We start from the raw sequence: 55,087 nt of genomic DNA on the forward strand, positions 1-55,087 counted from the left end.
GACCACCTCAGCACCGGCACCACCGACGCCGTCGCCTACGCACTCGTCGTCGATGCGCTGACCCACGACGGACCTGCTGATCCAGCGCGAATTCCGTTGTCGGCGTGCGGCCAATTGCTGATGCCCTATGTCGATCCGGCGACCGTCGCGCAGGACGAGGCGAATTTGGCCACGACGGTGGCAACTCAGGTCGCACTTTATCCGCACGCGGCCGCGGAGCCGCCTTTACGGAGGTATACCGAATCATGATCAAGAGTGGGTGTTGCGCGAACCGGATGTTGCGATAGGTTGCGCCCGGGTTTGATCTCCGTGGGGTAATCGCCCATTCGTGTCTGGGATGGCCGCGCTCGATTACTCCGGGGTAATCAAACTACGCCCGCTGTCACTTTTTGTGCCCTGTCAGGAGGGTCATTGATGTCTAACTTCAGTTCCGCGACCAGTCGTCGCAGATTCGTTCAGTGGGCGCTCGGTGCGACCGTGGCCGCGCCGCTGGCCGGCTGCAGCGTGCTGAACGGGGGCTCGGGCTCCAGCGGCTCGTCGGGCGGCAACTCCGGTGGCCCGGTCGAGAAGAGCAACATCACCCTCGGCATCCTCGGTACCCAGGGAAGCGTCGGCGCCAAGCTCGCCGAGAAGTACGGCTACTTCAAGCAGCAGGGCCTGAACGTCACGATCAAGCCCTACGCGCAGGGCCCGCAGGCCGTGCCCGCGCTGATCAACGGCGAGCTGGACTTCGCCGTGATCAACTACGTCAGCTACTACCAGGCGATCGCGGCCAAGACGCTGGACGCGAAGGTCGTGGTGGACGGCGACGTCGCCACCGAGACCTCGCAGGCGATCATGGCCAAGCCCGACTCGGGCATCAGGACCGCGAAGGACCTGGTCGGCAAGAAGGTCGGCATCCAGGCCTCGAAGTCGCTGGCCGAACTGCTGGTGCGCGCGACGCTGAAGGACAACGACGTCGACCCGAACTCGGTGACCTACCTGCCGATCACGTTCCCGAACATCCCGGCCGCGATCAAGAGCGGGCAGCTCGACGCCGGTGTCGAGGTCGAGCCGTACCTGACGACGTCCGAGCAGAAGGACGGCCTGCAGCCCGTCATCAAGATCATCAGCGGGTCGACCGCGAACATGCCGGTCACCGGCTACATCGCGACGTCGAAGTTCATCGACGCCAACCCGAAGACGGTCGCGGCGTTCCAGCGGGCGCTGTTCACCGCCCAGCGTGACGCCACCGACCGCGCGAAGGTCGCCGAGGTGCTGCCCGAGCTCTCGGGCGTGGACCAGGCGACCGCAGCGCTGCTCAACCTCGACACCTTCCCGACCGCCAACAACCCGGCCCAGCTGCAGCGCGTGATCACCCTGCTGCAGGCCTACGGTGGCATGACGGCGCAGCTCAACGCCGCCGACTACCTGGTGCCCACTCCCCAGATGTGACCTGATGCGAACTGTCCTGCGTAGATTGACCGGCCTGGCCGTCTTCCTCGCGCTCTGGGAGGTCCTCGCCCGGTCCGGTCTGCTCAAGGCGGGCGTACTGCCGCCGGTCTCGGAAGTGCTCGGCCAGTTCTTCCTGCTGCTCGGCAACCCCGATTTCCTCGCCGGCGCCGCCTCGACGCTGCTGTCCTGGGTGCTCACGATCCTGTTCGCGACCGTGATCGCGATCCCGCTCGGCATCCTGCTCGGCAGCATCCGGCCGCTCCGGCTGGCGACCGGGCCGCTGATCGAGTTCCTCCGGCCGCTGCCCACGGTGGCCCTGATCCCGCTCGCCACGCTCGTGCTGGGCAGCGGGGCGCAGACCAAGATCGCGCTGGCCACGTTCGCCGCGTCCTGGCCGATCCTGTTCAACACGATGTACGCGCTCGGCGAGATCGACCGGCAGTTGCTCGACACGGCGCGGTCGTTCCGGACGCCGCTGCCGAGGCTGGTCTACGGGGTGATCCTGCCGAGCATCGCGCCGTTCGTGCTGACCGGGATCCGGCTGTCCGCGGCGGTGGGCCTGATCGTGCTCGTGAGCACGGAGTTCCTGACCGGCACCAGCGTCGGCGTCGGGCAGTTCGTCTTCCACTGGGGTAGTTCTTCACTGCGCATGGACATCGTGCTGGCGGGAACCGTCTTCACCGGTCTGGTCGGCTATCTGGTCAACATCGCCTTGCTTGGCGCGCAACGGCGATGGCTGGGCTGGTCGGCGGCGGGGGGTGCGGTGTGAGCGGGCGGTGGCGCGCCTTCGGCCGGCGCTGGCTGGTGTTCATCGTGTTCCTGTTGCTGTGGCAGTGGATCACGGTCAGCGTGGCGAACCCGTACTTCCCGCCACCGACCCAGATCCTCGACGCCGCACGGGAAGCGTGGCTGTCCGGGCCCGGCAGCCATCTTTTCGTCACCGACGCGGTGACCGGCGACATGCTGCCCAGCCTCGGCAGGCTGCTGCTCGGCTGGTTCATCGCCGTCGTCGTGGGTGTCTCATGTGGACTCGCGCTCGGCCGGCTGCCCAAGCTCACCGACTACGTGTCGACCATGCTCTTCTTCGCGAGGTCGGTGCCGGCGGTGTTGCTGGTGCCGGTGTTCCTCGTGGCGTTCGGGATCGGGCCGAGGATGGAGATCGTCACGATCCTGTGGGGCACCATCTGGCCGATCCTGCTGAACACGATCGACGGCGCGCGCGGGGTGGACGCCGTGAAGACCGAAACCGCCCGCGCGTTCCACATCTCCCGGCGGGACTGGGTTTTCGGTGTGGTGTTGCCGACCGCCCTGCCGAAGGTGTTCGCGGGCCTGCGCCTCGCCCTGTCGATCGCGATCATCCTGATGGTGGTCTCGGAGCTGACCGGCGGCGCGGACAGCGGCATCGGCTTCCGGCTCATCAACGCCCAGGGCGGCTTCCAGCTGGCCGAGATGTGGGCGTGGATCGTGCTGGTGAGCGTGCTCGGCTACCTGGCCAACTTCCTGCTCACGGTCGTGGAACGCCGGATGCTGGCCTGGCATCCCGGCTTCCACGCGGAGCGGCTGGACTGACGCGGAGGGGCTTCCCCGCGCGGGAAGCCCCTCCGCACCTAGGCCGCCGGGCTGATCGTCACGTGCAGCAGCGTGGGCACGGTGGCCGCCAGCGCGGACCGCAGTGCCGTGCGCAGTTCGTCCGCGGTTTCGACGCGGTGCGCGTCGCAGCCCATTCCCGTTGCCAGTGAACAGAAATCGAGGCCGCCCAGTTCGTATCCCGGCACCTTGCCGGAGTTGTTGCGCCGCGCGTGCTTGCGGACCGCGCCGTACTCGCCGTTGTCGAGGATGACGAACGTGACGGCCGTCTGTTCGCGTGCGGCGGTCCACAGCGCCTGGATGCCGTACATGCTGCCGCCGTCCCCGAGCACCGCGATGACGGGCCGCGCCGGTTCGGCCAGCGCGGCACCCACGGCGGCCGGCAGTCCGTAGCCGAGCACGCCGCTGGCCATGGTGAGGAAGCCGCCCGGCGCGGTGATGGGCAGGCGTTCCTGGATGTCCGGCCGGTTCGTCGGGGCCTCTTCGACCACGAGCGCGCCTTCGGGCAGCAGGTCCGAGATCGTCTGGTACACGAAAGCGCCCGACAGCTGCTCACCCGCTGCCGGGTCGGCCAGCCGCGGCGGAAGCTGCCGCGGCGCCGGAGCGGGCCGTTCCGTGCCGGACACCAGCTCGGTGAGGCCGCCGATGCCCAGGCGCTGCGTGGTGAGCACGCCGGTGGCCCTGGCGCGGGCCAGCAGCTGCGAATCGTCGCTGAGCACGTACAGCGGCGGCAGCTCGGGTCCGCCTCCGGCGACCACGTGGTAGGTGAACACCGGCGCCCCGAGCACGACGACACAGTCGTAGGGCTCGAGCAGGCCCGCCACGCCCGCCCTGGCCGGCGGGAGAAAACCGGCGAACTGCGGGTGGTCCTCGGGGAAGGAGCAGCGCGCCGAGAACGGCGCCGCCCACACCGCGGCCCGCGTCTTCTCCGCCAGCGCGACGGCCTCGGGCACGGCGCCGTCCGCGTCCACCGCGGCGCCGACGACGAGTGCGGGGCGCTCGCTGGCGTCCAGCGCGGCGGCGACCGTGGCGAGCGCGTCGGCGTCCGGGGCGAAGCTCGCGATCCGGGGCAGTGCGGCCACCGGTTCGGCGGGCTCGTTCCAGTCGTCGAAGGGCACCGACAGATAGACCGGTCCCATCGGCGCCTGCGTGGCCAGCCGGTACGCCTGGGCGAACGCGGCGGGCACGTCCTGAGCGCGGGCGGGCTGGTAGCTCCACTTCACGTAGGGCTTGGGGAACTCGGCCGGTTCGATCGCGCCGAGATAGGGATCGCCAGGCAGCAGCGAGCGGGACTGCTGTCCGGCGAGCACGATCAGCGGCGCACGGTTGTGGAAGGCGGTGACGAGGCTGCCCAGCCCGTGTCCGAGCCCGCCTGCGGAATGCAGGTTGACGATCGCCGCGTTACCGGACTGCTGGGCGAAGGCGTCGGCCATCGCGACCACACTGGACTCCTGCAGCCCCAGCACGTAGCGGAAGTCGTCGGGGAAGTCGGCGAGGAAGGTCAGCTCGGTGCTGCCCGGATTGCCGAAGATCGTGGTGAGCTTCCAGTCGCGCATGAGGTCGCGCACGACATCCCGGACCGTCTTCATCGGTTCGCCCTTCCTGTGCTCACCTGTTCGGTTGTGGCCACCTGCTCCGCGAGTGCCTGCTCGGCCGCCGCGTTCCGGTCGCGCAGCAGCCTGGCGACCTCGGCGCGCAGCGTCACGAACTCCGCCGACTCCCTCGTGGTGATCTGGTCGCGCTCGGCGGGAAGGCCCACCGGAAGGTCCGCGACGATCGTGGCGGGCGAGGACGACAGTACGAGCACGCGGTCACCCAGGTAGACGCTTTCGTCGATGTCGTGCGTGACGAGCAGGACCGTGCTGTTCCGCTCGCGCTGCACCCGGCGCAGCAGATCTTCCAATTCGAATCGCGTTTGTGCGTCAACCGACGCAAACGGCTCGTCCATGAGCAGCAATGCCGGCCTGCTCGCCAATGCCCGCGCGATCGACACTCGTTGTTGCATGCCACCGGAAAGTTGCGACGGGTATTTGCGATCCGCATCGGCGAGACCGACCCAGGCCAGCGCCTCACGTGCCCGCGCGCGACGTTCGTCGCGGCTCATCTTCAACGACCGCAGGGGAAATTCGACATTGCCGAGGACGGTCAGCCAGGGAAACAAGGAGCGGCTGTAGTCCTGGAACACGACGGCGAGGTCGTCCGGCACTCCGTCGACGAGGTCGCCGTGCAGTCGCACGGTTCCGCCGGTGGGCTTGATCAGGCCGCCGATGCAGCGCAGCAGCGTGGATTTACCGCAGCCCGAGGGGCCGACGATGCAGGCCAGTTGCCCGGCCTCGACCGTGAACGACAGCTCACGGACGGCGACGTGAGCACCGTCCCCACCGCCGTAGCGGTGATTGAGCCCGCTCACCTGGAGCATGGTGGGCACACGCATCTCCTCATTCTTGCGATTCTCAGACCGGCCCCAGTGCCGGTGATCTAAATCACTCGATCTAGCTCATTAAGCCTACGGGTGACTACGCAGCGTGCTTAGACCGAGTTCAACGAAGGACAGTTTCCTGTAATGACAGCGTGACAACAGAGATCGGCTTTCCGGACGTTGCCCAAGAAGGGTTACATCTTCACCTACTCTTCGCTACCCTCTGCACCTGCAAAAGCAGCTTTGGGATTATTCGCTGGCGGGATTGACGGTGGTACAGCGGTGCCGAGAGACGACACCCCAGGAGTGACGGCTGCTCCTGCGGAGCGGACGTCGGAACGACGTGGCGGCTCCCGGCTGGGCTTACGCAACTGGAAGTTGCGATCGAAGCTCGCGCTGGTGCTCGCGATCCCGACGGTGACAGCCCTCGTGCTCGGCGGCCTTCGCGTGGTCGACGAGTTACGCCAGGCCGCGCAATTGGACCAGACCACGGCACAGGTCGACTTCGCCGGCAAGGTCGCCGAGGTCGTGCACCGCCTGCAGGGCGAGCGGATGCTCGCGGTGGCCAAGATCACCGTGCCCGGGGACGTCGATCTGCAGACCGCGCTCAACGGTCAGATCATCCAGGTCGACGCCGCTGTCGCGGATCTGCGCAACGCCGCCGCCGAACTGAACGTCGACGACCCGGCCAGCCAGGTGGCCTACCAGCGTGGTCTGTCGCGTTTGGACGCATTGCGGCCACTGCGGGCGTCGGTGAACACCCCGCCGTACTCCGAGCAGGCCGCGTTCACCACCTATTCTTCGGTGCTCGACTCACTGGTCCAGCTCGGTCGCGAGGTGACCTCTTCGGTCTCCGACCGCGAACTGCTGCGCCAGGGCACGATCGTGCAGGCGGTCAGCGAGGCCAAGGAGTTCGCCGCGCGCCTTGACGCGGCGCTGGAAATCGCGGCCCTGCGCAACGGTTTCTCCGACTTCCTGCTGGACGAGGCCCGCGCCGCGCAGTTCAGCAACTCCGCGGCGCTCGACGTGTTCCGCGCCAACGCGACACCGGAACAGACGCAGCTGTACTCGGACACGGTCGCCGGTCCCGACGTCGACGGCCGCGAGCAGATCGCGGCCAACGCGTTCGCGCGGGTCAACTCCAGCTCGCTGGACATCAACCGCAACGCGCTGGCCACGAACAGCACGTCGAACCTGAACAAGATGCGCACGGTGCAGAGTGATCTGCTCGCCCAGTTGCGCGCACAGGCGAACAGCCTGGCGAGCAGCGCGAAGACCGCCGCGTGGCGGGACGTCGGCATCGTGCTCGCCGCCCTGGTCGCCGCGCTGCTGCTGACCCTGCTGGTCGCGCGGATCATGCTGCGGCCGCTGCGCGTGCTGCGGACCAACGCGCTGGACATCGCCTACACCCGGCTGCCCGAGACGGTCACCAGGATCCTCGACGACCCGGATCCCGTGGCGGCGTCGAGCAAGGCCGTCGCGCCGGTGCCGATCCACACCAAGGAAGAGGTCGGCGAACTCGCCCGCTCGTTCGACGCGGTGCACGAACAGGCCGTCAAGATGGCGGCGGAGCAGGCGTTGCTGCGCGAGAACGTCAACGGCATCTTCGTCAACCTCTCCCGGCGTTCGCAGCGGCTGGTGGAACGCCAGCTCGGCGTGATCGACCGGCTGGAGGCCGACGAACAGGATCCCGACCACCTCGCGAGCCTGTTCGAACTGGACCACCTCGCGACGAGGTTGCGGCGCAACGGCGAAAGCCTGCTGGTGCTCTCGGGCGCCGGTCTGGCCAAGTCCGTACCCAAGCCCGTCCCGGCCGCGGACGTCATCGGCGCCGCCGTGTCGGAGATCGAGCAGTACGCGCGCGTCGAGGTCGGCGTCATCCCCGACGTCGCGGTGCGCGGGCTGACCGTGCACGACCTCGTGCACCTGCTCGCCGAACTGCTGGACAACGCGACCTACTTCTCCGAACCGGAGACGAAGGTGAGCGTGCGCGCGGTCGTCACCCGCCGCAAATCGCTGGCCATCCAGATCACCGACCGCGGTGTGGGCATGTCCGAGGAGCAGATCGCCGAGGCGAACAAGCGGCTCGCCGATCCGCCCGACCTGGACGTGTCGGTGACCCGGCGGATGGGCCTCTACGTGGTCGCCCGGCTGGCCAAGCGACACGGCATCGAGGTCCGCGTGCGCGAGAACGAGGACATCGAAGGTGGCGTGATCGCCCGCGTCGTCGTCCCCGCCGAACTGCTCGGCCCGGTGCCCGCGCCCGTGCCGCCGCCCACCCTGGCCGAGACCTCGATGCCGCAGATCCCGCACGTGCCCGTGCAGCGGCCGAGGCCCGCGTCGGTGGCGGCGGAGCAGACCACGACCACGCCGCCACAGCCGGACGGCCCGGCGTCCGGTCCCGGCGGGCTCAAACCGCTCGACCAGCCGATCAGCCTCGATGACCTCGTCGCAGGCTCGTCCAAGGCGGCCTACCTCAGCCGCGGTTCCGGCTCGGGCAACGGCAACGGCTCCTCCGCGGAGCTGACCGGCCGGATCGCACCGCTGCAACTGCCCAAACGCGAACCGAAGTACGTGCCGGTCGCGCCGGAGCCGCCGCGGGAGGAACCGCAGGCGAGCGAGAACGGAGCGCTCGAGGACGACGCGCCGACGAAGCGGCTGCCGATCTACCAGTCGGTCGTGTCGCGGTGGTTCAGCGAGGAAGACGAAGCGCCCAAGCAGGACAACCCGGAAGAGGAAATCGAGCGCTCGATGACGGGGGATCTCGAGGAACCCTACGTTCCGCAGCCGGAGCCCGAGGAGTCGACGCCGATGCTGGACGAGCTCTGGCACAGCGCCGCGGACGAGGGCTGGCAGGCGGCGGAGGCACTGCTGGAGCCCAAGGGTGAGGAGATGACCACCGCCGGCCTGCCCAAGCGGGTGCCCAACGCCTACCTCGTGCCGGGCTCGGTGACCTCGGGGGAGTCCGGTGCCTTCACCGACACCACTTCCGGGAAGCCGAGTCACAGCGCGATCGCCAGATCGGCCACCGCCGCGCGCGAGCGGATGGCGAGCTTCCAGCAAGGGTACAAGTCCGGCCGGCACGCGTTGCGGGACAATCCCGGTGCCGAGGAAAGTGTTTCGGTGCGGGGTGGGGAGTTTTCCTCATCCGATTACGGCAGTGAGGAGTGACGAGTGACGCGGGCGGGTTCCCTGCAGCCGGGTGGCTCGAAGTCGCCGAGCGGACCTAACGGGTTCGCCTGGCTCATCACCGACTTCGTGCACCGTGTCCCAGGCGCGGCGCATGCGGTGGTGGTTTCCGCCGACGGACTGATGCTGGCTTCCTCGCGAGGCCTGCCCAAGGACAGGGCCGATCAGTTGGCCGCCGTCGCGTCCGGGCTCACCAGCCTCGCGCGCGGCGCGGCGAAGGTCTTCGAAGGCGGGCCGGTCGCCCAGACCGTGGTCGAGATGGCCAACGGCTTCCTGTTCCTGATGTCGGTCTCCGACGGTTCGTGTCTTGCCGTGCTCGGCTCCCCGGACAGCGACATCGGTCTGGTGGTCTACGAGATGACCCTTCTGGTCGACCGGGTCGGCCAGCAACTCACGCCTGAGCTGCGGGCGCAGTTGCAGGGCGCGGCGCGCGGCTGACGACGTGCCAGGGGACGGACAGTGGATGCGGACTTGGACGGGGCTGTGATGGGGATGAGCTCCACGATTTCCGGGTCGGATCCCGATGACCCACGGGGATCGAACACAGGTGAGGACTGGCGGCAGTTCCGGGCGCGCGTCGACCGCGACCGGCGGCAGCGCCGGGGCGCGAGTCCCGGGGACGTCGAACCGGAACCCTCGGCGGGCTGGCACACAGGTGAGTACCGGATGCCCGACTTCAACGACCGGCTGCTGTCCGGGCCCGGTTCGGAACTGTTCGGCCGGGGCCCCGACCAGGGCCCGCCCAGCGGCGAGTTCGCCGCGTTCTCGGGCATGGCGCCGGGACCGGGACCCGGTCCGGTGAGTCACCCGAACCATCCGAGCCTGCCGGGCATCCCGCCGGTGCCCGCCCCGCCCGAGGCCACCCCGGCCGAGACCTCCGGCCTGGTCCGGCCCTACTTCCGCACCGGTGGCCGGACCAGACCGACGTACGACCTCGCGATCGAGGCGCTGGTGTCCACCAGCGAACGTGGCCGCGTGCTCGACCGCGTGAAGGTGCCCGAGCACCGCTCCATCTGCGGTCTGTGCCTGGACACCCGTTCGGTGGCCGAGGTCGCCGCGTACCTGCGCCTGCCGCTGGGCGTGGTGCGGGTGCTCATCGGTGACGTCGCCGGGCTGGGCCTGGTTCTGGTGCACACCGCGACCGTCGCGGTCGGCGACCGCCCCAGTATCGAATTCATGGAGAGGGTGCTCAGTGGCCTTCGGAGAATTTGACTCCGACGCGAACGTCTCGGCGGCGCACGGCCCGACGCAGTCGGCCAAGATCGTTGTCGCGGGTGGTTTCGGCGCGGGCAAGACCACGCTCGTCGGCGCGGTGTCGGAGATCGACCCGCTGACCACGGAAGCGCAGATGACCGAGGCGAGCGTGACGGTCGACGACGTGACCGCGACGCCGAACAAGACCACCACGACGGTGGCCATGGACTTCGGCCGCCTCTCGCTGGACTCCGACCTCGTGCTGTACGTGTTCGGCACGCCGGGCCAGCACCGGTTCTGGTTCATGTGGGACGACCTCGCGCTGGGTGCGATCGGCGCGGTCGTGCTCGTGGACACGCGCCGGCTCGCGGACGCGTTCCCCTCGATCGACTTCTTCGAGAACCGCAAGTTGCCCTACATCGTGGCGATCAACTGCTTTGACCGATTGCTGCACCATCAGATCGAGGATGTCCGGCACGCATTGACGATCGGCGCCCATGTGCCCATCATCGCTTGCGACGCACGGGAACGTGAGTCGGCGAAACAGGTGCTGATCTCGGTCGTGGAGCACGCGATCTCGCGGGACACCGCGCTTCAGGTCGGCTGAGTGACGGCACGCTCACCTTCGGGGTACGGCCGTTGGGGTGAACGATAGGGATCACCCTTGGTTGCGGGTCGACAACCCCGCTGTGGGGAATACCCTGGCAGGGAATAATCGCGACCGCGACGATCGGCGAGGAGGTAGGTGTGACGGCGCCGGCCCATCATTCGGGCAGCTTCGGCTGGCTCATCACCGATTTCGTGCGCAGGGTGCCCGGTGCGGCGCACGCGATCGTGGTGTCGGCGGACGGTCTGTTGCTCGCCGGTTCCCAGGGACTGCCGAAGGACCGCGCAGACCAGCTCTCCGCCGTCGCCTCCGGACTGGTCAGCCTCACACAAGGCGCGGCGCGGTGCTTCGAAGCCGGTCTTGTGAACCAGACGGTCGTCGAGATGGAGCGCGGATACCTGTTCCTGATGTCGATCAGTGACGGATCGTGCCTCGCCGTACTCGCCGCGCCGAACTGCGATATCGGCACGGTCGCCTACGAGATGACGCTGCTGGTGGATCGCGTCGGTCAGCAGATGACGCCGGAGCTGCGCACGCAGCTCCAGGGTGGTGTGCGCGGGTAGCCGATGACGAGGATTTCGAAGGGGGCCCCGGGCCCCGGCGTCGACGCATGGGAAGCCCTGCACCAGGGCATGGACCGCGACGGTCTCGACTCGCCCGCCCGGTTCAAGCTGAACCGCGCCGCGGTGCTCACCGCGGTGCGCGGTCTGCCCGGCGTGCGGCGGGAGCCGGCGCCGGTGCCACCCCCGCCCGCCGCTCCGTCGCCCGCGATGCCCCGGCCCATGCCCGTGACGTCGTCGGCGCGGCAGCGCACGATGATGCGGCCGTACGCGCACACGCGCGGTCGCACGCGCCCGGACTACGAGCTGGAACTGGAAGCGCTCGTGTCCACAAGCGACCGTGGCCGCCGCTACGAGGGCGCGGTTTCGGTGCAGCACAGGCGAATCTGCGATCTGTGCGCCGATCCACGCTCGATCGTGGAGATCGCGGCGTACCTGCATCTGCCGCTGAACGTGGTGAAGGTGCTGGTCAGCGATATGGACAACATGGAGCTGGTGGTCATCCACCAGCCGGGCCTGTCGTTCGGCGACCGCTCCTCACGCGAGTTCATGGCCCGCGTCCTAGAAGGCCTCCGAGCCCTCTAACGCGAGTCGGGCTTTCCGTGCCCCCGAGTTGGGGGTTCGGCATCCGCGAGTTGGGAGTTCCGCGCGCCCGAGTCGGCGGTTCCGTGCGGCGTCTGCGAGTTGGCCGTTCCGCGCACTCAAGCCGTGCTCCCCACGCACCTGAGCTGGGCGTTCCGTCGCTGGAACGCCGTCAGTCCTCCACGAGGGCCGCGGACGTGATGCGGTGCAACGGAAACCGCTCGTCTTCGGTGCTCAGCAGGACCCCGCCGCCGACGTGCGCCGGGGTGACGATCCGCTGGCTCGCCGTCCCGTGCGCGTCCACGAACCCGATCCACACCTCGCGCTTCTCGCGGCTCGCCCGTGCCAGCAGCGCCATCGTCGCGGCCGTGTCCGAGCCGCCGCCCCCGCCCGGTAACCGCACTTCCTTGCCCCGCCGCCGGGTCGCGACCCGGTCGCCCGCGCGCACGTGTGCGATGACCGTCGCGATCTGCTCGGGATCGATGGCGCCCGGATCGGCGAGCACGCGCCGGTTGTTCTTGCTCCGCGCGGGAATCCGGCGCCCGCTCGGCCGCAGGTCCAGCACCCGCCCGTCCGGGCCCTCGGCGGCCGGGGCGAAACCCGCCGCGCGTAACCCGTCCAGCACCTCGGCCAGCGGCACCGGGCTCACCAGCACGGTCGGCGCGATGCGGCGCAGCTCGTACTCCTGGGCCACCGGGTTGCCGAGCACCTCCGCGAGCAGCACCTCGTCGTCGCAGCGCAGGAACGACGCCGCCGCACCACCGCGCAGCCGTCCGTGCCGCCGCGCGACGTCGTCGATGAGGTAGGTCAGCGACTGCGGCACCGGCGTCGCCGACCGCTTGCCGAACAGTTCGTGCAGCTCATCGGCCGTGCGCCCGGCGTCAAGAGCGCGCCGCACGGTGGCCTCGGTGACCCGGTAGACCGTCGCGTGCCCGGCGGACTCCACGTCGGCCACCGTCTTGATCTCCGTGGCCAGTTCGGGCTCCAGCGGGCCCGGCGCGACGACGGTGAGGTCGGCCTGCACCAGCACGTGGTCGATCGGCGCCGGCATCGCGTCGACCATCGCCGACAGGGCGCGCGTGCGGTCGTCGTCCAGCAGGGCCTTCGTCGCGGTGGGGAGCGTGCCGAGCGCGATCACGCCGAGCGCGGCGGCCTCGGCCATCGTCCAGCGCACGGTCTCGTCACGCAGCCGCCCGCCCCGCCGCGGTGCGCGCCACGCCAGCACGCCGACCAGCTCTTCGACGCTTTTCACCCCCTCGCCCGGCCGCAGGTCGGCCAGCGAGTTCAGCACCCGGCGCCGGTTGAGCGGCGCGAGCGGACGGCGAAGATCGTCGGACAGCGGGATGATCGGCTTGTCCTTGGCGTCGCGCTGCCCGGCCAGGCCCGGCAGCCGCGGCAGCTCCAGCCAGGTCTGCGCGAGCGTGAGCCAGCGCTGTCCGGGCGCGGACGCCAGCCACGAGTCGGTCAGCGTGGTCGGGACCCACTCCGGCGTGGTCGATCCGCTGTCGGCGACCAGCCCGGCGCCCACCGCAAGCTCGGCGAGCAGGGTCGCCCGGGTGTCGTCGACCTCCACGTCGCGGGCCAGCCGCCGCAGTTCGCGCACGCCGAGCCCGCCCGCCTTGAGTACCGGCGGTGGCTGCTCCGACCACAACATCAGCAGCTTTTCCGTCTGGCGAAGGAACTCCATCGCCTCACCGGCCGCCGCCTCGTCCACAGTGGACTGCTGATGTGGGTGGACCGGCAGCTCGGGCTCGCGAAGCGCATCCGGCGAGCAGGACCGGCCGCCGCGCAACGCGAGCGCGACCTCGCGCGGCAGTTCGACGGTGCCGGCGTCCCGCCGGACCAGCAGGCCGCGGGCGAGCAGCCGCTGCACCGGCGTGGTCGCGCGCTCCAGGGGAACCTGGACGGCGGCGTCGCGGCTGCGGCCGACCGGTGAACCGGACGCCAGCGCGCCCAGCACGCCGCGTTCGTCCTCGCTCAGCTCCGCCAGTTCGACCCCGGCCAGTTCGGGCACGGACACGCCGAGGCCCGCCGGGTACGGGCCGACGATCTCGCGGGTGACCGGCAGCACCCGAAGTGCGTCGTCGTCGCCCCACGCGACCGCGCGCGACTTGAGCCGCTCCAGCGCAGGCCGCGGATCCGCGCCGATCAGCTCCTCGACCCTGCTCAAGGGCACGGCCTCGGTGTCGGCGTCGGCGACGAGCAGCGCGTCCAGCACGGCGAGGGTGAAGGTGTCCAGCTCCTCCAGCGCGCGTGCCGTGGAGCCCGCTGTGCCGGCTCGGGTGGCCAGCACGGTGCTGTCGGACGGGGGCGGGGTGGCCAGGTCGCGCCTGGCCTGCAGAAGCGCGGCCAGCTCGTCGTCGGACGCGGAACGCAGCCAGTCCGCCAGAGAGGTCGCGGGCATCACAGTCCAGGATACCGCCCTGGCCTGATGGGGCCCGCCGCGTTGAGGCAAACTGAGAGCGAGCGTGGTCCCGTGGAAGCAGGAGGTTGACGTGGCCAAAGGCGACAACGGCAAGAAATCTGTGCGTATCGACCCGAGCTGGCCGAAGGTTGCCGAGGGCGAGCACCCGGTGACGGAACTGGCGGCGGACCGCCAGGGCGCGCTTTCGCCGTTCGGCGACACGACGTTCCCACTCGAATCGGTGCCCTACGTGCACCCGGAGACCGAGATCAACAAGTAAGGGGTAACGACAGTGCCGGTTCCCGGCCCCGGTTATTCGATCACTGTTCGGGTCGAGGCACCGCCCTCGGCCAGCGCCGCTGGAGACCTTACGACCGCCGTCGGCCGGGTGGGCGGCGTGCTCACCGCGTTCGACGTCGTCGAGTCGACCGCCGAAGCGATCGTGGTCGACATCACGGCGAACGTCTCCAACGCCGATCACGTCGAGGACATCACCAAGGAGCTGGACTCACTCCCCGGTGTGCGGGTGCGCAAGGTCTCCGACCGCACCTTCCTCATGCACCTCGGCGGCAAGCTCTCGGTCACCCCGAAGGTGCAGCTGCGCAACCGTGACGATCTGTCCCGCGCCTACACCCCGGGCGTCGCACGGGTGTGCAAGGCGATCGCGGCGAACCCCGCCGACGCGCGGCGGCTGACCATCAAGCGCAACACGGTCGCGGTCGTCACCGACGGCTCCGCCGTGCTGGGCCTCGGCAACATCGGCCCGGAGGCGGCGCTTCCGGTGATGGAAGGCAAGGCGGCGCTGTTCAAGAAGTTCGCCGACGTCGACGCGTGGCCGGTGTGCCTGGACACCCAGGACACCGAGGAGATCATCAAGATCGTCAAGGCGCTGGCGCCGGTGTACGGCGGCATCAACCTGGAGGACATCGCCGCGCCGCGCTGCTTCGAGATCGAGAAGCGGCTGCGCGACCAGCTGGACATCCCGGTGTTCCACGACGACCAGCACGGCACGGCGATCGTGGTGGTCGCCGCGCTGCGCAACGCACTGCGCGTGGTCGGCAAGAACATCGAGGACTGCAAGATCGCGGTCAGCGGCGCCGGTGCGGCCGGTTCCGCGATCATCCGGTTGCTGCTGCGCAAGAAGCCGGGCGACATCGTGGTCTCCGACATCGACGGAATCGTCCACTCCGGACGCGAGAACCTCGACGACAACCTGCGCTGGCTGGCGGAGAACACCAACAAGGACAACGTGTCGGGCAGCCTGCACGACGCGCTGGTCGGCGCCGACGTGTTCATCGGCGTCTCGGCACCGAACCTGTTCGGTGCCGAGCAGGTCGCGACGATGGCCAAGGACGCGATCGTGTTCGCGCTGGCCAACCCGGACCCGGAGATCGACCCGATCGAGGCGCAGCAGCACGCGGCGGTCGTGGCCACCGGGCGCAGCGACTATCCGAACCAGATCAACAACGTGCTGGCCTTCCCCGGCGTGTTCCGCGGGCTGCTGGACGCGCAGGCACACGACATCGACGACGACATGCTGCTCGCCGCGGCCAACGCGATCGCCGATGTGGTGGACGACCGGCTCAACGCCTCGTTCATCGTGCCCAGCGTGTTCGACTCCGCCGTCGCCCCGGCCGTGGCGGACGCGGTGAAGCAGGCCGCCCGCCGCACGCGCGGCGCCCGTTAGTTCCGTAGCTCGCGTGTCGTCGCGCCGACCAGCGCGACGGCCGCGAGACACGTCAGGCCGCCGCTGAGCAGCGCGACCGGCCCGGAAGTCAGGCGGGCGACCAGGCCGGCACGCAGATTGCCGATGTCCGGTCCCGCCTGGCCGACGATCTGCTCAGCGGCGGACACCCTGCCGCGCAGGTGGTCGGGCGTCCCGGCCTGCACGATCGTGCCGCGCGCGACCACCGAGATCGTGTCCGCCGCCCCGGCGATCACCAGGCAGCACAGACCGAGCCAGGCACCCGGCACGACGCCGAACAGGGCGAGCGCCGCACCCCAGGTCGCCGAGGCGACGAGCATCACCAGGCCGAGGCGCGAGCGTCTGGTGAACGTTCCCGAGAAGACGGACGCGAGCACCCCGCCGACTGCGATCGCGGACAGGAACAGCCCGAGCGTGCGCGGGTCGTTGCCGAACTTTTCCGCGTTGACCTGCGGAAACAGGCTGATCGGCATCGCGAGCACGGTGGCGGCCAGGTCCGTGAGCAGCGCCGCGCGGACGACGCGGTGGCTGATCAGGAACCGGAGGCCGTCGAGCACCCCGCCGAGCCCGGGGCGTGCGGCGTCGCGATCGGGAGGCATCGGAGGCAGGCCGAAGGCGCCGAGGAAGGCGAGGCCGAAGGTGATCGCGTCGATCAGGTAGCAGCCGCCGACGCCGAGCCACGCCAACACGAGCCCGCCGACCGCGGGGCCGATCAGCATCGCGGCCTGAAACGAGATGTGGTTCAGCGCGAGCTCGGCCGGGAGCTGCGATTCGGGCAGCAGGCGAGGGATGAACGTTCGCGAGGCGGGCCCGCCGACGGTGACGAAACACGACTCGGCCGCGATGAGCAGCAGCACACCGTAAACCGGGAAGTGGCCCAGAAATCCTTGTACCGCAAGGATTAGCGCGCAGATGGCCTGTCCGGTCTGTGCGGCGAGATAGACCCGGCGGCGGTCGGCTCGGTCCACAACAGACCCGGCGAACAGTCCGAAACCGATCACCGGAAGCGCCTGCGCGAGGCCGACCGCGCCGGTCCACACGGTGCTGCCGGTCAGTTGCCAGACCTGGAACATGACCACGACGATCGTCATCTGCGACCCGAAGCCGGAGAACGCGCGGCCGAGCCACAGCCCGCGGAACTTCCGCGACGAGCGCAGCGGCGTGACGTCGAGCAGGGCTAGCGCCACGGTCGTGCCCGGGCGGTCCGGCTGCGAGGACTGGCCTGCGGGGCTATTGCCACGATGGGTCCCCGGCGAGCCGTTCCGCGATGCGGTCGTGGAAACTCTTGCGCCGCAACGCTTCCTCGATGTCGGCGACCACTTTGGTCAGCGGGCGGGGCAGCTCTGCTTCCAGTTCGGCGACCGCGGCCTCGGTCGCACGCCACTCCGCGGCCAGCTTTCCGGCGATCGCGGTGGCCTTGGCGGTAAGTGCGATCTTCTTGCTGCGCGCGTCCTCGCCGGTGGTGGTGCGCACGAATCCGGCGTTGCGCATCGCGGCGACCTTCTGGCTCATCGCGGAGTGCGTGCGATCGACGGACGCGGCCAGCTCGGTGATCGTCATCGGGCCCTGATGGTGCAGCCGGATCAGTTCCATCACGAAGCTCGGTTTGAGGCCCTCGATGCGGGCCTCGCGGTAAAGCCGCGCGATGTCGTCGTCCATCGCGTCGAGCAGGAGTCGCAGCGGACGCCAGTGACTGACTTCGGTCGGATCGCCGGTCATGCTCGGAATTGTAACAGCACTTATATAAGTACTGTTGCTTTTCGGGTCGTCGTATGCTGCGACTAGCCTGAGCGCGTGAGTGAACTCAGCCACGTCGATCACACCGGGGCGGCCCGGATGGTCGACGTCTCGGGCAAGGAAGCCTCCGCGCGGACGGCGATCGCGACGGGCGTCGTGCGCACGACGGCGGAGGTGGTGGGCCTGCTGTCGGCGAACGGCCTGCCGAAGGGCGACGCGCTCGCGACGGCGCGGATCGCGGGCATCATGGGAGCGAAGAAGGTGCCGGACCTCATCCCGCTGTGTCATCAGATCGCGCTGTCCGGGGTGAAGGTGGAGTTCGCGCTCGGCGAAACCGACGTGCGCATCGAGGCGACCGCGCGCACCACCGACCGCACGGGTGTCGAGATGGAGGCCCTGACGGCCGTCGCGGTGGCCGGGCTGACCGTGCACGACATGATCAAGGCCGTCGATCCGGCGGCGACCCTGGATGAGGTGCGGTTGGAACGCAAGGATGGCGGGAAGACCGGAACCTGGACGCGGGAGGCTTCATGACGCGCACAGCACGAGTGATCGTGGCTTCGAACCGGGCCGCGGCCGGGGTTTACGAGGACAACACCGGCCCGGTGATCGTCGCGTGGCTGGCGGAGCGCTCGTTCGAGGTCCCGGAGCCGCTGGTGGTGCCCGACGGCGCGCCGGTGGGCAAGGCGCTGCGTGAGTGCCTGAACGACGAGGTCGACGTGATCGTCACGACGGGCGGCACCGGCGTCTCGCCGACGGACCACACGCCGGAGGAGACGTCGGCGGTGCTGGACTACGAACTGCCGGGGCTGGCCGACGCCGTGCGGATGGCGGGCCTGCCGAAGGTGCCGACGGCGGTGTTGTCGCGCGGGGTGGCCGGAGTCGCGGGCCGGACGCTGGTGGTGAACCTGCCGGGATCCCGGGGTGGGGTCAAGGACGGGCTCGGGGTGCTGGCGGATGTGCTGGAGCACGCGGTCGACCAGCTCGCCGGTGGTGACCATCCGCGTCCGGAGAACGGCAAGGTCCTGGCGGCGGAGACTGCTCCCGTCGCGACCGCGCTGCCCGCGGACGGTGGTTCAGCGGGAGGGCCGCGGATCGCGCTGGCGCAGGTGACCGAGCAGCCGCTGTCGGTGGAGGCGCACGCCGATCTGGTGGACGATCCGGCCGCGGGCGCGGTGGTGACCTTCGGCGGTGTGGTGCGTGACCACGATGGCGGGAAGTCGGTGCTGAACCTGTTCTACGAGGGGCACCCGACGGCCGGTGATGTGCTGGCCAGGGTGGTCGCGGACGTGGCGGGACGCCGGGCCGGTGTTCGTGCGGTGGCGGTGAGTCACCGGCTGGGGGCGCTGGAAATCGGCGATGTGGCGCTGGCGTGTGCCGTCGCGGCGGATCACCGCGGCGAGGCGTTCGCGGCCTGCGCGGAGCTGGTGGACGAGGTCAAGGCCCGGCTGCCGGTCTGGAAGCACCAGCATTTCGCCGATGGCACGGACGAGTGGGTCAACTCGCCGTAGCTCAGAGGAGGGATCGGCAGCCGGGTGCGGGCGGCGCGGGCCGGGCTTGTGCGGCCGCGGTGTGGGCTGGCTCGTGCAGTGGCGCGGAGTGCGGTTTCGCGGGGAGGACTCCCGCGGTGGCGTCGAATGCGGGCCGGCGCGCGTGGTCGCGCGGAGTGCGGTTTCGTGGGTAGGGCTCGTGCGGTGGCGCGAAGCGCGCTGCGGTCGCGGATGGGCAGCCGGTCGCACTCAACGTCTTGCACGGAATGCCCGGCGGGGCTCGTTCATGTGGAAAATCCGGGCAGGTAGCTGGCTTCCTGCCCCCGACACCGCTTCGCCGCTGGAAGTGCGGCGATGGCAAAAAGCCAGCTACCTGCCCGGTGCCCCTACCGAGGGCGGCTCTGCGTTGGGCAATCGCTTGTCGTGAACCGGACTTGCGGTCAGGAAGCGTGCCAATTGGGTTTTGGGTCCTCAGGCGCTCTGTGCGGGCGATTTCGCTCGCGCGGCGCAAACCGGGCCTCAGGGGCCGCCGAAGGGGCTCAGCGGCCGGATCATGGTCGCGAGGACTACTGAAGGCGCGGATGGTTGAGCCGCCATGGGCCAGGAAGGCGCCGGATTTCGGCGGGCGACTCGTTCTGGGTGCGGTGGCTCGCCCTGGGTGCGGTGGCTCGCCGAAGTGTGGCGAGCCAGGGCCGCCGGGTGCGGCGAGCGTGGCTGCGGGTCCGGCGGGCAGGTCTGTGAGGTTTGCTTCGGGCGAGCCGGGTTCGGCGGGGGGCCGGTGGCAGGCCAGGGTGGGCGCTGCCTTTCGGCCCGGCGAGGGCTGTGCTCACCGAAGACGGAGGGCGCTGCGGCCGCTGACACCGGAGAACTGGGTCCACCGGAGCCGGAGGCTGCGTCGACCGGGACCGGAGGACGCCGCATCCGCCAGAACCGGATGGCTGCATCCACCGAGACCCGAGGGGACCCTCCGGCCGCCGCCCGGCCGGAACGGCGGGCAGTTGTGGCGAGGGCCCCACCGCCCGGGGGAAAGCGGTGGGGCCCTCACTCAAGCGCCGTTAGTGGCCTTCGGCCTGCCATTCGACGCCTCGGGGCGCCGCGGATGGCTCAGCCTGGTCACTGGCTTGGCACTGATCGCGCCGTGAGTGGCCTTGGGCGGGTCACTCGGGTGAGTGGCCCTCAGCAGGTCACTTGGTGGCGATCTTCTGGCCGACCAGAATCAGGTCCGCGTTGGGGATGTACTGCTGGTTCAGCTGCTGCAGCTTCTGGTAGCCGCCCTCGACGTTCATCTTCTGGGCGATCTTGCTCAGCGTGTCGCCGGCCACGACGGTGTAGTCACCGTTCGGGTTGGAGCTCGGCACGCTGGTGGCCGCCGGGGCGGTCACGGTCTTCGGCGTCGAGGTGGTCTTGGGCGCGGTGCTCTTCTGCGTCGAGCTCGACTTGACCGAGCTGGACGACGAGCCGCCCTTCTTGCCGCACACCGGCCACGCGCCGATGCCCTGGCCCTGCAGGACCCGCTCGGCGACGGCGATCTGCTGCTCACGGGACGCGCCCTGCGGGCTGCCGGTGCCGCCGTAGGCCTTCCACGTGCTCTGCGTGAACTGCAGGCCGCCGTAGAAGCCGTTGCCGGTGTTGGTGTTCCAGTTGCCACCGCTCTCGCACTGCGCGATCGCGTCCCAGTTCACGCTGGAGGCCTGCGCGGGGGTCGCAGCGATAGCCAGCGGGGTGCCGACGGCGATGCCCGCGATGGCGACGCGAGCGATGTGGCGAGCGGCGGGGGACATCTTGCGGTGCTTGCCTCGGTAGGACATTTCGCTTAACTCGGGCTCCCAGCGCCGACGAGCCTCACGGCCGTGGGCGGACCCGCAGGCCCGTGCCGCCCGGCGGGATCCGGGCTGCCGGCCGGCTCCGCGTCGGTGCGCGGTGCCGGTCCCCTCGCCCCTGTCCGGAAGCTTCTTTCGCTCGGGGTATTGGTCCGGGATTCCGCCGGACAGGGTTTGGCGCTTTCGGAATCCCGGTCTTGCCGTGGCCGGTCGGGGCCAGCCGAAAAGCGACGGTACGTAACGAGGACCGTGATCGGAAATTAATCGGCATGTGAGCTACATCACAGTAACGACACGCAACCTGTAGCGATCCCAGTGTTTTTCCTGGTCGGAGGGCCGTTATCTCGCCGTTTCCTTGTCGAGATATTTCACTGATCGTGAGGTCTGTGTCACGTCGTGACGGTGCGACTGGTCCGTTGGTGGGCCTTTGGGAAACGCCGGGAAAACGCCTTCTAACCGCCGGCAAACGGAGGCAAGACGTCCAGTTCGGCTCCGTCCGGAAGGGGGCGGGAGGGGTCTCGCACGGCGATACCGTCGACAAGGAAGCTGGCGGCCTCCAGTACCCGCGGCAGGCGCTCGGGATGCCGCTCCCGCAGCACCACGATCGCCTCTGAGACGGACGCACCGGCAGGCAACCGGACCGTCTCCTGCTCCACCCCGGACGCGGCCCTCGCGGACGCGAAATAACGCACCTGGACCGTCGTCACGGACCTCAGCCCCCGATCGCGCTCATCGGCCGGATCGGCTGTGCGAACCCGGCGTCGTTGATCTCGTGCCCCGCGAGTTTGCCCCACATCGTCATCCGCCATGCGTGCGCCACCTCTTCATCGGAGGCGCCGCCACGCATCAGGTCGCGCAGCTGGGTCTCGTCATTACTGAACAGGCACGAGCGCACGGCGCCGTCGGCGGTGAGCCGGGTGCGTTCACATGCGGCGCAGAACGGCCTGGTCACGGACGCGATGACGCCGACCTCGGCCGGTCCGCCGTCGACCAGCCAGCGCTCCGCGGGCGCGCCGCCGCGTTCGGCGGGGCTGGGTGTCAGCGTGAACTCCTCGCGCAGCAGACCGAGGATCTCCTCCGCAGTGATCATCTCGCCGCGGTTCCAGCCGTGCTGGGCGTCCAGCGGCATCTGCTCGATGAAGCGAAGGTGGTAGCCGTTGTCGAGGCAGTACTGCAGTAGATCGGCGGCCTCGTGCTCGTTGACCCCGCGCAGTAGTACGGCGTTCACCTTGACCGGGTTCAGTCCCGCGTCGCGCGCCGCGGCAAGCGCGGCCTGCACGTGGGAGAGCCGGTCCCGGCGCGTGATCGTGCGGAACGTCTCCTCGTCGACGGTGTCGAGCGAGATGTTGATCCGGTCGAGCCCCGCGTCGGCGAAGGCCTTGGCGCGTTTGGCGAGCCCGATCCCGTTGGTGGTCATGGAAAGCCGGGGCCTCGGCCGCAGCGCGGCGATCTCGGCCACCAGGTCCTCCAGCCCGGCGCGCAGCAACGGCTCGCCGCCGGTGAGCCGGATGTCGGTGATGCCGAGCCGCTCGACGGCGATCCGTAGCAACCGCAACAATTCCGCGTCACTGAGAACGTCGTCGCCGGGCAGCCACGGCAGGCCCTCGGCGGGCATGCAGTAAGTACAGCGAAGGTTGCAGCGGTCCGTCAGCGACACGCGCAGATCGGTGGCGACCCGCCCGAACGTGTCGATGAGGGCGGGATTGTCCGGCCTTGGTTCGGACACGTCGGGAAGGCTTCGCACACGGGGAAGACCGAGATTTACCGCACTCATTGACACCAGCCTAACCCGAGCCTCGACATTGGGGCGATCACTAGAATATTTGGACGACCGCGCCCGTGAAATGGGGAGGACCCTGGCAAATGGCCGACGAGCCGAGGTATCCCGTGCCGCCCGAGGTGCTCCAGCGGTTCGGGGAGCTCGGCCGCGAAGGCAGCACGCTGGCCGTGCTGCGGCACGCGCGCATCGCCGAGATGATGGGCCTGTCGGCCACCGACCACAAGGCGCTCGATCTGGCGTCACGTGCCGAAGGTCCGCTCACCGCGGGCAGGATCGCCCAGCTCACGGGCCTTTCCACGGGTGCGGTGACCGGGGTGATCGACCGGCTGGAGCGCGCCGGTTTCGTCCGTCGCGTCCGTGATGAACAGGACCGGCGCAAGGTTCTGGTCGAGCTGACGCCGTTCGACGAGGAGAAGTACGCGCCGCTGTTCGCCTCCGCGCTGGACGTGATGGAAAGCGTGCTGCAGCGGTTCTCGCCCGAGGAGCGCGAGATTGTGGAGCGGTTCGAACGTGCGCTCCAAGAACGTATGCGGGCCGATATCTTCGGCACATAGCTTTTCCGCAAGCGCGGGGATAACCTCGCCAACATGCCGCAATTTCGGTTCTCTGAGGCCGCAGGACTTCTCGGCGTCAGCGACGACACGGTGCGCCGCTGGGTGCGCGCCGGTCAGCTGACCGAAGGAGTCGACTCCGCGGGCCGCAAGGTCATCGACGGTGCCGAACTCGCCGCGTTCGCGCGCGAACAGGCCGCACGTCCGGACGATCCGTCACAGGTGGGACGTTCGGCGCGTAACCGGTTCGTCGGGCTGGTCACCGAGGTGATCGCGGACAAGGTCATGGCGCAGGTCGAGATCCAGTGTGGACCGTACCGAGTCGTGTCGCTGATGAGTGCCGAGGCGGTGCGCGAGCTCGGGCTGCGCCCAGGCGTGCTCGCGGTGGCGGTGGTGAAAGCGACGACGGTCGTCGTCGAGACTCCAGGAGGAGAGCGTTGAAAAAGACAATAGCCGCGCTGGCCACGCTGGCCCTGCTGCTCACCGGTTGCGGGTCGGCCAGTTCCGGCGGCAACGGCGACCCCAAGACGTTGACGGTGTTCGCCGCGGCCTCACTGACCGAGTCCTTCAACGCGATCAAGACCGACTTCGAGGCGGCACACCCCGGCGTCACCGTCAAGTACAACTTCGGCGGCTCGTCCTCGCTGGTGCAGCAGCTGAGCAACGGGGCGCAGGCCGACGTGTTCGCCTCCGCCGATCAGACCAATATGGACAAGGCCGTGCAAACCGGGGTGATCGACGGCACACCGCAGGTGTTCGCGACCAACAAGCTGACCATCGCGGTCGCGCCGGGCAACCCGAAGCACATCACGAGCTTCGCCGACCTCGCCAAAGGCGGGCTGACCGTCGTGGTGTGCGCGCCGCAGGTGCCGTGCGGATCGGCCACGCAGAAGGTCGAGAAGAACACCGGCGTGCAGCTCAAGCCGGCGAGTGAGGAACAGGACGTCAAGCAGGTGCTGACGAAGGTGCAGGCCGGTGAGGCCGACGCGGGCCTGGTCTACGTCACCGACGCCGCGAGCGCGAAGGGCAAGGTCGACCAGGTCCAGTTCCCGGAGGCCGCGCAGGCGGTCAACAACTACCCGATCGCCGTGGTGAAGAACGCGCCGCAGAGCGACCTCGCCAAGCAGTTCGAGCAGTACGTGCTCGGCGCGCAGGGGCAGCAGCAGCTCGCGAAGGTCGGTTTTGTCCCGCCGAACAAGTAACCCGCGCGCGCGGCTGCCGTGGGTGCTGTGGGTACCGGCGGCAGCCGCGCTGGCTCTGGTCGTACTGCCCGTGATCGGGCTGCTCGTGCGGACCGACCTGACGCGTCTGCCCGCACTGATCGTGTCCGGCTCGTCACTCACCGCGCTGCGGCTGTCGCTGGAGACGGCCGTGGTGTCGACCGCGGCGTGCGTCGTGTTCGGGGTGCCGCTGGCCGTCGTGCTCGCGCGCTCCTCCTTTCCCGGACTGCGCGTGCTGCGGGCGATCGTGCTGTTGCCGCTCGTGCTGCCGCCGGTGGTCGGCGGGCTCGCACTGTTGTACCTACTCGGCAGAAAGGGCTTTCTCGGCTACGCGCTGTCGGTCGCGATGGGGGTGCAGATCCCGTTCACGACCACCGCGGTGATCATCGCGCAGACGTTCGTGGCGATGCCCTTCCTGGTGGTGAGCCTGGAGGGTGCGCTGCGCAACGCCGGGGACGCCTACGAGCAGGTGGCCGCGACGCTGGGCGCGAAGCCCTGGACGGTGTTCCGCCGGGTCACGCTGCCGTTGCTGCTGCCCGCGCTCGGCTCGGGCGCGGTGCTCAGCTTCGCCCGCTCGCTCGGCGAGTTCGGCGCGACGATCACGTTCGCGGGCAGCCTCGAAGGGGTCACCCGAACGCTTCCGCTCGCCGTGTACACACAGGCGGAGTCCGATGTGGACAGCGCGGTGGCGCTGGCTCTGATGCTGATCGTGGTCGCGGTGGTGGTCATCGCGGTGGCCAGGCCGAGAGCGCTGGAAGGTAACCCGTCGTGACACTGCATGCCGAGATCGAGCTGGTCAGGGGCAGCTTCGAGTTGGCGGTGGAGTTCGACGTCCCGGCGGGCACCGTACTGGCGATCCTCGGGCCGAACGGTTCCGGCAAGTCGAGCCTGCTCGGCAGTTTGTCCGGATTACTGCGGCCACACCGCGCCACGGTCACGTTCGGCGGCAGGCCGTTGCACGGGCTGCCGCCGCACGAGCGTGCCGTGGGCCTGCTGTCGCAGGACCCGCTGCTGTTCCCGCATCTGTCCGCTGTGGACAACGTGGCGTTCGCGCCGCGTTCGAAGGGAGCGGGCCGGGCGGAGGCACGCGAGATCGCGCACCGGTGGCTGGCCGAGGTGGACGCCGCCGGACTCGCCGACCACAAACCGGCGCAGCTGTCCGGAGGGCAGGCGCAGCGGGTGGCGGTCGCGCGTGCGCTGGCGGGCGAGCCGGACCTGCTGCTGCTCGACGAGCCGCTGGCCGCGCTGGACGTGGACGCCGCGCCGGCGATCCGCGGGCTGCTGCGGCGGGTGCTCGGTATGAACAGCACCCGCGCGACGATCCTGGTCACCCACGATCCGCTCGACGCGCTCGCGCTCGCCGATCACGTGCTGGTGATGGCGGCGGGGCAGGCGGTCGAGCGCGGGCCGACGCGCGAGGTGCTGGCCGCGCCGCGAACCTCGTTCACGGCCCGCATCGCGGGGCTCAACCTGATCGCCGGGACGGCGGTCGCGGAAGGCCTGCGTGCCGAGGACGGTCGTCTCATCGCCGGGATGCTGAGCGAGGACGCCGCGCTGGGCGAGCCGGCTGTCGCGGTGTTCGAGCCGAGCGCGGTGTCCGTCTATCCCGCCGAGGACGGTCATCCCGGCAGTCCACGCAATACGATCGCCACCTCGGTCACCGCGGTGGAACCGCACGGCCCGATCATCCGGCTGCGGACCGAGGCGGGGCTCTCGGCCGACCTCACCCCGGCCGCCGTCGCCGATCTGCGGCTGGAGCCCGGTACGCCTGTCCGGCTGTCGATCAAAGCGACGACGGTGACGGTGCATCCCGCGCTCGCCCCATAAGCTAGGGCCCATGACGCAGTGGACGTATCTGACCGACATGGACGGTGTGCTCGTACACGAGGAGCACATGGTCCCGGGCGCCGACGAGTTCCTCGCCGAGTTGCGGGCCAGCGACACCGCGTTCCTGGTACTGACGAACAACTCCATCTACACCCCGCGTGACCTGCGCGCCCGCCTGCTGCGCAGCGGACTCGACGTGCCGGAGGAGCGGATCTGGACCTCCGCGCTCGCGACCGCGAAGTTCCTCGACAGCCAGCGCCCCGGCGGTTCGGCGTTCGTGATCGGCGAGGCCGGTCTCACCACGGCGCTGCACGAGGCCGGATACGTGCTGACCGACCGCGACCCGGACTACGTGGTCCTCGGCGAGACCCGCACCTACAGCTTCACCGCGATCACCCGCGCCATCCGGATGATCGAGGCCGGTGCGAAGTTCATCGCCACCAACCCCGACCCGACCGGCCCCAGCCTGGAGGGCCTGCTGCCCGCCACCGGCTCGATCGCGGCGCTGATCGAGCGCGCGACCGGCCGTTCCCCGTACTTCGTCGGCAAGCCGAACCCGCTGATGATGCGGTCGGCGCTGAACACCCTCGGCGTGCATTCCGAGCACACGCTCATGATCGGCGACCGGATGGACACCGACGTGCACTCCGGTATCGAGGCGGGGCTGAAGACGATCCTCGTGCTCACCGGGATCTCCACGAAGGAGTCGGCCGAGCGCTACCCGTACCGGCCCACCGCGGTGATCGACTCGATCGCCGACCTGGTCGGCCGCACCCAGGACCCGTTCAGCTCCGGGCTGGTCTGAGAGAAGTACTGAGCAGGGCTTATGGTCGAGGGGTGGATGTCCCGACCTATGTCGTAGGCGACGTGCACGGGCATCGCGACGAACTGGCCGACGCCCTGCGCGAGCACAAGCTCATCGACGACTCCGACGAATGGTGTGGTGCCGAGGCGAACCTGTGGTTCCTCGGCGATTTCGTCGACCGCGGTCCGGACGGCGTCGGTGTGATCGACCTGGTGATGGGCTTGCAGGACCAGGCGGAGCAGGCCGGCGGCTCGGTGCGCACGCTGCTCGGCAACCACGAGATCCTGCTGATGGGCATGTACCACTTCGGCGATACGGCGGTGCCCTCGGACTTCGGGCCGCGCAGTTTCGCGCGCAGCTGGGAGATCAACGGCGGGCAACTGTCCGATCAGGACGCGCTCACCGACGACCACATCGAGTGGCTGTCCACCCGGCCGCTGGTCGCGCACGCGGCGGATCACCTGCTGCTGCACTCGGACACGCTCGAGTACCTGGACTGGGGCGACACCGTCGAGGAGATCAACGAGACGGCGCAGGAGATCTTCGCCGGTGACGACCTCGCGTCCTGGTGGGACGTGTGGCGCCGGATGACCACCAGGTACGCGTTCCGTGGTGCGGACGGCGCGGCCGTCGCCGAGCGGCTGCTGGCCCAGCTCGGCGGGCAGCGGATCGTGCACGGGCACAGTGTGATCGCCGACCAGCTCGGTATCCACCCCACCCAGATCGAGTCGCCGTACCTGTACGCGGGCGGCAAGGTGCTCGGTATCGACGGTGGCCTGTTCGTCGGCGGGCCTTGTCTCGTGGTGCGCCTGCCCTGGGAGCCCGAGGACTGAATCCCGGACATTTCTGTCCCGCGGGCTCGTCAGACCTGAAATCTAGCATCGCTAGACATTGGGTCGACGGCATGTCTAGTATCGATCCTACATCTAGCAACGCTAGAAACCGGGAGGGATCATGCTGGACGTACTCGCCGTGGTCACGGTGGTCGTGGTCGGAGTGATGGTGGGCGTGGAGTTCGCGGTGGCGGTGTTCGTCAACCCGATCCTCGACCGGATCCCCGGCGACGGCGGGCTCGGCGCACGCAGCGACGGGGCGCGCGTGCTCGGCGGAGTCATGCCGGTCTGGTACATCGGCTCCGTCGTGCTCGGCGCGGTGTGGGCGGTGCTGGCGTGGGGCCGGACCGGTGCGCCGTTCGTGGTCGCGGGCGTGGCGCTGCTCCTGCTGAGCGTGGTGCTGTCGCTCCTGGTGCTGGTGCCGATCAACGCGCGCGCCAAGACGTGGTCGGCCGAGAGCGCGCCTGCCGACTGGAAGCAGCAGGCGCGCCGGTGGGACCGGTTCCACTACCTGCGCGTCGGCGTCATCGTGCTCGCCTTCGCCTCGCTGGCCATCGCCCGCTAAGCCGGCACGGGCACGATCTCGCGGCCCAGCGGGACGAGCGAGACCGGGATCAGCTTGAAGTTGGCCAGCCCCAGCGGAATACCGATGATCGTGACGCACAGCAGGAAACCGGTCACCAGATGCCCGAGCGCCAGCCACCAGCCCGCGAAGATGATCCACACGATGTTGCCGACCACCGAGCCGACGCCCGCGTCGCGCCGGTCGACCAGGGTGCGGCCGAAGGGCCACAAGGCGTAGTTCGCGATCCGGAACGACGCGATGCCGAACGGGATCGTGATGATCAGGACGCAGCAGATGATCCCGGCGACAACGTAGCCGAGCGCCATCCAGAACCCGGCGAGCACCAGCCAGATCACGTTCAACACGAGGTTCATCAGACCAGCAACTCCCCGCTCAGCACGGTGACGGCCTGCCCGGCCAGCGTCACCCGCTCGGTGCCGGACCGGGCGCGGACGATGCCCCCGCGCTCGGAGGCCTGCTCGCCGACGAGTTCCGCCCGGCCCAGCCGGGCGGCCCAGAACGGGGCCAGCGTGCAGTGCGCCGAGCCGGTCACCGGGTCCTCCGGAACCCCGACGGCAGGGCCGAACACGCGGCTCACGAAGTCGATGCCCGGCCGGTCGCCGGGGGCGGTGACGACCACGCAGCGCGCCTGCCAGCCCGCGATGAGGTCGAGATCCGGTTCGACGGCACGGACTTCCGCGGCGTCGGCGGCGAGCACGAGGATGTCCCACTTGCCGCGCAGCACCTCTTTGACGGTGACCCCGGGAAACGCCGGGACCACCTCGTCGGCCGAGGCGACGGGCGGGTCGGCGGGAAAGTCCATGCTGATCCAGCCGCCGTCGGCGCGGGTGCGCAGTTCACCGCTGCGGGTGCTGAAGACCTGCTCGCCACCGAGCACGTGCCCGGTGGCGAGCGTGGCGTGTCCGCACAGGTCCACCTCGACGGTGGGGGTGAACCACCGCAACGACTTCGGGCCCTCGCCGCCGACTTCGACGAAGGCGGTCTCGGCGTGCTTCAGCTCGGCCGCGACCGACTGCATCCAGGCCGGATCAGCGGGTCCGTCCAGCAGCACCACACCGGCGGGATTGCCCGCGAAAGCCTTGTCGGTGAACGCATCGACGACATGAAGGCGCATATCGCCAGCCTAGCCCTCACGGCGAGTTCATCCCGCGATTTCGGCGAAGGCCTTCGCGTCCTCCTCGCCGAAGGTTTCCTCCAGTGTCTCCGGCGAGTAGTCGAGGTCGATCTGCTCCACCGGCACGCCCCGCGCGGACTCGATCGCACCGAGCCTGCGCTGCGCACGGTCGGCGGCGTAGTCGATGAACTCCTGCGGATCGTTGTCGAACGGGCGCGGCTCGGTGAACTGGTCGTTGACCCACTGGATCATCCCGAGCGCGTGCGGCAGCAGTTCGCCCATGCGCTGCTGCACGGCCTCCCACAGCGAGTCGTCGGCGGCGATGTGCCTGCGGCAGGTGAAGGTGCCCCACGCCATGTGGCGGCGCTCGTCGTCACCGATGTGCTTCACCAACCGCTGCATCCCGGGCAGGATTCCCCGCTTCGTGCACACCTTCTGCCAGGCGTAGTACCCGGTCAGCGCGAGACTGCCCTCGATGACGTGGTTGTAGGTGACGCTCGCCCTGATCTGGTTGAGCGGGCTGGGATCCGTGGCGAGGATGCCGAGCGATTCGGGCAGCTCCTCGTAGAAAAGCTTGCGGTAGTGCGGATTCTCCGACACGAACGAGGTGAGGTCCCCGGTGAGCCCGACCGCGTCCATCCAGCGCCGGAACACCTCGGTGTGCTTGGCCTCCTCGAAGCAGAACTGGGAGAGGTACATCTCGTCGCCGAAACGGCCCTCGGCGGCCATCGCCCTCATGAACGGCTGGATGTCCTGCGTCACCGCCTCCTCGCCGGCGATGAACTGCGCGCACAAATAGGTCGCCGACCGGCGTTCGTCGTCGGTGAGGGTCTGCCAGTCCGCACCGTCCTTGCTGAAGTCGATGTCGGCCGGGTTCCAGAACTTCTTGTTGCCCTTGACGAACAGGCGCAGCGGGAAGGCGTCCCAGTTCAGCCCGCCCTGGCGCAACGAGGTGAATCCGGTCCGGCGAGGCTGCAACGTTTCGGTCATATCTCACTCCATTGTGGACACTGTGTCGATCGCGGGGGATATCGCGGCGCAGACCTGATCGGCCGCCTCGGTCGCCGTGTGCGTCGGCAGCACGAGATGGCTCAGCGTCAGCCGCGTCACGGTCTCGGCGAGCAGCCGGGCCGTCGGCTCGTCGAGCGCGGGCAGGAACTCCCGGTAGTGCTGGGTGGCGAGCTCGGTCGCCGCCGTCAGCACGGGCTCCCCGCGCGTGGTGAGCAGTGGCAGCAGGTCCTCGCCGACCTGCGTGCCCAGTGCCGAGGCGACCAGCTTGTTCTCCCGGCCGTGCTCGATGGTGTAGACGACCGCCTCGTGAATCCCGGCGAGCAGATCCGGCGCCGATTCGAACCGGCTGCGGATGCCTTCCAGGAACTCCGCGGTCGTCCGCAGCGCGACGGCCTGGACGAGCGCCGTCTTGTTGCCGAACTCGTTGTAGACCGTCTGCCTGCTCACGCCCGCCGCCGCGGCCACGTCGGCCATCCGCAGACCGGAGTGACCCCGTGCGGCGAGCAGCGTCGTCGCCGCCTCGAGCAGGGTCTCCCGGAGCGATGCCTTGGTGCGCTCCGCGAAAGTGGGAGTGATGTCAGCCACACGGACAGCTTGACACAGGTCTATCCAATGTCAAGACGCTTGACCTGTTCGAGTCCTGTGTAAAGCAAGATACGGTGGTCGGTATGGGGATGACCGTGGGTTTCGACCTGGATATGACGCTGATCGACCCGAGACCGGGAATGACCGCGGTCATGAACGTGCTCGGCGAGGAGGCCGGGCTGGCGCTGGACGGCGAGTACTTCGCCGCGCACCTCGGCCCGCCGCTGGATCAGGTGCTGCGCGAGTTCGGCGCGCCCGAGGACCGCATCCCCGCGTTGGTCGCGCGGTTCCGCGAGCTGTACCCGGAGATCGTCATCCCCAGCACGATCGCGTTGCCCGGTGCACACGCCGCGCTCGAAGCGGTGCGCCGCGCGGGCGGGCAAACGCTTGTGGTGACAGGGAAATTCGGCCCCAACGCGGAACGGCACGTCAAGGCGCTCGGGTTCGAGGTGGACGTGCTCGTCGGCGAACTGTGGGCCGACGGCAAGGCGGCGGCGCTGCGCGAGCACCGTGCGCTCGCCTACGCCGGTGACCACCTCGGCGACATCCGGGGCGCGCTGGCCGCCGGCGTGACGCCGATCGGGGTCGCCACCGGCCCGTGCGCGCGCGAGGAGCTGACCGCCGCCGGCGCGGAGGTCGTTTTCGACAGCCTGGAGGAATTTCCCGGCTGGCTCAGCGCTTCCGGTGTTCGCGCATCAGTGCGATGAGGCCGAGCGCGATCCCCAGCGGGGTCGCGATACCCGCGAGCGCGGACAGCCACACGGGCAGATCACGCAGTCCCGCGGCGAACATGACGAACACGACCAGCACGGCCAGTACGCCGAGGGCGAACACGCCGATCCCGACCCGCATCAGCCAGGGTTTGCGCGGATATGTCTTGGCCGCAGTCTGCATGCGTCCAGGTTAAACGAGCGGTGGTCCGGCCCGGTCCCCGAGATACACGCGCGGTATCCACTTCTCCCCGGGGCGCCGACCGGGATAGGCTGGACGGTACGCGTCCTGGGTACGCCCGGGGCGCGTTCGTCGTGCAGGGCACGCGAGGTAACAAGCAGAGCGAAGGAACGGTGAGGGCAGTGCCGACCGGCAAGGTCAAGTGGTACGACGCGGAGAAGGGGTTCGGCTTCGTCACCCAGGATGGTGGCGAGGACGTCTATATCCGCAAGACCGCGCTCCCGCAAGGAGTAGAGGCACTCAAGGCAGGCCAGCGGCTGGAGTTCGGCGTCGCTGACGGCCGCCGCGGTCCGCAGGCGCTGTCCGTCCAGCTGATCGACTCGCTGCCGTCGGTCGCGGAGGCGCGCCGCCGCCCGGCCGAGGAGCTGCACGGCCTCGTCGAGGACATGATCAAGCTGCTCGAGATGAAGGTGCAGCCGGACCTGCGCCGCGGCCGCTACCCCGACCGCAAGAACACCAAGCGCATCGCCGAAGTCATGCGCGCGGTCGCGCGCGACCTCGACCCGTAAGCCGGCTCAGCCCGGCTGGATCTGCAGCGACCACAGGGATCGCGCGACGAGTTGCGGGTTGCCGTTCTCGTCGAGCACCGGTTTGCCCGACTGGTCTGCGGCGTAGGCCGCGCCGATCCGCTGCACCTCGACGACCACGAGCTGGTCGGCCGGGGTGGGCGCGGTCGCGGTGTAGGCGAGCCGCGTGCTCGGCGAGAAGAACTGCTGCTTGATCTTCAGCTGGCCGCCCGCGGCCGCGTCGGCGTACTGCACGTTGACCAGCCACGGCGTGTCGCTCACCTCGGAGGGCACCGAGATCTGCACCGGCTTGCCGGCCCGTACCTTCAGCCGGGCCGTCGCGTTCGCGTCCTTGTCGCAGTTGCGGACCAGTGCGTCACAGTTCACGACGGGGGCTGCGGTCACCGTGTGACCGTCGCCGTAGAACGTGATTTCGGGTGGGCTCGCCGCTGCCGAGCAACCCGTGAGTGCCAACGCACCGCCAGCCAGCAGAACCGCGATTCGACTACGCCGCATGGGTTGAAACACTAATTAGGCCACGGTGCGGGCCGGACGTTGGGGGCGTTTCCCGCCGAGCCACGGCAGCAGCGAACCGCCCCGGTACACCAGGAACGTCTGCGTCAGCCCGAGCGCGAGCAGCAGCGACACCACGAGGAACCCGAGCCAGTAGGTGGGCGGCAGCAGCAGCCCGACCGCGCCGCCGAACACCCAGGCGAGCTGCAGCACCGTCTCGGAACGGCCGAACGCCGACGCGCGCGACTCCTCCGGCAGATCGTGCTGGATCACCGCGTCGAGACTGACCTTCGCCAGGGCGCTCGCGGTGGACCCGACGAGACCGACGATCGCGGCAGTCACGAGCCCGGACATGACCGCGGCGAGGATCGTCGAGGCCAGCGTGGCCGCGAGCGAGCCGAGCACGACCTGCGCGGGATGCCCGAACTGGGAACGGGAACCGAGCGCGTTGCCGAGGAACCCGCCGACACCGGCGGCCGCGCCGATCGCGCCCAGCATCAGCAGCTGGTTGAACGGGCTCGCCCCGCTGGTCTCGGCGTGCGCCTTGACCGCGAACGCCGCGAACATCATCAAAAACCCGGTGAGCACGCGGATGGAACCGTTGCCCCACAAGCCGATCACGATGTCCTGGCCGAGCGGCTGGCGCTTCTTCTTGCGCCGGATCGGACGCGTCTTGAGCGACGCCGGGACCTCGCCCTCGGTGACCTCGACCCACGACGGGATGCGCATCGACTGCGCGCCCTGCGCCAGACAGATCAGCGCCGTGAACCACAGCGCGCCCGCCGAGCCGAACAACGAGCCGACCCCGCTGGCGATCGCGCCGAACACACCGCCGGCGGCGAGCCCGAAGACGGTGAGCCGCGCGTTGGTCTTGGACAGCGTGATCTCCGGCGGCACCACGCGTGGCGTGACCGCGGATTTGAGGACCGTGAACGACTTCGACAGCACCATCGAGCCCAGCGCCGCCGGATACAGGCCCCAGTCGTTGAAGTGCAGCGCCATCAGCACGGCCATGAACGCCATGCCGAGTGACGCGACACACATCGCGAGCCTGCGCCCGCGCTGGATCTTGTCGAGCGCGGGACCGATGATCGGTGCGACCAGTGCGAACGGCGCGATGGTGATCAGCAGGTACAGCGCGACCTTGCCGCGGCTTTCCCCGCTGGTCGCCGCGAAGAACAACGTGTTGGCCAGCGCGACCGCCAGTGCCGCGTCGCCGGCGTAGTTCAGCATCACCGCGTAGGTGAGCGAGGTGAGGCCGGACTTGTCGGCGCCGTCGGCCTTCGCGGCCTTCTGGAACGCGCCGACCGCCTTGCCGCTGAGCTCCCGGCTGCGCAGTGCCGCGACCCGGGTGACCGTCAGCTTCTTCGGCATCCTCGGGAACCCGCCCGCGGTCGCCTCGGTGCGGTTGCGCGCGGGCTCCTCGGGTCTGGGCCTCGGCTGTTCCCTGGCGTAGCCGTCGGTGCCGTAGTGCTCGTACAGCGGTTCGGTCCGCCGCGGCGGTGGTGGGGGCGGAGTGCGCGGCGGGTACGGGCGCGCGCCGCGAGGCGGCGGCGTCGAGGACCGGAACGCCGTCGTCGGCGGCTCCTCCGTGGTCTGCTGGCGGGCCTCGGTGTAGAAGCGGCTGGGCGCGCCGGAGCTGGCCGGGCGGCCGGCCCCCGGCTCCGGCGTCCACTTCCGTTTGCGACCCACCCTTCAATCTTGCCCCATGACCTGCTGGACGTGCTCACTGATCAGGCGGTTCGAACGAATTTCACCCGGAACAGCAGCGGCCAGAACTTGCCCGTGAGGTAGAACTCGTCCGTGCCCGGGATCGCGGCGATGCCGTTGAGTACGTCGGCCTGGCCACGTTGCGCCCCGGTGAGCAGGCCGGACGCGTCGATCCGGGCGGTGACCTCGCCGGTCGCGGGGTCGATGCGCAGGATCGTGTCGGTCTGCCAGACGTTGGCATAGACACTGTCGCCGACGCATTCGAGCTCGTTGATCTGGTCGAACGTCTGGTTGCCCGAATGGACGGTCACCTGGCCGAGTGCGGCGAACGTGGCCGGATCGCGGAAGGTCAGCCGGTCCGAGCCGTTGCTCATCACGAGCCTGCCGGGCTGGTGGCACAGGCCCCAGCCCTCGCCCGCGTAGGAGACCCGGCGCAGCTCCGCCAGTGTCCTGGCGTCACGCTCGATCGCGATCCCGTCCTGCCACGTGAGCTGCCACACGGTCGCACCGAGCACGGTGATGCCCTCGCCGAACAGCGGCGAGGGCAGGTCGACGGTGGTGGCAGGCGCGGCGCCCGGCGGGCCGGCGCGCAGCTGGGACCGGCCGGCCAGCCCGGTGCCCTCGTAGAGCAGTCCGTCGTGGATCTCCAGGCCCTCGGTGAAGGCGGCGGTGTCGTGCGGGAGGGTCCCGAGTACCTCGGCGCGCAGGCGCGGGACCGCCGCGGCCTGGTCCGGTGCGGCGGCTCCGCAGGCCGTCAGCGCCACGGCCATGGCGAGCGTGAGGGACACGAGACGGTGCACGACTTCACCCTGGCATGACGCGCGTGAAGCCGCCGCTGCACAATTGGGGTATGACCCTGCTGCTCACCCTGGATGACGGATCCGTTCAGCGGGCCCTCACCGACGCCGTGGAGCTCGCGCGCGAGGCCGCGGTCGAGGAGGCCGGGGCCGGGCAGGTCGGCGCGCACGCGGGCATCGAACGCGAGGATGCCGTGTCCGCGAGCCACCTGTTCGAGGCGACCGTGCCCGGTTACGAGGGCTGGCGCTGGTCGGTGACGGTCGCGGTCGCGGGACCGGACGAGCCGGTGACGGTGAGCGAGGTCGTGCTCACCCCGGGCCCGGAGGCGCTGGTCGCGCCGAAGTGGGTGCCGTGGGAGCGCCGGGTGCGCCCCGGCGACCTCGGTGTCGGGGACATCTTCCCGACCGAGGAGGACGACCCGCGGCTGGTGCCCGCATACCTGCAGTCCGACGATCCGGCGGTGGAGGAGGTCGCGCACGAAGCGGGCCTCGGCCGGGTGCATGTGCTCTCCCGGTACGGCCGGGTCGAGGCCGCCTCGCGGTGGCGCAGCGGTGAGTTCGGACCGAGGTCGGACATGGCCCGCAGTGCCCCGGGTGCGTGTGGCACGTGCGGGTTCTACCTTCCGCTGGCGGGGTCGCTGCGTGCCGGGTTCGGCGTGTGCGGCAACGAGATCTCGCCTGCCGACGGGCACGTGGTCAACGTCGAGTACGGCTGCGGCGCGCATTCCGAAGTAGAGGTCGAAGTGACCTCGTCGGTGCCGGTCGCCGAGCTGGTGTACGACGATTCGCTGCTGGACATGGAACCCTGACCGGTGACTGATCCCTTCGGCACCGAGGCGTTACGGGCCTCGGTGCTGCGGGCGTGGGCGGAGTCGCCGACGCGGTTCACCGAGGACACCAACGCCGAGCGCGACCTGCGGGTCGGCGCCTACCGCGACCGGCTGCTCGTGGAGCTGGCCCAGAACGCGGCGGACGCGGCACAGACCGCCGGTGCTCCCGGCCGGATTCGGGTGTCCGTTGTGGATGGTGAGTTGCGGGTCGCGAACACCGGCGCGCCACTGACCGCCGCCGGGGTCGCTTCGCTGGCTTCGCTGCGTGCCTCGGCCAAGGAAGGCATGGTCGGGCGTTTCGGCGTCGGGTTCGCGGCGGTGCTCGCGGTCACCGACGAGCCGAGGGTCCTCTCGCGCACCGGTGGCGTGGCGTTCTCCGAGGCCCGCACCCGCGAGGCCGCCGGGCGGCCCGGCGACGTGCCGGTGCTGCGGCTGCCCTGGCCGGACGACTGGCCGGTGCCGGAGGGATTCGACACCGAGGTCCGGTTGCCGCTGCGGGCCGATGTCGATCCGGACGAGCTGCTGGCCAGGCTCGCGGACGAGGTCGAGGATCTGCTGCTGTCGCTGCCGTGGCTGGCCCGGATCTCGGTCGGCGATTCGGTGTGGCAGCGCTCCGAAGTGGACGGTCACGTCGAGATCGCCGGTCCCGCCGGTGTCGTGCGATGGCTGGTGCAGGAGGCGCCCGGCGGGCTGTGGGCGATGGCTCCGGAGCCGCTGGAAACCGATGTGCTGCACGCGCCGACACCGACGGACGAGCGGCTGTCGCTGCCCGCGCGACTGATCGCGCAGGTGCCACTGGAACCGTCGCGACGGCGCATCATGCCGGGCACGGACGTGACCGCACCGGCGAGCGCCTATCCGGCGCTGGTGCGGAAACTGCCGCCCGGGCAACGGCTTTCCCTCGTGCCGAGCGCCGGATTCCCGCTGTCCGAAGTGGATGGTCAACTGCGGGAAGCTGTCATCGGTGCACTCGGCGAGCAGCCTTGGCTGCCCAGTGCCGGAGGCGATATCCCGGCACTGGGCGCGCGGGTGCTCGGTGTCGATTCGCCGCGGCTGGTCGAGATGCTCGGCGAGCTGGTGCCGAGGCTGGTGTCGGTGTGCGGTCCGGAAGCGGCGCGGGTGCTCGCGACGGTCGGTGCCGAGCGGCTCGACCTGCCCGAGGTCGTCGAGACGCTGACCGGCCTCGAGCGGCCACCGGTGTGGTGGCGTTCGCTCTACGACGTACTTTTGCCGCTACTGGAAGCACATTCGGTCTCGGCCGACGATCTCGGCGCGCTGCCGGTGCCGCTGGCCGACGACCGGACGCTGCCGGGCCCGCGCGGCGCGCTGCTGTTCGACGGCGAGCTGCTGGAACTGCTGGCCGAAGCCGACATCGTCGGGCTCCGGCTCGTCCATCCCGAGGCCGCGCACCCGTTGCTGGAACGGCTGGGCGCGAAGCCCGCGGAGGCGGCGGACTTGCTGGAGTCGCCCGCGCTGCGCGAGGCGGTCGAACGCAGCGTCGAGGATGCCGAGTCCGGTTTGGACACCGCTCCGCTCGCGGAAGCCGTGCTGCGCCTGGTTTCCGAGGCGAGTGCGGAGGATCTCGGTGCGCTGGCGCTGCCTGCCGAAGACGGCTGGCGGCGCGCGGACGAACTCGTGCTGCCGACCTCGCCGTTGCTCGCGGTGTTCGATCCGGACGCGCTCGGCGAAGACGGTCCGCTCGCCGTGCTGGACAAGGATTTCGCCGCGCGCTGGCCGGGCTCCGCGCTGACCGCGGTCGGCGTGCTCGACGGTTTCGTGGTGACCGAGGACGGGATTCGCGATCTCGATCTCGTCGCCGACGAGCGGTGGCCCGAGGCGTTGCGGCTGATCGCCGGGGAGCGGGAGACGTGGCAGGCGCTGCGGGCGGACGCGAGCGGGATCGCGCGCAACGCCGTGCTGGCCGGGCGTGCGCCGCAGGAGTGGCGGCTGGCCTCGGCGGCGGGCCTTGCCGGGTTGTACGACCCGGTGCCCGACGTCGGCGTGCGCGAGGACGTGCTCGCGGCGGCCGGGGTGCGAACCGGACTGGAAGTGGCCGACCTCGACGACGCGGCCGACCTGCTGGACCGGCTCGGCGATCCTCGGCGGACGGTGGCGCCGGGCCTGGTCGCGCGTGCGCACGCGGCGCTGGCCGATGCCGGGCTGGACTGGGCCGCGCTGGATGCCCCGGAGCGGGTGCGGGCGGTGGACGGTTCGGTGGTCGCGGCCGAGGAGGCGGCGGTGCTCGACCGCCCGTGGCTCGCGGCGGCCTGGCCGGCGGAACGACTGGTCACGGCAGCCGAGGGCGGCCCGGAACCCGAGCCGGACGAAGTCTTCGCGAGCGGCCGGAGCCGCGCCGAGCGGCTGGCCGAGTTGCTCGACGTGCCGCTACTGAGCGAGACGGTCTCGGCCCGGATGCCGGACGACGGGGAGTTCGTCCCGTGGGCCGAACTGACCGCGATTTGCCTGGTCGCCGAGCTGCTGGACATGCCGCTGCCCGACGGCGGGGTCGTCGTGCACGAGGAGTTGAGCGTCGAACTCGACGGCGTCAAGCGTGACGCGCCGTGGTGGGTCGAAAGTGGTCCGTTTCACGGGGAACATCACGCGGCGGACACTCCCGCCGGCCTGGCCAGGGCATTCGCCCACGCCGCCGACCGCTGGGCGGACCGGCACCTCATCGAGGCGCTGCTGGACGACCCGGACCCGCTGACGCTGTTCTCCTAGCGCTTCCGGGGCTTGGGTGGCGCCTTGGGCTGGTCGGCAAGCCAGGGGCCGAAATCGTCTACCGTGCACCAAACGTTGGGCGATTCGTTCCGGGGCGGATCGGCACGTCGATGGTCATTCGCGCTGCGTCAGATCCCCGTCTGCGCCGAACGTGAACCGCGGCGGGCGGCGGCTCGCTGCCAGGTCATGATGCCCATCCCGATGAAGCTGATCACGATGCCCGCCACGCACGTCCACAGCCAGACGCTCGGCGAGCGGCCCGAGCCCAGGTCAATGATCGCGAAAACGGCCAAACCCACCGCCCACGCCACCGTGCCCACGATCACGATCGGAAACAGCGCGGTTAAACGTGGCGGCAACTCCGGCACGGGGCGCAGCGAGCCTTTACGATCCCCACCGTTGATCGGGTCAGTCACGTCAGGAAGGCTACCGATGTCAGAGCAGGACACGCGATCCGCGCTGGACCGCTTCTTCAAGATCAGCGAGCGAGGGTCTACGACCGGCCGCGAAATCCGTGGCGGCCTGGTCACGTTCGTGACGATGGCCTACATCGTCGTGCTCAACCCGCTCATCATCGGCAGTTTCTCCCCGCAGGACTCCGGGGCGCACAAGGACGTACTGGGCCACATCCTGCCGGTACCGCAGGTCGCGGCGGTGACGGCCCTGGTCGCGGGCGTGCTGACGATCCTGATGGGTCTCGTCGCGCAGTACCCGTTCGCCATCGCCACCGGTCTTGGCATCAACACCCTCGTCGCGGTCACCATCGCCCCGCAGATGACCTGGCCCGAGGCGATGGGGCTGGTGGTGATCGAGGGCCTGATCATCGTCCTCCTCGTGCTCACCGGCTTCCGCACCGCGGTGTTCACCGCCGTGCCCGCGGCCCTGAAGTCGGCGATCGCGGTCGGCATCGGGTTGTTCATCTGCTTCATCGGCCTCGTCGACGCCGGGTTCGTGCGGCGGCTGCCGGACGCGGCGAACACGACGGTGCCGGTCGGCCTCGGCATCAGCGGCTCGATCGCCTCGTGGCCGACCCTCGTGTTCGTGATCGGCCTGCTGATCACCGGCATCCTGGTCGCGAAGCGGGTGCGCGGCGGCATCCTCATCGGCGTGCTCTCCACGACGGTGATCGCGATCATCGTCGAGGCGATCGTCAAGGCGGGCCCGTCCAACGGCACCAACGCCAAGGGCTGGAACCTCGGCTACCCCGCACTGCCCGCCAAGGTCGTCGGCCTGCCCGACCTCTCGCTCGTCGGCGACGTCTCCTTCGGCGCCTGGACCCGGCTGCCCATCATCACCGTCGTCCTGTTCGTGTTCACCCTGGTGCTGGCCGACTTCTTCGACGCGATGGGCACCATGACCGGGCTGGCCAAGGAAGCGGGACAGCTCGGCCCGGACGGCCAGCTGCCGCGCGTCGGCCGGGCGCTGTTCGTCGAGGGGCTCGCGGGTGCCGCGGGCGGGTTCGGTTCGGCCAGCTCCAACACGGTGTTCGTCGAGTCGGCGTCCGGTATCGCCGAAGGTGCGCGCACCGGGCTGGCCAACATCGTCACCGGCGTGCTGTTCATCGCCGCCATGTTCCTCACCCCGCTGTACGAGTCGGTGCCGGTCGAGGCGGCCGCACCCGCGCTCGTCGTGGTCGGCGCGCTGCTGATCGCGCAGGTCCGCGACATCGACTTCCGCGACTTCTCGGTCGCGCTGCCCGCGTTCCTGACCATCGTGGTGATGCCGTTCACGTACTCGATCGCCAACGGCATCGGGGTCGGCTTCATCAGCTACGTCGTGCTGCAGGCGGCCTCGGGCAAGGTGCGCAAGATCCACCCGCTGATGTGGGTCATCGCGGTGGCGTTCGTCGCATACTTCGCGGTTGGTCCGATTCAGAGCGCGCTGAAGTAAGCAGTTTCACCCGATCGTCCCCGCGATCGTAAGGTACGCTAACTATGTGTCCGATTTGCGTCAACGCGCATTGGCCGGCCGGCTCCGGCTCGCGGTCGTGCGCCTCAATCGCAGACTACGGGCACAGCGGATCGACCAGAACGTCTCGCTGACGCAGATCGCGGCACTGTCCACTCTGCACAAATGCGGGGCGCTGACGCCGGGCAAGCTCGCGGCGAAGGAAGGCGTGCAACCGCCGTCCATGACGCGGGTGATCGCCGCGCTCGAGGACATGGGTTTCGTCGAGCGAAGCCCGCACCCGACCGACGGCAGGCAGTCCATCGTGGCGCTGACCGACGCCGGACGGGGCTTTCTGGAGCAGACGATTTCCGTCCGGGAAGCCTGGCTCGACCGCAAGCTGGCGGAACTGAGCGGTGACGAGCGGGAAACACTCGCGCGCGCCGCCGAGATCATCGACAGGATGGCGGGGAACGAATAACGGTGCGGCCGAAACTGGGTAGCGAAGCAACGTCATATCCGACAACCACAGCTACCCAGGGACAGGCGCCACCCGCCGAGGAAACACCGCCACCGAAGGCGAGCATGTTCGCATCCCTGCGGGTGCGCAACTACCGGTTGTTCTTCTCCGGCCAGGTCATCTCCAACATCGGCACCTGGATGCAGCGCATCGCGCAGGACTGGCTGGTGTTCGAGCTTTCCGGCAACAACCCGCTGGCGCTGGGCATCGCGGTCGCGCTGCAGTTCACGCCGACCGTGCTGCTGTCGCTGTGGGCCGGTGTGCTGGCCGACCGCGTCGACAAGCGCAAGCTGTGCATCTTCATCCAGAGTGGTATCGGCCTGCAGGCGCTCGTGCTCGGCATGCTCAACGTCACCGGCATCGTCGCGCTCTGGCAGGTCTACGTTCTCTGTTTCATACTCGGCATCTTCAGTGCGCTCGACGTGCCGGCACGGCAGTCGTTCGTCGCGGAGATGGTGGGGCGCAAGCAGATCCCGAACGCGGTCGCGCTGAACTCCTCGGTGTTCAACATGGCCCGCATCGTCGGGCCCGCGATCGCCGGCTTCGCGATCACCTGGGTCGGCACCGGCTGGATGTTCCTCGCCAACGCGGTCAGCACGCTCGCCGTGATCACCGGGCTCCTGCTGATGAACCCGGACAAGCTCTTCCGCGGCCCCGCCGTCGTGCGCGCCAAGGGGCAGCTGCGCGAGGGGCTCGCCTACGTGCGCGGGCGCAGCGACCTGGTCACCGTGATGGTGCTGGTGTTCTTCGTCAGCACGTTCGGCATCACCTTCTTCACCTCGCTCGCGATCGTCGCGGGCAACGTCTTCGGTACTCAGGCCGACGGTTACGGCCTGCTGTCCACACTGCTCGCGGTCGGCACGTTCACCGGTTCGCTGATGGCCGCGCGGCGCGGGGTGAAGGGCAAGCCGAGGGTGCGGCTGCTGCTGGTGGCCGCCTTCGGGCTCGGCGCGGTCGAGTTCGTGGCCGCGTTCATGCCGACCTACTTCGCCTTCGGGATCGCGCTGATACCGCTGGGTTTCGCCACGATCACGTTCCTCAACACCGCGAACTCGCTGGTCCAGACCGCGGTGAGCCCGGAGATGCGAGGCCGGGTCATGGGCCTCTACGTTCTGGTCCTGATCGGCGGCAACCCGATCGGCGGTCCGATGGTCGGCTGGATGGCCGACGTGTTCGGCGGCCGGTCGCCGTTCGTCATCGGCGGCGCGATCTCCGCGATCGCCGCACTGGTGTGCGCCGTGGTGCTGGCCCGGCGCGGCGGGGTGCTGCAGCCGAACCGGATCGCGGGGCTGCGGGTGCTGTTCTCTAGCGGCCGAGCAACCGCGGCAGCACCGCCTCGGCGAGCCGCCTGAGGTTCGTGTCACCGGTGAGCGTCAGCTCCTGGGTGGAGTCGTCGGTCAGCTTCACGGCGACGAGGTCGCCCGTGACCAGTGCGGGCCGCCCGGCGAGGGTGTCGGGGTACACGCGCGGCGAGGTGCCTTCGCTGAACACCGCCTTCACCCCGCGCACCGTGCACTGCCCGTCCATGCGTGGTTTGCCGCTGCCGCCGAGTTCTCCGGTCAGCGCGGTGCACAGCTGCCAGGAGATCATCGGCCACGGCGCGTCGACGATTCCGTGCTGCGGCACCGGCTCCATGCGCTGACCGGGGATCGTGCCGTCCTTGGACGTTGTCGGCACGGCGGGGCCGGGCGTCATGGTCGCGTGCACGATCGCGGTCGCGATCGATTTGGTCAGCTCGTCGAGCGGCTGCTTCGCGGTGCCGCTGACCGCGATCTGCAGGAACGGTTTGACCTGGGCGCTCGGTTCGGCGTCGACCAGCCGGAGGTTGAGCCGCGAGTTGACCTGCGGCGAGACGGATTCGATCTCGCCCTTGTGTCCGTCGACGGTCACCGGGTCGGGGTTCTGCAGCGGGGCGGGCGTGCCGTCGAGGCGCAGGAACACCTCGAGCGAACCGGTGACGACGTGGCAGCTGCCGTCCAGTGCCTCGCGCAGCGTGGGGCTGCCCAGCACCGCCTCCCAGCGCTGCCGGCTCAGGGCCTGGCACAGCACATGCGCGCTGCTTTCGGGCGGGAGCGCGGCGACCATCTCGCCTGCCGGCATCGCGACGGCGCGCGGCACCTGCCCGTTCTTGCTGGGCCAGATACTCGGCAGGTCACGTGCCTGCGCTGGTCTGTCGCCCGCGTCCTGCGCCCAGAGGTATCCCGCGGCGGACGCGATGGACGCGAACGACAGCAGGACGCCGATCAAGATCGCGATCACGGTCGACGTTTTCACGTCGCGGAGGGTACAGCGGCACGAAACGCGTCCCTCGACGGCGTGGTCCGGGCGAATTCGTCCCGCGATCGGGTGAGCGGCACGGCGGCACCGACCCACCCCTTGCTTCGAGAGATGAGGTTAGGCTAACCTCATCGGTGTCCGCTTCGTGGTGGGAGCGGCAGTCAGTTCGGGAACGGGCGGGGCCCCGGTGCCGGGAAGGATCCCGGGGCCGGGGCCTCGTTCAATTCGATACCGAACCGTACGCGGTAGGCCGTCAAGATCTCCTCGCCAACCAGTACCCGCTCGACCCGCTCGCCGTCCACGGTTTCGATGAGTTTGTCCCCGGCCAGGGTGATACGGCCGCCCGGCGCCTGCAGCGAACACAGCAGCCCCGTGGTGAAGTGCGACTCCGGGGAGGTGGCCTGCCACCAGCAGGTGGGCGCGAAGTCCCGCAGTTCCCGCGGCCGTTGCTCCAGTCGGTACGCAGGACGCCCGGCGTGCCGGACGTCGAGGTCGCCCTGCGGAGTCTCGGATACCACCACCTCGCCCTCGGGGTCCTGCTGTGGCTCACGCGAGTCTAGCCGCACCGGGTACCGCGCGAACCGCCCGAAGCCGACGTCGGCGAGCCACGGCTCGGGCAGGTCGACGCGCAGGGCCATGTGGTCGAACGGCGGCCCGTACCGCTCGCCGTTCCACACGCGCGCCGACAGCAGCGTCACCTCGAAACCCAGCTCGCGCAGCAGCGCCGCGAACAGGCCGTTCAGCTCGTAACAGAACCCGCCGCGGCGGCGGCGCACGACCTTGTCGAACAGCGCGTCCTCCGCCAGTTCGACGGGCTCGCGCAGGTGCACGCTGAGGTTCTCGAACGGAACGGTGGCCAGGTGCCGTGCCTGCAGCTCGCGCAGGGCCTCGGCGGACGGGGCCGCCGGCCGGTCCGCGCCGATCCGGTCGAGGTAGGCGTCGACGTCCATCCGGCTACCGTCCCACCTCCGCCGCGGTGGCGGTCAAGCGTTTTCCGAGCACGACGAGCAGTGCCGCGACGAGCATGCCGAGCGCGCCGGCGAGCACGAACGTCCGGCCCAGTCCGGTCGCCTCGACCACGGGCTGGGCGATCAGTGGCGAGGCGAACTGGCCGAGGAACAGCGCCGAGGTCAGCAGCCCGAGCGCGCGGGTGCGGTCGGCGGGCGCCACCGACGACACGACCCAGCCGTTGAGCGTCGGGTTCTGCAGGCCGATGCCGAGACCCACGACGACCATGCCCAGCGCCGCGACCCACAGCGAACCCGCCACCCCGACCACGATCAGGCCGACGGCGTAGGCCGCGAACAACGTCACGGCGAGCACGCGGAAGTTGCACCGCGCACGCAGCCGCCGGAAGTTCAGGCCGATCACCGTCATCACGAGATTGACCGCGGCGATCAGCGCGCCGGTGACCACCGGGCCCGCGTGGCCGACCTGCGCAAGCCAGAACGGGGCCTGCGTCGGCACCGTGTAGAAGACGACGACACCCCCCAGCATCAGCGCGTACAGCGCGAGCAGCCGCGGTTTCCACACCCCGTCGCCCGGGCCGGCCCCGCCCGTCGGCTCCTCCTGGACGGTGGGCTCGGGGACGTAGCGAAGCACCAGGACCAGAATCGGCAACGCCAGCAGGTAGATCCCGAACGGGCCGCGCCAGCTCAGCGCGGCGAGCAGCCCGCCGAGCAGCAACGCGACGACGCCGCCGAAACCCATCGCCGCACCCTGCCAGCCCAGCACCCGGCCGTGCTCATGCACGGAGTAGTGGTCGGCCAGCAACGCCGTCGACGTGGTCATGATCCCGGCGATACCGACGCCGAGCAGCGCCCGACCGATCAGCAGGCCCGGCAGCCAGTCCAGCACGAGTCCCGAAGCGCCGCCCAGGACGTAGAGCACCAGGCAGGCGGTCAGCACCCGCACGCGGCCCACCCGTCCGCTGAGCCTGGCGAGCACGGGGGCGGAGAGCATGATGGCCAGGCCGGGCAGGGTGAGCACGAGGCGCACGAGCAGGGCTGCGTGCGGCACGGCCGCGAAATGTCGTTCCATTCCCGGCAGCGCGGGGGTGATCGTCGCGCTCGCCATGATCGTCATGGTGCTGACTCCGAGCAGCGTCGCGAGCATCGAGCGGGGGCGTGCCCGCGTGGCGAGCGTCGTCGTCCGTGTCATGCCATCGACGCTAAAACCTGGAGTATGGTCGAGGTCAATGCGCGAAAAAAGGGCCCTCCCGCGTGGGAGGGCCCTGGTACGGCGAGCCGTCAGAGAAGCAGGCCGTTGCCGCCGGAGACGGCGTTGTCGAACCGCTTGCTGATCTCCGCCCAGTTGTAGATGTTCCAGAGCGCCTTGACGTAGTCCGCCTTGACGTTCTTGTAGTCGAGGTAGAAAGCGTGCTCCCACACGTCGACCAGCAGGATCGGCACGGTCGGCAGGATCAGGTTGTTGTGGTGGTCGCGCAGCTGCTGGGTGATCAGCGTCTTGCCGACCGGGTCCCAGGACAGCGCGGCCCAGCCGTTGCCCTGGATCGTGGTGGCGACCGCGTTGAACTGCGCCTGGAACTTGTCGAACGAGCCGAAGGCGTCGTCGATGGCCGAAGCCAGCTCGCCGGTCGGCTTGTCGCCGCCCTCCGGCGAGAGGATCTTCCACCAGACGACGTGGTTGGCGTGGCCGGCGAGGTTGAAGGCCAGCGTGGTCTCCAGGCCGACGATGCCGCCGAAGTCACCCTTGTCGCGCGCCTCGGCGAGCTTGTCGAGGGTGTCGTTCGCGCCCTTGACGTAGGTGGCGTGGTGCTTGCTGTGGTGCAGCTCGTTGATCTGACCGGAGATGTGCGGAGCCAGGGCGCCGTAGTCGTAGTCGAGATCGGGAAGCTCGTACCGGGCCATCAGCCCTCCTTCTTCTTTGACGCAAGATTCCTCGCTACCAACCTAGTAGCAAGGGCAGTCGGTGGCTAACCGGGGAGCGGCCTTTGTCCGGACTCCGGGAAGCACCTGCCGCACAGCCTGCAATCTCGATATAGCTGGAGGTCAACAGGGGTGTAAGCGTGATCACCCGAGATCCGCCAGTACGGCGATGTTGCACTCAAATGCCGCCCTGACCTCGTGCACGATGCGTACTCGCTCGTCCGTGTCCCACGGCGTGCTGTCCAGCAGCGCGCGGTAGCGCTTGCGAAACGCCGGGGTGCTTTCGATGTCGAAGTGGTAGAACAGCGCGCCCGGCCCCTCGACGTCGTAGGTGTCCTTCAGCAGCCGCCGCACCACCTGGCCGCCGGCGAGATCGCCGAGGTAGCGGGTGTAGTGGTGGGCGACGTAGCCGCCGGCCCAGTTGTGCGCGACCGTCCGGATGCGACGGACGTAGTCCTCGGTGGCGGGCACCGGCTCGATCGAGGTGCGCCAGTCCGGCCCGATCAGGAACTCGAGGTCCGCGGCCAGTGCCGGAACCCGGCGCAGCTCGTCGAACACGAACGACCCGCCCTTGGGGTGGTCGATCATGGCGTCCGAGGCGGCTTCGATGGCCTCGTAGATGAAGTAGTACTGCGCCGCGAGCCGCGCGTAGTCGGCCAGCGTCAGCTCGCCGTCGAGCAGGCGCACCATGAAACGGGAGTCGTTGGCGCGTTCGTGCACGGTTCTGGTGGACTCGCGCAGCGTGACCGAGAACGGGGTCTGTTCGACTGTCAGGGGAGCCGCCATGGATTCGAGACTAAGCGGGCGTGGCAACTTAGGCTAGCCTAATGACCCGATCAGAGGTCTACCGGCCAGGTGTGCACCGGCTCGTCCGTGGAAGCCAGCTCCAGGTACCTGCCCAGCATCTGGCTCAGCGCGGACTCCCGGTCGGCGCCGTGCCGCTCCGCCAGCGCCACGGTCTCGCGCTGCCACCACGACCCGTTGCGCTGGGTGAGACAGCGCTGCTCGATCACCCCGAGGTACCGGTCGATCGCCGTGCTGGACACCTCAGCCGAGCGTAGCCCCTCGTGTGCCAGCGGCAGCAGCACGCGCAGTGTCAGCTCGTCCGGCGGAATCCAGCCGATGCCCGGCCAGTACAGCTGCGCGTCGAAGCCGTTGCGCGCACCGGCGTAGAGGTTCTCCTCCGCGGCCTGGAACGACATCTGTGTCCATAGTGGACGATCTTCGTCGGCGAGTGCGCGCTGCGCGCCGAAGAAGAAAGCGGCGTTGGCCATCATGTCGAGCACCGTCGGGCCCGCGGGCAGTACCCGGTTTTCCACACGCAGATGCGGTTTTCCGTCCACCAGGTCGTAAACCGGGCGGTTCCACCGCCACACGGTGCCGTTGTGCAGGCGTAGCTCCGTCAGCTTCGGCGCCTGTCCGGACTCCAGCGCGTCGACCGGGTCCTCGGAGTCGGTCTCGGGCAGCAGACCGGGGAAATAGCGGACGTTCTCCTCGAACAGGTCGAAGATCGAGGTGATCCACCGCTCGCCGAACCACACCCTCGGGCGCACGCCCTGGTTCTTCAGCTCCTCCGGGCGGGTGTCGGTGGACTGGAGGAACAACGGGATCCTGGTCTCGTGCCACAACGCCTTTCCCAGCAGGAACGGCGAGTTCGAGCCGACCGCGACCTGAATCCCGGCAAGACACTGAGCGGCGTTCCAGTGCGCGGCGAACTCCTCGGGCGCGACCTGCAGGTGCAGCTGTACCGAGGTGCACGCGGCCTCGGGCAGAATCGATTCGGAATAGGTGTGCAGCCGCTCCGGCGGATGCCCGGCCAGCGGGGCGCCGTCCAGCGACAGTGTCATCTGCTCGCCGCGCGCCGCGAAGATCTGGTCGTTGAGCATCGTGTAACGCGTGCTGTTGGTGATCCACTTCTGATCGAAGTGATCGTGCGTCAGCGTGGGCAGAATGCCGATCATGGCGAGCCGGGCGCCCGAGTCGCCCGCCTTCTTCGCCGCCTCGCCAAGGAATCCGCGAAGATCGTGTTCCAGATCGAGTGCCGAGTTTCCGGCCAGTGGTCGCGGTGGGACGTTGAGTTCGATGTTGTGCTGGGACAGTTCGGTGGTGAACGACGGGTCGTCCAGCGCGTCGAGGACCTGGAAGTTGCACATCGAAGGGCGCAGACCCGCGTCGACGAGGTTCAGCTCGACTTCGAGCCCGATATGTCTTCGCGGGAAGGAAAATCCGCCCTCGGTCAGCATCCTGCCCAGTGTGTCCAGACAGCGCTGGACCTTGCGGCGGTATCTCGCACGGTCGCGTGGGTTGAAGTCATCCGCCGAAAGATCCTGGCCCATGCCTTCCCTGCTTCTCATCGCCCGGGCGTCGCGGGGTCTGGGGACTGTTGCCCGGCGGACAACAGTTGCACAGCAACGCGAACTGGGGCTATCGGCCAAATTGGTGCAGTACGTTGGTCGAGTCTGACTAAGCGCGAGGCTGCGCCGTTCGTCGTAGGGCTACCCGACTCGTTCGGAGCAATGACCCTCGGGCCAGACTCGTCCTTGTGGCGCAGCTGATCTCCGTACACGACGTGGCCGACCCCCGGCTCGATGACTTCCGTGACCTCACGACGGCCGACCGCAGGCCCGACCGCCCCGGCGGCCGCGGGTTCGTGATCGCCGAGGGGACGGTGGTGGTCCGTCGTCTGCTCGCGTCCGGTTACCCGGTTCGCGCGTTGTTAGGCGTCGAACGCCGGATCAGTGATCTGGAACCCGATCTGGCCGGATTCGAGGTGCCCGCGTACGTCGCCTCGGCCGACGTGATGGCCGGGGTCGTCGGTTTTCATCTCAACCGCGGCGTGCTCGCGGTCGCCGGCCGTGCGCCACAACCGTCCGTCGTGGACATCCTCGCCGGCTCCCGGGTGGTCGCGGTGCTCGAAGGTGTCGGCGATCACGAGAACCTCGGCGCGTTGTTCCGCAACGCGGCCGCGCTCGGCGTCGGTGGCGTGCTGCTCGGTGCGGGCTGCGCCGATCCGTTGTACAGACGCAGTGTGCGAGTTTCGATGGGCAATGTGCTGCGCGTGCCCTTCGCCCGGCTGGAGCCGTGGCCCGATGGTCTGTCCACAGTCCGGGAAAGCGGTTTCACGATCGCCGCGCTGACTCCCCGGCCGGACTCGGTCGCGCTGCGCGAACTGACCGGGAAGCGGGTCGCGTTGCTGTTCGGTTCGGAAGGCCCGGGACTCACCGAGGAGGCGATCGCGGCCGCCGACGTCACCGTGCGCATCCCGATGGCGGACGGGGTCGATTCGCTCAATGTCGCCACGGCGGCCGCCATCGCGTTCTACGAGACCGCCGGGCGGTAAGTTGTGCTCGTTCTGAGAGCCGGGGGAGGAGGCAGCGGGTGGAGCTGCGGATCCGCGAGGAACGGGCCGTGCTCAAGGGGCATGGCGAGGCCTACACGCGGGAGATCGATCCGCACAGTCTCGCGCTGGGCGCCGAGCTTTCCGATGCGCTGCACGAATGGGCGCGGGTCGCCTCGGCGGTGCGTCGCGCGGCGGAGGCGGGTGACCCCGGCGAGGCCGCGGCGGTCGTGTCGCGGCGCGGGCAGCAGCTCGCGGCGAAGGTGGCGACCGTGATGGGGACTCCGGTGCACTACATCGATCCGGTCACCGATGAGGAGACAGTCGTGCCGCCGTTGTTGCCGGACGAGGCCGAGCCGTCGCTGCGGCGCCGGTTGTTCGGCACCGGAGAGGCGGAGCCGACGCCGTGGGGCACCGGCCTCGTCGTGTCGGCGTTCATCGCGGTCGTGGTGATCACCGCGATGCTCGCGCTCGCCGTGACGCTGGCCGCTGAGACCGCGGACTGGCTGGTGCTGCTCGCGTCGGTCGTGGTGACCGCCGGGATCGCGCCGTCGCTGTGGCTGACGCGGCGGCTGCCGATCATCCGGTGGATCTCGCTGGGCGCGGCCGCCGGTGTGGTGCTCTCGTGGTTCGGGGTTCTCGCGATCGTCTTCTAGATTGGGGCCATGGCCAGTGACCCGCTGCCGCGCCTGCGTGCGTTGTGCCTCGCGTTGCCGGAGACCACGGAACGGTTGAGCCACGGCGAGCCGACGTGGTTCGTGCGCGGCAGGAAGACGTTCGTGATGTACGCCGATCACCATCACGACGACCGGCTGGCGTTCTGGTGCGCCGCGCCGCCGGGCGCGCAGGAGCAGATGACCGGCGAGGAACCGGAACGGTTCTTCCGGCCGCCGTACGTGGGGCACCGCGGCTGGCTCGGGGTGTGGCTCGACGTGCGGGTGGACTGGGCCGAGATCGGCGAGATCGTGACCGGTGCCTACCGCGTCATCGCACCCAAGACCTTGGTCGCCAGGCTGGACGGTCCCTAACCCCGCTGGGAGCGGACGCCCAGCAGGACGTCCTCCCAGGCCGGGACGGCCGGATGCGACTTCTTAGACTTCGGCTTCGCGGCGGGCTTCGGTGTCGGCGCGCCCGGAAGCGTCTGCTGGCCGTCCTCGGTACCAGTGGACGCCGCGGGCTGCTCCGGCTCCGGCTCGGGCTCCTCCGCCACCGGCTCCGGCTCCGGCTCCGGCGCCGCGGGCTCGGCCTCCGCGATCTCGGGCTCGACGGCACGCAACGTGCGTGGAGCGCGGTTCGGGTCCAGCAGGTCCTCGGCCTGCTCGTCCAGCGCGGCGACCGTGCCGCCGTGCGCGCCCGGCGAGAACGACCAGTGCGCGGCCAGCTCGGAACGCCCGGTCTGCCAGCGCAGTTCGACGACCCACTTGCCGTCGTCGCCCTTCCAGGAGTCCCATTCGGCCTGCGAGTAGTCCTGCCCGCGCACGCCGAAGGCGTACGCCACGACCTCCGTCAGCGAGCGCACGTCCGGACCGTCCTCGCGCACCGGATGCGCCGCCTGTGCCAGCTCCGCGGTGCGCGAACGCTCCAGCAGCACGGGATAGGCGAACCGCTCGACCCGCGCCACAGCCACGCCCGCGGTCTCCGCCACCTGCTCGACGGATTCGCCGGCCCGGATGCGGGCCTGAATCTCCCGTGGTCGCATTTGGCTCTCCATCTCGATTTCGATCTGACCGAGCCGGGTGATATCGCCCCTCGCGGCCGCCCTCAGCCTCTCATCCGCGGGCAGGAGGAAACGCTCGCGGCGCGCCGGGTCTTCGCACACGATGGACTTCCCGTCCTCGTGCAGCCCGACTACCCTCAGCGCTCGCATCCTCGCCTCCTCGCCGACTTCACCTTTGTGGGTAATAACGGTAGAGCGGCGCGTCGGCTTGACGCGTAAGGCGCGCCGATTCCACGCTACCCAATTGTTGATCTTCAGGCATGAACGGTGACCAAGCCCGCTCAACACGCCTCGCGCGCAGCGTCACGAAGGGGCGAATCTCGGGCAGTATTCGTCCGTGCTGGGGCGAAGAATGCCGGCGATCCTGACCGCCGCGGAAATCCTGCTCGTCGCGATCGTCCTGATCTGGAAGCGACTCGACGGACTCGATCTCGACGTGTACCGCCTTGGCACACAAGCATTCTTCACGCACGGCGATCCCTACGTCGTGCTTCCGCCCACCCACGACGGCACGGTGCTGCCCTTCACCTACCCACCGTTCGCCGCGATCGCGTTCGCGCCACTGCTCGCGATTTCCCTTGACACGGCGCTGATCGCGCTCACGGTGATCTCGGTGCTCGCGCTGGGTGCCGTGCTGGCGTTGTGCCTGTCCCACTACGACCGGCGGATCGCCGTCGTGGGTACCGCGACGCTCGCGGTACAGGCCGTGGCGCTGTTGAGCGAACCCGTGCGTGCCACGCTCGGCTTCGGGCAGATCAACCTGCTGCTGATGCTGCTGGTCGCGGTGGACACCCTCGCGCCGGTCAAGCGGCGCGGCTATCTGGTCGGCCTGGCCGCGGCGGTCAAGCTGACCCCGGCGGCGTTCATCCTGTTCTTCCTGGTGCGCAAGGACTTCCGCTCGGCCGCGCGGGCGGCGGCGACGTTCGTCGGGTGCGCGGTCCTCGCCTGGGTGTTCGCACCGGGTGCGTCGTCCCACTACTGGACCACCCTGGTCTTCCAAGGCGAACGCGTTGGCGACCCCGGGTATATCGGAAACCAGTCGTTGCGCGGCTTGATCGCCCGGCTGGGTGGCGGACAGGTCGTGTGGTTGCTCGCCGCGGTCGTGGTGCTCGCGGTGACCGCCGTCGCGATCCGGCGCGCGCGGCATCCGGTGCTCGCGTTGCTCGCGTGCGCGATGGGCGCGCTGCTGGTCTCACCGGTTTCGTGGACGCACCACTGGGTGTGGATCGCGCCCGCGATCGGCGTGCTGTGCGCGCAAGGACGATGGTGGCCGGCGGCGCCGGCCACCATCGTCTTCGTCGTCAGCCCGTTGTGGACCTACCAGGACATCTGGCCGCTACGGGAGAGCTATGTCCTGGCCGGTGCGGTGTTGCTCGTCTTGCTTGCCCGCCGCCGGCCTCGACGGACGCGCTTCGCGCGGCTAGCTCCGCCCGATGCGTTCGACGACGTACTCGACGCAGGTGGTCAGCGCGGTGACGTCGCCGGGCTCGATAGCGGGGAACATGCCGACGCGTAGCTGGTTGCGGCCGAGCTTGCGGTAGGGCTCCACGTCCACGATCCCGTTCGCGCGCAGCGCCTTCGCGACCTCGGACGCGTCCACGTCGTCGGTGAAGTCGACGGTGCCGACGACCTGCGAGCGCAGCGCCGGGTCCTTCACGAACGGCGTCGTGTAGCTGGTCTCATCGGCCCAGGAGTAGAGCCGGTCCGAGGAGTCCTTGGTGCGCTCGACCGCCCACTTCAGGCCACCGTTGGACAGGATCCACTCGATCTGGTCGACCAGCATGAGCAGCGTGGCCACCGCGGGCGTGTTGTACGTCTGGTCCTTGCGGGAGTTGTCCAGCGCCGTGGTCAGCGACAGGAACTCCGGCACCCAGCGGTCGCTCTTGCCGATCTCCTCGACCCGCGCCACCGCGGCGGGCGACATGAGCGCCAGCCACAGCCCGCCGTCGGAGGCGAAGCACTTCTGCGGCGCGAAGTAGTAGACGTCGAAGTCCTCGGCGTTGACCGGAAGGCCACCCGCGCCCGACGTGGCGTCGATCGCGACGAGCGCGCCCTCGCTGCCCGCCGGGCGCCGCACCGGCACCGCGACACCGGTCGAGGTCTCGTTGTGCGCCCAGCCGACCAGGTCCGCGCCCTGCTGGTAGGCGATCTCCGGGGCGCTGCCCGGATCGGACGACACGACGATCGAGTCGGCGAGGAACGGCGCACCCTTCGTCACGGTCGCGAACTTCGAGGAGAACTCGCCGTAGGTGAAGTGCTGCGCCCGCTCGCGCACCAAGCCGAACGCGGCGGCGTCCCAGAACGCGGTGGTGCCGCCGTTGCCGAGCACGACCTCGTAGCCCTCGGGCAGGGAGAACAGCTCGGACAATCCCGCGCGGACGCGCCCGACCAGGGACTTCACCGGCTTCTGGCGGTGGGAGGTGCCCAGGTACTTCGCCCCCTCGGAGGCGAGGTTGGCGAGCTGCTCCGTGCGGACCTTGGAAGGTCCGCAGCCGAAGCGGCCGTCGGACGGCTTCAGTTCAGCGGGAATCGTCAGCTCAGTGCTCATGCCCACAGTCTGTCATGCACGCCAGCCCCCTTCATCCACACCGCCGGGGATGGGTGCCGCCGGGTCGTACGGGGTGCGGGTGAAGACGAAGGTCGCCAGGTCGAGATGCGTCGGTGTGCCGTCGGAGGCACGCCCGACCCGCAACGTCTCGCCCGCGTAGTACCCGTCGAGACCGAGCCACGCGTCGTCGCCGAGGGGACGGAACCGCGACGCCCGCCCGGCGCCGCGCACCGGATCGAGGCTGAGCATCCCGTCCGGAATCACGCGTAGCAGGTACGGCGTCGGTCCCCAGTGCCAGAGCCCGGTCAGCGGCATCAGCGCGGGGTCTACTTCGGACGGCCGCCATTCCGCGGGCAGGTTCGGCTCGTGCTCGTCGGCGATCGTGATCAGGTCGATCGCCAGCGCGAGGATCGCGGGCCCGGACGTGGTGTTGGCCAGCACCAGCGCGCCCGTCCCGGTGCCGGAATCGGTGATGGTGCAGGCGAGGAACCCCGGCATGGAACCGGTGTGCCCGGCCAGCCGCCGTCCCTGGTGGCGCACGAGCTGAAGGCCGAGGCCGTACCCCGCGGTCCACGAGTCGCCCTCGTCCACGGTCGCGACGGCGCGCATCTCGGCGACGGTGTCGGGGTGCAGCACCTCGCCCGTGTGCCCGCCGACGAACGCGGTCCACCGCGCGAGGTCGTTGACCGTCGACCACAGCTGTCCCGCCGGGGCCATCGCCCCGGCGTCCGGGGTGGGCTCCGGCAGCAGCACGTCCGCGTACGGGTGCACCGCCCAGCCGCGCGCGTGCCGTCCCTCCGGATGCGGGCTCGTGCGCGTCATGCCCAGCGGCCTGAGGATCTCCG

The 55,087-nt window shown here is 69.6% G+C and carries 59 protein-coding genes (2 of these 59 only partly in view); 33 read left to right on the forward strand and 26 right to left on the reverse strand.

Annotated features, from left to right (window positions below; genetic code table 11):
• The 4 genes from HFP15_RS19930 to HFP15_RS19945 all read left to right on the forward strand — a co-directional run.
• Window positions 1-249, forward strand: the 3' end of a protein-coding gene (locus tag HFP15_RS19930) for an esterase/lipase family protein (RefSeq protein ID WP_168517813.1). It extends 720 nt beyond the left edge of the window; only the last 249 of its 969 coding nucleotides appear in the window; its start codon lies beyond the left edge, outside the window; its stop codon occupies window positions 247-249.
• A gap of 165 nt (window positions 250-414) precedes the next feature.
• Window positions 415-1,434: an ABC transporter substrate-binding protein gene (locus tag HFP15_RS19935; RefSeq protein ID WP_168517814.1), complete on the forward strand. Its 1,020-nt coding sequence runs from the start codon at window positions 415-417 to the stop codon at window positions 1,432-1,434.
• 4 nt (window positions 1,435-1,438) lie between these two features.
• Complete coding sequence (locus tag HFP15_RS19940) at window positions 1,439-2,203, forward strand: ABC transporter permease (protein ID WP_210717577.1); 765 nt, start codon at window positions 1,439-1,441, stop codon at window positions 2,201-2,203.
• A complete protein-coding gene (locus HFP15_RS19945) occupies window positions 2,200-3,003 on the forward strand; it encodes an ABC transporter permease (protein WP_312871657.1) in 804 nt (267 codons plus the stop codon). Before HFP15_RS19940 ends, HFP15_RS19945 begins: the two co-directional genes overlap by 4 nt.
• Before the next feature lie 38 nt (window positions 3,004-3,041).
• Here HFP15_RS19945 and mdlC read toward each other — a convergent pair whose 3' ends face one another.
• A complete protein-coding gene (mdlC, locus tag HFP15_RS19950; RefSeq protein WP_168517818.1) occupies window positions 3,042-4,610 on the reverse strand; it encodes a benzoylformate decarboxylase in 1,569 nt (522 codons plus the stop codon).
• Entirely contained in the window at window positions 4,607-5,449 is an 843-nt protein-coding gene (locus tag HFP15_RS19955) for an ABC transporter ATP-binding protein (protein WP_168517820.1), read from the reverse strand. The genes mdlC and HFP15_RS19955 overlap by 4 nt, the downstream gene beginning before the upstream one ends.
• 273 nt (window positions 5,450-5,722) lie before the next feature.
• Between HFP15_RS19955 and HFP15_RS19960 the strand changes: the two genes are divergently transcribed.
• From HFP15_RS19960 to HFP15_RS19985, 6 genes are all read left to right on the forward strand, one after another.
• A complete protein-coding gene (locus tag HFP15_RS19960) occupies window positions 5,723-8,611 on the forward strand; it encodes a sensor histidine kinase (protein ID WP_168517822.1) in 2,889 nt (962 codons plus the stop codon).
• A gap of 3 nt (window positions 8,612-8,614) precedes the next feature.
• Entirely contained in the window at window positions 8,615-9,067 is a 453-nt protein-coding gene (locus HFP15_RS19965; protein ID WP_168517824.1) for a roadblock/LC7 domain-containing protein, read from the forward strand.
• Between the two features lie 54 nt (window positions 9,068-9,121).
• Entirely contained in the window at window positions 9,122-9,841 is a 720-nt protein-coding gene (locus HFP15_RS19970; protein WP_246271871.1) for a DUF742 domain-containing protein, read from the forward strand.
• Window positions 9,822-10,430 carry a GTP-binding protein gene (locus HFP15_RS19975; RefSeq protein ID WP_168517826.1) on the forward strand — a complete coding sequence of 203 codons (609 nt, stop codon included), beginning with the start codon at window positions 9,822-9,824 and terminating at the stop codon, window positions 10,428-10,430. Before HFP15_RS19970 ends, HFP15_RS19975 begins: the two co-directional genes overlap by 20 nt.
• 140 nt (window positions 10,431-10,570) lie before the next feature.
• Complete coding sequence (locus HFP15_RS19980) at window positions 10,571-10,993, forward strand: roadblock/LC7 domain-containing protein (RefSeq protein WP_168517828.1); 423 nt, start codon at window positions 10,571-10,573, stop codon at window positions 10,991-10,993.
• Window positions 10,994-10,996: 3 nt separating this feature from the next.
• Entirely contained in the window at window positions 10,997-11,575 is a 579-nt protein-coding gene (locus tag HFP15_RS19985) for a DUF742 domain-containing protein (RefSeq protein WP_210717579.1), read from the forward strand.
• 169 nt (window positions 11,576-11,744) lie between these two features.
• Here HFP15_RS19985 and HFP15_RS19990 read toward each other — a convergent pair whose 3' ends face one another.
• Complete coding sequence (locus tag HFP15_RS19990) at window positions 11,745-13,976, reverse strand: helicase-associated domain-containing protein (protein WP_168517830.1); 2,232 nt, start codon at window positions 13,974-13,976, stop codon at window positions 11,745-11,747.
• 91 nt (window positions 13,977-14,067) lie between these two features.
• Here HFP15_RS19990 and HFP15_RS19995 point away from each other — a divergent pair, with 91 nt between their 5' ends.
• Both HFP15_RS19995 and HFP15_RS20000 read left to right on the forward strand, forming a co-directional pair.
• A complete protein-coding gene (locus HFP15_RS19995) occupies window positions 14,068-14,256 on the forward strand; it encodes a hypothetical protein (RefSeq protein WP_168517832.1) in 189 nt (62 codons plus the stop codon).
• Between the two features lie 12 nt (window positions 14,257-14,268).
• A complete protein-coding gene (locus tag HFP15_RS20000) occupies window positions 14,269-15,663 on the forward strand; it encodes an NAD-dependent malic enzyme (protein WP_168517834.1) in 1,395 nt (464 codons plus the stop codon).
• Here the strand turns inward: HFP15_RS20000 and HFP15_RS20005 are convergent.
• A complete protein-coding gene (locus HFP15_RS20005) occupies window positions 15,660-16,868 on the reverse strand; it encodes an MFS transporter (protein WP_168517837.1) in 1,209 nt (402 codons plus the stop codon). The two genes, HFP15_RS20000 and HFP15_RS20005, sit on opposite strands and share 4 nt — an antisense overlap.
• 43 nt (window positions 16,869-16,911) lie before the next feature.
• Window positions 16,912-17,400 (reverse strand): MarR family winged helix-turn-helix transcriptional regulator, encoded by a 489-nt coding sequence (locus HFP15_RS20010; RefSeq protein ID WP_210717580.1) that lies wholly within the window; start codon window positions 17,398-17,400, stop codon window positions 16,912-16,914.
• A gap of 75 nt (window positions 17,401-17,475) precedes the next feature.
• Between HFP15_RS20010 and moaC the strand changes: the two genes are divergently transcribed.
• Window positions 17,476-17,952 carry a cyclic pyranopterin monophosphate synthase MoaC gene (gene moaC, locus HFP15_RS20015; protein ID WP_168517839.1) on the forward strand — a complete coding sequence of 159 codons (477 nt, stop codon included), beginning with the start codon at window positions 17,476-17,478 and terminating at the stop codon, window positions 17,950-17,952.
• On the forward strand, window positions 17,949-18,929 hold the full coding sequence (locus tag HFP15_RS20020; protein ID WP_168517841.1) for a molybdenum cofactor biosynthesis protein MoaE: 981 nt from the start codon (window positions 17,949-17,951) through the stop codon (window positions 18,927-18,929). Before moaC ends, HFP15_RS20020 begins: the two co-directional genes overlap by 4 nt.
• 1,163 nt (window positions 18,930-20,092) lie before the next feature.
• On the opposite strand, the gene HFP15_RS20025 is transcribed toward HFP15_RS20020, so the two are convergent.
• The 3 genes from HFP15_RS20025 to moaA form a co-directional block, all read right to left on the reverse strand.
• Window positions 20,093-20,716 (reverse strand): LysM peptidoglycan-binding domain-containing protein, encoded by a 624-nt coding sequence (locus tag HFP15_RS20025; RefSeq protein WP_168517843.1) that lies wholly within the window; start codon window positions 20,714-20,716, stop codon window positions 20,093-20,095.
• Between the two features lie 464 nt (window positions 20,717-21,180).
• Entirely contained in the window at window positions 21,181-21,435 is a 255-nt protein-coding gene (locus tag HFP15_RS20030; RefSeq protein ID WP_312871659.1) for a MoaD/ThiS family protein, read from the reverse strand.
• A gap of 5 nt (window positions 21,436-21,440) precedes the next feature.
• Window positions 21,441-22,502 carry a GTP 3',8-cyclase MoaA gene (gene moaA, locus HFP15_RS20035; RefSeq protein ID WP_168517847.1) on the reverse strand — a complete coding sequence of 354 codons (1,062 nt, stop codon included), beginning with the start codon at window positions 22,500-22,502 and terminating at the stop codon, window positions 21,441-21,443.
• 89 nt (window positions 22,503-22,591) lie between these two features.
• Here moaA and HFP15_RS20040 point away from each other — a divergent pair, with 89 nt between their 5' ends.
• The 8 genes from HFP15_RS20040 (at window position 22,592) to HFP15_RS20075 (ending at window position 28,309) form a co-directional block, all read left to right on the forward strand.
• A complete protein-coding gene (locus tag HFP15_RS20040; RefSeq protein WP_168517849.1) occupies window positions 22,592-23,062 on the forward strand; it encodes a MarR family winged helix-turn-helix transcriptional regulator in 471 nt (156 codons plus the stop codon).
• 33 nt (window positions 23,063-23,095) lie between these two features.
• Window positions 23,096-23,500 carry a TOBE domain-containing protein gene (locus HFP15_RS20045; protein WP_168517851.1) on the forward strand — a complete coding sequence of 135 codons (405 nt, stop codon included), beginning with the start codon at window positions 23,096-23,098 and terminating at the stop codon, window positions 23,498-23,500.
• The gene (gene modA, locus HFP15_RS20050) at window positions 23,497-24,261 is read left to right on the forward strand and encodes a molybdate ABC transporter substrate-binding protein (protein WP_168517854.1); all 765 of its coding nucleotides are present in this window, start codon (window positions 23,497-23,499) and stop codon (window positions 24,259-24,261) included. The genes HFP15_RS20045 and modA overlap by 4 nt, the downstream gene beginning before the upstream one ends.
• Before the next feature lie 13 nt (window positions 24,262-24,274).
• Entirely contained in the window at window positions 24,275-25,051 is a 777-nt protein-coding gene (locus HFP15_RS20055) for an ABC transporter permease (protein WP_210717602.1), read from the forward strand.
• Window positions 25,048-26,106: a sulfate/molybdate ABC transporter ATP-binding protein gene (locus HFP15_RS20060; protein ID WP_168517858.1), complete on the forward strand. Its 1,059-nt coding sequence runs from the start codon at window positions 25,048-25,050 to the stop codon at window positions 26,104-26,106. Before HFP15_RS20055 ends, HFP15_RS20060 begins: the two co-directional genes overlap by 4 nt.
• Window positions 26,107-26,116: 10 nt before the next feature.
• Entirely contained in the window at window positions 26,117-26,911 is a 795-nt protein-coding gene (locus HFP15_RS20065) for an HAD-IIA family hydrolase (RefSeq protein WP_168517860.1), read from the forward strand.
• A 32-nt stretch (window positions 26,912-26,943) separates the two neighbouring features.
• Window positions 26,944-27,744 (forward strand): metallophosphoesterase family protein, encoded by an 801-nt coding sequence (locus tag HFP15_RS20070; protein WP_168517862.1) that lies wholly within the window; start codon window positions 26,944-26,946, stop codon window positions 27,742-27,744.
• Window positions 27,745-27,865: 121 nt separating this feature from the next.
• Window positions 27,866-28,309: an anthrone oxygenase family protein gene (locus HFP15_RS20075; RefSeq protein ID WP_168517864.1), complete on the forward strand. Its 444-nt coding sequence runs from the start codon at window positions 27,866-27,868 to the stop codon at window positions 28,307-28,309.
• On the opposite strand, the gene HFP15_RS20080 is transcribed toward HFP15_RS20075, so the two are convergent.
• From HFP15_RS20080 to HFP15_RS20095, 4 genes are read right to left on the reverse strand one after another with little or no spacing between them, the layout of a single operon-like run.
• On the reverse strand, window positions 28,306-28,683 hold the full coding sequence (locus tag HFP15_RS20080) for a YccF domain-containing protein (RefSeq protein ID WP_168517866.1): 378 nt from the start codon (window positions 28,681-28,683) through the stop codon (window positions 28,306-28,308). The genes HFP15_RS20075 and HFP15_RS20080 overlap by 4 nt on opposite strands.
• A complete protein-coding gene (locus HFP15_RS20085; RefSeq protein ID WP_168517868.1) occupies window positions 28,683-29,444 on the reverse strand; it encodes a PhzF family protein in 762 nt (253 codons plus the stop codon). The genes HFP15_RS20080 and HFP15_RS20085 overlap by 1 nt, the downstream gene beginning before the upstream one ends.
• A 27-nt stretch (window positions 29,445-29,471) precedes the next feature.
• Window positions 29,472-30,434 carry a R2-like ligand-binding oxidase gene (locus HFP15_RS20090; protein ID WP_168517870.1) on the reverse strand — a complete coding sequence of 321 codons (963 nt, stop codon included), beginning with the start codon at window positions 30,432-30,434 and terminating at the stop codon, window positions 29,472-29,474.
• A 3-nt stretch (window positions 30,435-30,437) separates the two neighbouring features.
• Window positions 30,438-31,040, reverse strand: coding sequence for a TetR/AcrR family transcriptional regulator (locus HFP15_RS20095; RefSeq protein WP_168517872.1), 603 nt, complete (start codon window positions 31,038-31,040; stop codon window positions 30,438-30,440).
• An 83-nt stretch (window positions 31,041-31,123) separates the two neighbouring features.
• Between HFP15_RS20095 and HFP15_RS20100 the strand changes: the two genes are divergently transcribed.
• Window positions 31,124-31,747, forward strand: a complete 624-nt coding sequence (locus HFP15_RS20100; RefSeq protein ID WP_168517874.1) for an HAD family hydrolase — start codon at window positions 31,124-31,126, stop codon at window positions 31,745-31,747.
• Here the strand turns inward: HFP15_RS20100 and HFP15_RS20105 are convergent.
• Entirely contained in the window at window positions 31,713-31,934 is a 222-nt protein-coding gene (locus HFP15_RS20105) for a hypothetical protein (protein ID WP_168517876.1), read from the reverse strand. The two genes, HFP15_RS20100 and HFP15_RS20105, sit on opposite strands and share 35 nt — an antisense overlap.
• Window positions 31,935-32,113: 179 nt before the next feature.
• Here HFP15_RS20105 and HFP15_RS20110 point away from each other — a divergent pair, with 179 nt between their 5' ends.
• Window positions 32,114-32,500, forward strand: a complete 387-nt coding sequence (locus HFP15_RS20110; RefSeq protein WP_168518040.1) for a cold-shock protein — start codon at window positions 32,114-32,116, stop codon at window positions 32,498-32,500.
• Window positions 32,501-32,506: 6 nt separating this feature from the next.
• On the opposite strand, the gene HFP15_RS20115 is transcribed toward HFP15_RS20110, so the two are convergent.
• From HFP15_RS20115 to HFP15_RS20125, 3 genes are read right to left on the reverse strand one after another with little or no spacing between them, the layout of a single operon-like run.
• Window positions 32,507-33,013 carry a DUF2771 family protein gene (locus HFP15_RS20115; RefSeq protein WP_168517878.1) on the reverse strand — a complete coding sequence of 169 codons (507 nt, stop codon included), beginning with the start codon at window positions 33,011-33,013 and terminating at the stop codon, window positions 32,507-32,509.
• Between the two features lie 15 nt (window positions 33,014-33,028).
• Window positions 33,029-34,702, reverse strand: a complete 1,674-nt coding sequence (locus tag HFP15_RS20120) for an MFS transporter (RefSeq protein ID WP_168517880.1) — start codon at window positions 34,700-34,702, stop codon at window positions 33,029-33,031.
• A 41-nt stretch (window positions 34,703-34,743) separates the two neighbouring features.
• Complete coding sequence (locus HFP15_RS20125; RefSeq protein ID WP_168517882.1) at window positions 34,744-35,520, reverse strand: glutaminyl-peptide cyclotransferase; 777 nt, start codon at window positions 35,518-35,520, stop codon at window positions 34,744-34,746.
• Between the two features lie 50 nt (window positions 35,521-35,570).
• On the opposite strand from HFP15_RS20125, the gene HFP15_RS20130 reads away from it, so the two are divergent.
• Both HFP15_RS20130 and HFP15_RS20135 read left to right on the forward strand, forming a co-directional pair.
• The gene (locus HFP15_RS20130; protein ID WP_168517883.1) at window positions 35,571-36,326 is read left to right on the forward strand and encodes a DUF3027 domain-containing protein; all 756 of its coding nucleotides are present in this window, start codon (window positions 35,571-35,573) and stop codon (window positions 36,324-36,326) included.
• A gap of 3 nt (window positions 36,327-36,329) precedes the next feature.
• Window positions 36,330-39,068 carry a sacsin N-terminal ATP-binding-like domain-containing protein gene (locus HFP15_RS20135; protein WP_168517885.1) on the forward strand — a complete coding sequence of 913 codons (2,739 nt, stop codon included), beginning with the start codon at window positions 36,330-36,332 and terminating at the stop codon, window positions 39,066-39,068.
• 128 nt (window positions 39,069-39,196) lie between these two features.
• Here the strand turns inward: HFP15_RS20135 and HFP15_RS20140 are convergent, their stop codons facing one another.
• On the reverse strand, window positions 39,197-39,445 hold the full coding sequence (locus HFP15_RS20140; protein ID WP_168518042.1) for a DUF2530 domain-containing protein: 249 nt from the start codon (window positions 39,443-39,445) through the stop codon (window positions 39,197-39,199).
• Between the two features lie 55 nt (window positions 39,446-39,500).
• Here HFP15_RS20140 and HFP15_RS20145 point away from each other — a divergent pair, with 55 nt between their 5' ends.
• The 3 genes from HFP15_RS20145 to HFP15_RS20155 all read left to right on the forward strand — a co-directional run bounded on the left by HFP15_RS20145 (window position 39,501) and on the right by HFP15_RS20155 (window position 42,827).
• Entirely contained in the window at window positions 39,501-40,958 is a 1,458-nt protein-coding gene (locus HFP15_RS20145; RefSeq protein ID WP_168517887.1) for an NCS2 family permease, read from the forward strand.
• 55 nt (window positions 40,959-41,013) lie between these two features.
• The gene (locus HFP15_RS20150; protein WP_168518044.1) at window positions 41,014-41,436 is read left to right on the forward strand and encodes a MarR family winged helix-turn-helix transcriptional regulator; all 423 of its coding nucleotides are present in this window, start codon (window positions 41,014-41,016) and stop codon (window positions 41,434-41,436) included.
• 104 nt (window positions 41,437-41,540) lie between these two features.
• Window positions 41,541-42,827 carry an MFS transporter gene (locus HFP15_RS20155; protein ID WP_168517889.1) on the forward strand — a complete coding sequence of 429 codons (1,287 nt, stop codon included), beginning with the start codon at window positions 41,541-41,543 and terminating at the stop codon, window positions 42,825-42,827.
• Here the strand turns inward: HFP15_RS20155 and HFP15_RS20160 are convergent.
• From HFP15_RS20160 to HFP15_RS20185, 6 genes are all read right to left on the reverse strand, one after another.
• Complete coding sequence (locus HFP15_RS20160; protein ID WP_168517891.1) at window positions 42,781-43,749, reverse strand: hypothetical protein; 969 nt, start codon at window positions 43,747-43,749, stop codon at window positions 42,781-42,783. The genes HFP15_RS20155 and HFP15_RS20160 overlap by 47 nt on opposite strands.
• Window positions 43,750-43,913: 164 nt before the next feature.
• Window positions 43,914-44,702, reverse strand: coding sequence for an arylamine N-acetyltransferase family protein (locus HFP15_RS20165; RefSeq protein WP_168517893.1), 789 nt, complete (start codon window positions 44,700-44,702; stop codon window positions 43,914-43,916).
• Between the two features lie 4 nt (window positions 44,703-44,706).
• A complete protein-coding gene (locus HFP15_RS20170; RefSeq protein WP_168517895.1) occupies window positions 44,707-45,912 on the reverse strand; it encodes an MFS transporter in 1,206 nt (401 codons plus the stop codon).
• 89 nt (window positions 45,913-46,001) lie between these two features.
• Complete coding sequence (locus HFP15_RS20175) at window positions 46,002-46,622, reverse strand: superoxide dismutase (protein WP_168517897.1); 621 nt, start codon at window positions 46,620-46,622, stop codon at window positions 46,002-46,004.
• Between the two features lie 162 nt (window positions 46,623-46,784).
• Entirely contained in the window at window positions 46,785-47,426 is a 642-nt protein-coding gene (locus HFP15_RS20180; RefSeq protein ID WP_168517899.1) for a biliverdin-producing heme oxygenase, read from the reverse strand.
• 50 nt (window positions 47,427-47,476) lie between these two features.
• Complete coding sequence (locus HFP15_RS20185; protein ID WP_168518046.1) at window positions 47,477-48,976, reverse strand: glutamate-cysteine ligase family protein; 1,500 nt, start codon at window positions 48,974-48,976, stop codon at window positions 47,477-47,479.
• Between the two features lie 206 nt (window positions 48,977-49,182).
• Here HFP15_RS20185 and HFP15_RS20190 point away from each other — a divergent pair, with 206 nt between their 5' ends.
• Genes HFP15_RS20190 through HFP15_RS20200 form a run of 3 tightly spaced genes read left to right on the forward strand, consistent with a single transcriptional unit; the run spans window position 49,183 to window position 51,005 of the window.
• A complete protein-coding gene (locus HFP15_RS20190; RefSeq protein WP_168517901.1) occupies window positions 49,183-49,980 on the forward strand; it encodes a TrmH family RNA methyltransferase in 798 nt (265 codons plus the stop codon).
• Window positions 49,981-50,018: 38 nt separating this feature from the next.
• Entirely contained in the window at window positions 50,019-50,633 is a 615-nt protein-coding gene (locus HFP15_RS20195) for a DUF2537 domain-containing protein (protein ID WP_168517903.1), read from the forward strand.
• A 9-nt stretch (window positions 50,634-50,642) separates the two neighbouring features.
• The gene (locus HFP15_RS20200; protein ID WP_168517905.1) at window positions 50,643-51,005 is read left to right on the forward strand and encodes an MmcQ/YjbR family DNA-binding protein; all 363 of its coding nucleotides are present in this window, start codon (window positions 50,643-50,645) and stop codon (window positions 51,003-51,005) included.
• Here HFP15_RS20200 and sepH read toward each other — a convergent pair.
• Window positions 51,002-51,844, reverse strand: coding sequence for a septation protein SepH (sepH, locus tag HFP15_RS20205; RefSeq protein WP_168517907.1), 843 nt, complete (start codon window positions 51,842-51,844; stop codon window positions 51,002-51,004). The two genes, HFP15_RS20200 and sepH, sit on opposite strands and share 4 nt — an antisense overlap.
• A 187-nt stretch (window positions 51,845-52,031) precedes the next feature.
• Between sepH and HFP15_RS20210 the strand changes: the two genes are divergently transcribed.
• Window positions 52,032-53,210, forward strand: a complete 1,179-nt coding sequence (locus HFP15_RS20210; protein WP_312871661.1) for a glycosyltransferase 87 family protein — start codon at window positions 52,032-52,034, stop codon at window positions 53,208-53,210.
• Here the strand turns inward: HFP15_RS20210 and serC are convergent.
• A complete protein-coding gene (serC, locus tag HFP15_RS20215; protein WP_168517909.1) occupies window positions 53,115-54,242 on the reverse strand; it encodes a phosphoserine transaminase in 1,128 nt (375 codons plus the stop codon). The two genes, HFP15_RS20210 and serC, sit on opposite strands and share 96 nt — an antisense overlap.
• A 12-nt stretch (window positions 54,243-54,254) precedes the next feature.
• Window positions 54,255-55,087, reverse strand: partial view of a serine hydrolase domain-containing protein gene (locus HFP15_RS20220; RefSeq protein WP_168517912.1) — the 3' portion only. 517 nt of this gene lie beyond the right edge of the window; only the last 833 of its 1,350 coding nucleotides appear in the window; the start codon falls outside the window, past its right edge; the stop codon is at window positions 54,255-54,257.

This window comes from Amycolatopsis acididurans (genome assembly GCF_012328925.1).
Classification (GTDB): Bacteria; Actinomycetota; Actinomycetes; order Mycobacteriales; family Pseudonocardiaceae; genus Amycolatopsis_E; species Amycolatopsis_E acididurans.

Coding starts and splice junctions, on each gene's coding strand:
- HFP15_RS19970 (WP_246271871.1), top strand. CDS start 9,122: ATGAGCTCCACGATTTCCGGGTCGGATCCCGATGACCCACGGGGATCG.
- HFP15_RS20200 (WP_168517905.1), top strand. CDS start 50,643: ATGGCCAGTGACCCGCTGCCGCGCCTGCGTGCGTTGTGCCTCGCGTTG.
- HFP15_RS20105 (WP_168517876.1), bottom strand. CDS start 31,934: ATGCAGACTGCGGCCAAGACATATCCGCGCAAACCCTGGCTGATGCGG.
- HFP15_RS20065 (WP_168517860.1), top strand. CDS start 26,117: ATGACGCAGTGGACGTATCTGACCGACATGGACGGTGTGCTCGTACAC.
- HFP15_RS20115 (WP_168517878.1), bottom strand. CDS start 33,013: ATGCGGCGTAGTCGAATCGCGGTTCTGCTGGCTGGCGGTGCGTTGGCA.
- HFP15_RS19935 (WP_168517814.1), top strand. CDS start 415: ATGTCTAACTTCAGTTCCGCGACCAGTCGTCGCAGATTCGTTCAGTGG.
- HFP15_RS20025 (WP_168517843.1), bottom strand. CDS start 20,716: ATGTCCTACCGAGGCAAGCACCGCAAGATGTCCCCCGCCGCTCGCCAC.
- HFP15_RS19940 (WP_210717577.1), top strand. CDS start 1,439: ATGCGAACTGTCCTGCGTAGATTGACCGGCCTGGCCGTCTTCCTCGCG.
- HFP15_RS20075 (WP_168517864.1), top strand. CDS start 27,866: ATGCTGGACGTACTCGCCGTGGTCACGGTGGTCGTGGTCGGAGTGATG.
- HFP15_RS20155 (WP_168517889.1), top strand. CDS start 41,541: ATGTTCGCATCCCTGCGGGTGCGCAACTACCGGTTGTTCTTCTCCGGC.
- HFP15_RS19985 (WP_210717579.1), top strand. CDS start 10,997: ATGACGAGGATTTCGAAGGGGGCCCCGGGCCCCGGCGTCGACGCATGG.
- HFP15_RS20010 (WP_210717580.1), bottom strand. CDS start 17,400: ATGACCGGCGATCCGACCGAAGTCAGTCACTGGCGTCCGCTGCGACTC.
- HFP15_RS20165 (WP_168517893.1), bottom strand. CDS start 44,702: ATGGACGTCGACGCCTACCTCGACCGGATCGGCGCGGACCGGCCGGCG.
- moaA (WP_168517847.1), bottom strand. CDS start 22,502: ATGAGTGCGGTAAATCTCGGTCTTCCCCGTGTGCGAAGCCTTCCCGAC.
- HFP15_RS20170 (WP_168517895.1), bottom strand. CDS start 45,912: ATGACACGGACGACGACGCTCGCCACGCGGGCACGCCCCCGCTCGATG.
- HFP15_RS20085 (WP_168517868.1), bottom strand. CDS start 29,444: ATGCGCCTTCATGTCGTCGATGCGTTCACCGACAAGGCTTTCGCGGGC.
- HFP15_RS20090 (WP_168517870.1), bottom strand. CDS start 30,434: ATGACCGAAACGTTGCAGCCTCGCCGGACCGGATTCACCTCGTTGCGC.
- HFP15_RS20175 (WP_168517897.1), bottom strand. CDS start 46,622: ATGGCCCGGTACGAGCTTCCCGATCTCGACTACGACTACGGCGCCCTG.
- HFP15_RS20100 (WP_168517874.1), top strand. CDS start 31,124: ATGGGGATGACCGTGGGTTTCGACCTGGATATGACGCTGATCGACCCG.
- mdlC (WP_168517818.1), bottom strand. CDS start 4,610: ATGAAGACGGTCCGGGATGTCGTGCGCGACCTCATGCGCGACTGGAAG.
- HFP15_RS20145 (WP_168517887.1), top strand. CDS start 39,501: ATGTCAGAGCAGGACACGCGATCCGCGCTGGACCGCTTCTTCAAGATC.
- HFP15_RS20180 (WP_168517899.1), bottom strand. CDS start 47,426: ATGGCGGCTCCCCTGACAGTCGAACAGACCCCGTTCTCGGTCACGCTG.
- HFP15_RS20080 (WP_168517866.1), bottom strand. CDS start 28,683: ATGAACCTCGTGTTGAACGTGATCTGGCTGGTGCTCGCCGGGTTCTGG.
- HFP15_RS20040 (WP_168517849.1), top strand. CDS start 22,592: ATGGCCGACGAGCCGAGGTATCCCGTGCCGCCCGAGGTGCTCCAGCGG.
- serC (WP_168517909.1), bottom strand. CDS start 54,242: ATGAGCACTGAGCTGACGATTCCCGCTGAACTGAAGCCGTCCGACGGC.
- HFP15_RS20045 (WP_168517851.1), top strand. CDS start 23,096: ATGCCGCAATTTCGGTTCTCTGAGGCCGCAGGACTTCTCGGCGTCAGC.
- HFP15_RS20130 (WP_168517883.1), top strand. CDS start 35,571: ATGACCCTGCTGCTCACCCTGGATGACGGATCCGTTCAGCGGGCCCTC.
- sepH (WP_168517907.1), bottom strand. CDS start 51,844: ATGCGAGCGCTGAGGGTAGTCGGGCTGCACGAGGACGGGAAGTCCATC.
- HFP15_RS20185 (WP_168518046.1), bottom strand. CDS start 48,976: ATGGGCCAGGATCTTTCGGCGGATGACTTCAACCCACGCGACCGTGCG.
- HFP15_RS19990 (WP_168517830.1), bottom strand. CDS start 13,976: ATGCCCGCGACCTCTCTGGCGGACTGGCTGCGTTCCGCGTCCGACGAC.
- HFP15_RS20020 (WP_168517841.1), top strand. CDS start 17,949: ATGACGCGCACAGCACGAGTGATCGTGGCTTCGAACCGGGCCGCGGCC.